This is a genomic window from Cystobacter fuscus, assembly GCF_002305875.1.
Taxonomy (GTDB): domain Bacteria; phylum Myxococcota; class Myxococcia; order Myxococcales; family Myxococcaceae; genus Cystobacter; species Cystobacter fuscus_A.
Genome location: NZ_CP022098.1, coordinates 5911790 through 5969460, shown reverse-complemented (window position 1 = coordinate 5969460; position 57671 = coordinate 5911790). Strand labels below are relative to the sequence as shown.

Below are 57671 nucleotides of genomic sequence, written 5' to 3'. Positions count from 1 at the left end.
GACCGTCAATCCCAATCGGGGGTTTCTGCCCGGCGAGCGGGTCAAAATAACGGTGCGCTTCGCGGATGGCGCCGCCCCGGCCACTGCGAGCTTCTGGAAGGAGCCGTGCGAGCCTCAAGGGGCTGTGCGCCCGCCGCTCTCCGGGAAGCGTTCGTAGGCTCGTTTGAGAGCGTCCAGACGGGCGGGGTTGTCAGGTCGAGCGGCACGGCCGCGAGCCCGAGGCGCACGAGATTCATTCTACAACGGCATGCGGTCCTTCGCGCCTCCGAGCAGTTCGAACACGGCGTCCCATGTCTGGGAATCAGATTCAGCGCGCGGTGGCATGCAGTAATGAGCGGGCCGCTTGTCTTCGTCTGGGGCCCTCGTGTCAGCGCCTGCGGCAAGCAGCAGCTTGACCATGGGGAGGTCCAGTCGAAGTGCCGCAAGCCCGAGAGCTGTGTACCCGGAAATCCCGCCCCAGTCGTTGATGGTCCGGGCGGCCCCCGCGTACAGCAGCAGAGCCGCCATGGCCAAGTAGCCCGAATCCGCGCATATCCGCAGCGGCGTGTCGCCTCCGCCGCTGCGCACATTGGGATCGGCCCCCGCCCTCACGAGCACCTCGAGGGCCGCCACCTCTCGCTCGCAGACGGCCGTCAACAGGGGAGTTTGGTCCCGCTCGACATCCCAGGCGTTGACGTCCGCGCCGTGCTCGATGAGCGCCTGGAGCACGTCGAGCTCGCCCCCATCGTAAAGTGCGAAGATGGCCTCTTGCAGCGGACGCAGCCCCCGACCCTCTGCCCGTGGCTCGTTTGGATTGGCTCCCCCTTCGAGCAGTGCCTTGACCCGTGCTGTATCGTGCTGCTTGATCGCTGCGAAAAGCTCCCTGGACATGATTCACCTATCCGCCATCGGATGACCTGGGGCGCAATTCGTCCCTTCGAGTCGCTTCAGGTACGCGATGCCTTTTTCGAGGTCACCAATTGCTTTATCGTGGCCAGGATCAGACTTTCCTCCGAAGCATTTTTTTCTTTATCTCCTCACGTTTATCAAGGACTTTCTGCATGGCCTTGAGACGATTCCGGATATTGGAGCAAGGGATCTCCGGCTCCCATCTCTCATTCGATGAATTAGGATGCCTCGGATCGAGGATGGGGATTTTCGTATAGAGTACGCGCTTTTGCTCTTCGAACTCGTCAAGCTTACTGTTCTTACAGATTTGACCCTCGTGACGGGGAACACGGTCATACTCATCCACACTGGTGTAGAACTTACCCGTCGCTGGATCTATCGTGTTCCACCAAGTCTTGGGTTCCCTGGTGGCCATCAGCGGGGCCGAATCAAAATCAGGCTCGGCATCCTCTGGTACACGCTCCTCCATAAGCCGCCGCGACTCCTCCGCCAGCTCTCGCAGACGGGCCTCGTACTCCTCTTGCGTGTCCAACCACTCCGGGCGACGGTCGATCTCCGGTCCGGCGGTGTTGGAGGGGTAGAGCAGCACAAGGAACACGAGCAACGGGCCCACTCGGGGGGGAACTTCAACCCACGTCCTGGCACGGCCCGCCTGTGCGAGTCCCTCCGCCCCCCTCACCTGCTGGAAGCTCAGCGGTTTCCGGCCCGGGGCCGCTGGGAAAAAAGGGCATCAACGCTTCAAACATGTACCCACCGACGTTGTCGAAAAGCCTACCGAGGCCATCGGGCAATGCGCGGGCAAGTTGCTCGGCGAAGTCAGGCGCCTTGTAGTCGACAGCGTCGTCGAGACCGAGGTCATCCTTCAGGTACCGCGCCTTTTCAGGCCCACCGGCTATGCCGATTCGGTCGGCAGCGAGGGCCATTCGGAACTCGGCGAACTCGTGCGCTCGGCTCGTGCCGTTACGCTCGACCGCCTGAAGGCGCACCGGCGGCTAGTGGAATGCGGTACCTGCCGACCGTTGAGTGCGCACTGAAGCTCGCCGAGCGAGCACCAGGGCTGGCTGCTCGGCGACCCACGAGTGGGAATCAGTTGCAGCCACTACCCTTGGTCGGACCGAGGTCCGCCCATTGGATCCTGCCGTCGGGGACGCCCCAGCGCGCGTTGGTATAGCTCTCGAGGTCGATCAGCGCGTCGGCGTTCCCCTTGTTCTGGGTGCAGCAACCACTGCAGTCCGAGTCGGCGCACGTGTCGAGCACGGTGACCACGATGGTCTTCGTGCCGGACTTCAAGCAGAGGTCGTGGAGCTTGAGCGCGTTCATGTTGGGGAACACCGCGACGATGTTGTGTGCCGCCACCCACGCCTCCGACTTCTTCCCCGAACACGCCGCGAACTGCCCTGCCCACGTGCAGCCGTTGTACTTGGTGCACTCCTCGCTGCCCGGATCCGGGTACGACGTGTAGTTGGTCTTGCTGGCGGTCTTCCAGACGAGGCCGGGAGCGTCACAGCCCGTACCGGAAGGAGGCGGCGTCGTGCCTCCGGACAAGCCAGAGATCGTCAACTGCTCCCACGAGCCGAGCGCGGCGCCATACGCGAACACCGTGCTGCCACCGCCGTTCTCCGCCGACACCCAATGGCCAGTCGTGACCGTCTGCAGGCCGACGACGTCGCCGTTGGCGATCGCACCGGTCCCGCTCTTCTTGACAATGCGGAACGTCTCCCAGTCCTGGCGATTCGCGCTGGCGGCGTTCAGCGTGGAGCCACCGCCGTTGGCGGCCTGGAAATACTGCCCGGTGCCCGCGATGATGAAGATCTTGTCCCCACTCTCGAGGGCCCCGCCGTTGATGTCCTCGATCGAGAACTTCTCCCAATCCTGGGCGCTCGTCGCCGTCGCGATGACCGCGCCGCCGCCGTTGTTTTGAGCGCCCACATAGCGGCCGCCGAGCACCGTCTTGAAGCTCACGCCGGAGGCGAGCAATGCGCTCGAAGCGGTCTCTGTTGCAACGTCTTGCCCTTCAGGTGAGTCACTCGTCGGGGCGCACGCATTCGCGAGGAACAGAATCGCGCACGCGGCACGAAGGGAGGGTCTTGAATACTTATTCTGGAACATGATTGCCGCCTTGATTGAACGAAGGTTGGAGCCGGTCTCGCAAACAGGGAATCCTTTCAAGCTACCGGTTTCCAGGATTCTTCGAAATCCCCATTTCGAGGGAGGATCCGGTCACCCTTTGGAGGTACGGTCTGGCCTGGAATAGCTCTCATCCCAACCGGCCTCCCCACCTGGTTCACCTGGGGTCCCCGTCGAAGGGTCGAGGTCATCACCGCGGTCGCGCAGAACGTGCTCACCAACTACCTCAACGTGGTCGCCGGCACCGAGGTGGACTTTCCCCAAGGTGGCCTGAAGGCAAGTGCGAGCGGGGGCTGCATCCACGTGACGCGGGCAGACGCTCGGGGAGCGGTCAGGCGGCCGAGCGGATGTTGCCGCCGCCCGAGTCCGGACACACCCTGGGCACTGGGGATGTGTCGGGGTGAGGGGGTTGGTACACGTGGCGGACGCGGACATCGAGTCGTCGATCGGACAACCGTCTCAAGTCACCCTCAAGACCGCCTTCACCGTCTGCTTCGCGGTGCTCGCGGTGGCCGTGTTCGCGGTGCTCATCGTCAAGACGGAGGCGGCGCTCATCCTCACGGGACTCGCCGCCCTGTTCGCCATGGCGTTGGATCACCTCGTGAGCCTGCTCGTGCAACGCGCGAGGTTCAAACGGAGGTCCGCCATCGCCGTGGTGCTCGCCGCGGTGCTGGTCGTCCTGACGACGCTCGCGCTGATCGTCATTCCGGCCGCCATCACCCAGGGCGAGGCGTTGGCCAACGAGGCACCGGAGCTCATCGAGAAGGTGCGCTCCTCGCGGTTGTTCAAGCTGGTGGATCAGCGCTTCAACGTCGTGGCTCAGCTCCAACCCAAGGAACAGGGCCCCGCCGGGCTGGCCTCGGGCGCGCTGCCGCCCATTCTCACCGCCGTCACCGGGGCCTTCAGCCTGGTGGGCGCGACCATCACCGTCATCTTCCTGATGGTGTTCATGCTCGTCTTCGGCCCGGGGCTCGTCCAGCGGATCCTCTCGCAGGCGCTGCCCGAGCGCCGGCCCCGTTACGAGCGCGTCCTGGAGAAGGTGTACAGCGCGACGGGCGGCTACCTGAGCGGCCTCACCCTCATCTGCAGCATCAACGCCCTGCTGACCTCCACGTGCCTGGCCCTGCTCGGCATGCCCTTCTTCCTGCCCCTGGGCATCGCGAGTGGCTTCTCCAGCCTCGTGCCCTACGCGGGGCCCATCGTCGCGGGCGGCTTCGTCACCCTGCTGACGCTCGCCACGGCGGGTGTCTGGAAGGCACTGCTCGTCTTCGTCTACTTCGTCCTCTACGGGGTGACGGAGGGCAACGTGCTCGCGCCCCTCGTCTTCCGGCGCACGGTGCACGTCAACCCGCTGCTCACCCTGTTCGCCGTGGTCTTCTTCGGGGAGCTCGCCGGCATCATCGGCGCGGTGATGGCGGTGCCGCTGATGGCGACCTCGCAGATCATCCTGCGCGAGCTGCTGCTCATCCGCCGCGAGAAGCTCGGCGATCGCGTGCCCGTGCCCTGACCCGGCGGGGCTACGTCTTGCGGGCGGGTTTGCGCGCGGGTGCCTTGCCGCCCATGCTGCCGCCCCGTCCGCGCACGTCATCTCCTCGGGGATGGGCGTGGTCATACACCGCGCGCAGGCGGGCGCTGTTGACGTGGGTGTAGATCTGCGTGGTGGCCAGGTCCGCGTGGCCCAGCATGGCCTGCACCGCGCGCAGGTCCGCGCCGCGCTCCACCAGGTGCGTGGCGAACGAGTGGCGCAGCTTGTGCGGCGACAGCGGCTTGCGGATGCCGGCCTTGAGCGCGTAGCGCTTGAGCAGCTTCCAGAAGCCCTGCCGGGTGAAGCCATCTCCCCGGGGGGTGACGAAGAGGGCCTTGGACTCGTGCTTGCCCAGCAGCACCGGCCGCGCGCCCTCCAGGTACGCCTGGACCTTCTCCGCGGCGATGGTGCCCACCGGGACGATGCGCTCCTTGGAGCCCTTGCCCTTGGCCACCAGGTAGCCCGCGCTCAGCTGGATGTCGTTGATGCCCAGCCCCACCAACTCGCTCACGCGCAGGCCCGTGGCGTAGAGCACCTCCAGCATCGCCTTGTCGCGCTGACCCACGGGGGTGCGCTCCTCGGGCGCGGCGAGCAACTGCTCCACCTCCTCCAGGGTGAGGAAGACGGGCAGCTTGCGCGCCGAGCGGGGCGTGTCGATGTCCTCGGTGGCATCCTTCTCCACGTACTTCTCGGCCACCAGGAAGCGGTGGAAGCCACGGATGGCCGCCAGGTGCCGCGCCTGGCTGCGGCGCGACAGCCCCCGGGCGTTGAGCGCCGACAGGTGGCGGAGGATGTCCTCGGCCTTGACGCGCTCGGGCTGGGTGATGTCCCGCTGCTTGAGCTCCGCGAAGTACACCGCCAGGTCCGCCGCGTAGGCATCCACCGTCTTGCCCGACAGTCCCCGCTCCGCGCGGATGAAGGCGATGAACGCATCCAGATAGGCTTCCATGCCGCGCCCCTCAGTCCAGCTGGCCCTTGCCCTGGCGCAACACCTCGATCTGATCGCCGATGAGCGACACCACCGTGCTGGCCTCCAGCAGCGTCACCCCCGCGTCGAGGATGAGATCCAACCCGTGGCCGAGCGCGTCCTTGATGCTCCGCGCGTCGGTGAGCGGCTCGCCCTCGAGGTCCGTGGCCGAGGTGGTGACGAGGGGACGGCCCAGCCCGGCGGCCAGCGCACGCGCCAGCTCCGAGTCCGGCACCCGGATGCCCACCTGCTTCTGCTTGGACATCATCACCTCGGGCATCAGCCGCGTGGCCTCGAGGATGAAGGTGAAGGCGCCGGGCGTCAGCCCCTTCATGGTCCGGTAGGCGAAGTTGCTCACGTGCGCGTACTTCGCCACGTCCGAGAGATCCGGACACAGGATGGACAGGGGCTTCTTCCGGTCGCGCCCCTTGAGCTTGTACAGCCGTTCAATCCCCTTCTTCGAGCCGAGATCGCACCCGAGGCCGTAGTAGGTGTCCGTGGGGTAGGCGATGACGCCGCCGCCGGAGAGGATGTCCACGGCGCGTTGCACGTGCCGGGGCTGGGGGTGCTCCGCGTTGACCTCGAGGATGGGTGCGACTGGCGCCATGGGGTGTCTCTCCGCTAGGCCGCGCCCGGCGACTCATCCGCGTGGGACTCGCCGCTGCGCTGGATGGCCCGCCGGGTGAGGACGGGGCCGATGAGTTCGTGCGCGGTGATCATCGCCACGATGAGCACCTCCACCTGGGGGCCGAAGGTGGGGAAGGTGCGCGAGACGAGCGCCGCGAGACCGAAGGTGACGCCCGCCTGGGAGATGAGTCCCATCCACAGGTTCTGCCGCAGCCGGGGATCCTCCGCCGGAGCGAAGTGCCGGCACGAGCCATAGATGGCCACGGCGCGCAACACCACGAGCAGCATCGCCGCCGGCCCCACCATGAAGAGCGTGCTCAGCTGGAGCCCCGCGCCGGCCGCGGCGAAGAAGAGCGCGAAGATGGGCAGGCCCGCGCGTTGGATGGCGTGGTGGATGCGCTCGCCCTCGCGCGGATCCAGGTTGACGATGAGCGCTCCGGCCGACAGCGACACCATGAGCGGAGACAGGTGCATGCGCGCGCCGGCCTCCGCCGAGGCGAAGCACAGCCCCACCAGGAACAGGGGCAGCTCGCGCTTGACCTGCCGCATGTACAGCAGCAGGCACAGCGCCAGCACGGCGCCCACCACCATGGAGCCGAACAACTCCCACCCCACCCCCGTCACCAGCCCGCCCACGTCCAGCCCGCCGCCGAAGCTCGCCCGCGCCAGGCCCGCCGCCACGGCGAAGCCCACCATGACGACCAGGTCGCCGATGATGACGAGCGCCATGAGGAACTCGGTGAAGGAGCCGCGCGCGGCCGTCTCCTGCACGATGGCGATGGTGACGGTGGGCGAGAAGGACACCACCACCATGGAGATGAGCGCGCTGACGGCCAGCGCCTGCGCCAGCGTCATGGACGCGAGGAAGGGCAGCCACGGCCGGAGCGCGAGGAGCGCGCCGAAGATGACCAGGAAGGTGATGCCACACACCAGGCAGCACAGGGTCACCACCTTGATGCCCACCCGGCGGATGAGCCCCCACTCCAGCTCCGTGCCCGCCACCAGCGCGATGAGGCTCACCGCGAGCCCCTTGACCAGCTCCAACCCCTTCACCCCCGCGCCGGGAATGAAGCCCAGCGCGTACGGCCCCACCGCCACGCCCACCAGCAGGTAGCCCGTGAGCCGGGGCAGCCCCACGCCCTTGGCCACCTTGCCCGCGAACAGGCCACACAGCAGCAGCGCCCCGGCGGCCAGCGCCACCGACGTGCCCGTGTCCACCCGCCACAGCTGGGCCCGGGAGATCGCCGCGAGCAGCACCAGCAACAACAGCAGGCGCATCAGCGCGGGCTTCATCGCACCCCTCCCCTCATCCTCGAGGTGATGGGGGAGAGCACCTGGCTGAAGGCCCAGTGGCCGAGCACCTCGTTGATGAGCGCCCCCGCCACCACCACGTCGAAGACCCGCTGCGACAGGGGGCCGGGCACCAGCACCAGGTACTCCACCACCAGGCACAACGCGAGCCCGCCCTGGGCGATGAGCGCGTAGCCCAGCCGCGGCGGCAGCGCCAGGGTCTGGCCGGCGAAGCGCTGCGCGAGCGCGCCCCCCATCACCTTGCCGAGGAAGCGCAACCCCAGGTACGCCGGCACCAGCGCCCACGCGAGCACGTCCCGCGGCTGCACGTGCGCCCCCACCAGGAAGATGAGCAGCAGGTACGCGGGCCGCTCGAAGCGGCCGAGCACGCGCGCCGCCCCCACACCGCCCGGCCGCCCACCAGCGCCAACGTGGCCCCACACGCCACCCCCGTCAGCAGCGTGGAGACGCGCAGGTAGGCCGACGCGCCGGACACGAGCGCCACCCCGCCGAGCAGCACCGCCATCAGCTCGCCCTGATCGTTGAGCCCCTGCATGAGGATGGCGATCAGCCCACCACACGCCACCCCCAAGAGCAGCGCGAGCGCCACCAGCCCCAACCCCTCCCCGGGATGCGCCGCCGCGCCGAAGGTGAGCGCCACCATGAGCACCCCCAGGCCCACCAGATCGTCCAACATGGTGAGCAGCGCCACGGACAGCCCCGTGCGCCGCTCCATGCGTCCACTGCGGTAGCCCAGCACCGCGAAGTGTCCCGAGGACAGGCTCGCCGCCGCGCCCAGCAACGCCGCCGCCCCCACCGCCTTGCCCGGCGGCAGCCCCAGCGTGAACAGCAGCGGCCCGGCCAGGGGCAGCGCCACCCACAGGAAGGCCGTCCCGGAGTGCGCCAGCGCCGCCACGTACACCTCGCGCGGCAGCAGCCTCAACAGCCGCGGCTCCAGATCCAACCCCACGCTCATCCCCGCCACCCCCAGCCCCAGGGACAGCAGCGGCTGCAGCGAGTTCAAGTCGCTCCAGGACAGCAATCCCAACAGATCCGGCCCCAACACCGCGCCCAGGGCGAGGAAGAGCAGGCCACTGGCGGCGAGCTGCACCAGGACCGGCGAATGGCTCGGTTCCAGCACCCGGCGGTGGGAGGCCAGCAGCGACAACGCCGAGATGGCGAGAAGAACGAGCAGGGCCTGCACGACCCGGGTGCTTAACACCGCCGGGCGCGCGCCGTCACTCCCGTCGATGCAGGGGCGCTCCGATCACCGGCAGGGCCACCAGCCGGCCCATGGGCGGATCATCCGCGTCCATCTCCAATTGCACGCGCTGCACCAGCCGCTCCACCTCCTCGGTGGGCAGGGACTGCAGCACACTCACGAGGATCAGCTTGTCCTCGTCCGCCCCGAGCGCGAGTCCGCGCAGGCCAGCGAAGACGGGAACCTCGGCCGACAACGTGGCCGCGGCGCTCCGGGCCCGGACGACCAGCGGCTCGGGAATCCCAAAGTCCCGGAACCGCCGGATGGCTCGTTCAGGCTGGTCCACATGGTCGAGAAAAGCGAGCAAGAGGTACACGGCTCCGGTGTCTATCCGGTCCGTGCCCCTCCCGTCACGCTACTCCGTGCGCTCCGGGGTGGCTTCGTCGGCCGCCACCGGCGCACGCTCCTCCTCGGCCGCTGGAGCCGCTGGAGCCGCCGGAGCCGCCGCCGCGCCCGCCTGGGCCTCCTGCAGCGCTCGCGCCGCGCGCTTGCCCTCCTCGATGAGCTTCTTCACCTTCTGCCCACCCTTGCGGCCGATCTCCTCGTAGAAGTTCGGTCCCCGCGTGGCCTTCACCCGGTCTCCGCCCTTCTTGCCAATCTCCTCGTAGAACTTGGCGCCACGCTCGGCCTTCACCGTCTCGCCGCCCTTGCGGCCGATCTCCTCGTAGAACGAACGGCCGCGCTCGGCCTTCACCGTCGCGCCGCCCTTGCGGCCGATGGTCTCGTAGAACTCGCGACCTCGCTCGTTGCGCACGGTCTCTCCGCCCTTACGCCCCGCCTCAGCCACCGTCATGCTGCCCTTGTTGTCCTTGTCCTGTTGCATGTCCTTCTCCTCCTGCGTTGCCCCGTCCCCACGAGGGTGCCCCTTGCTTGAAAACTTGGGACGGAGGCGCCCCGATGCAAGCAAGCTCTGTACTCCGCCAGCCGTTCACAACTGGTGGGATGCATCTGAAACCCCAATGATTTCAGTTACTTATGCTCAAAAGCCCTCCATGCACGCCAGACTACGGCCTGTCCGCCTGGACGCTTCAATGTTGAGAACACACCAGCCCGCGTTGTGGATTCCCGATAGATCTCCCACCCCGGCACCCTGCGGGTGGGCGATCACGTGAGGGGTAACGGCCCCGGCGAGCTCTGGCTTGGAATCCGGATCCTCGGGCGGGCGGCCTGGAGAGGGCTCGCCTTCCCGTCCGCCACGGGCACCAGGAGCCGTCCGGGGACGTTCAGTGCCGCGGGGCGGAGCCCTCGTGCTCCAGGGCCTCCAGGGCGGCGGTGATGGCGTCCACGAGGGCCGCCTCCCCTCCCGCGCCTTCCACCCGGGCGCCCTCGCGCGTGACGTAGAACGAGTCCATGGCGCGGTGGGCCTCGGTGGACACCTTGGCCAGGGCGATGCTCGCTCCCGAGCGCGTGAGGGCCGAGGCGATGGCGTGCAGCAGGCCCACGCGATCGCGCGCCAGCACATCCACCACGGTGAAGTCCCGCGAGGCGCGGTTGTCCACCGTCACCCGGGGCGCCACGGGGGGCAGGTGCCGCTGCGGCAGCGCGCCCGCGCGGCGCCGGCGCAGCACCTCCTCGATGGGGGCCGCGCCCGTGAGGATCCGCAGGAGGTCCGCCCGGGCCTGACGCCAGCGCGAGCGCTCCAGGCGCTGTCCCTGGGGAGGCCGCACGTCGAACACGTCCAGCGCCAGCCCGTCCGAGGTGGAGACGATGCGCGCGGAGAGGATGTCGATGCGGTGGGCGGACAGCACGCCGGCGAGCAACGCGAGCAGACCCGGTCTGTCCCGGGCCGCGAGGGTGAGCTCGCTGGAGCCCGCGTCCGGGTGGTGGCGCAGGGCGGCGGCCAGGGGCTGGCGCGCGGCCCGGGCGAGCAGCCGGCCATGGAGTGTGGCGCGCGAGGGATCCGTCCCGAGGAAGTAGCGCTCGGGGAGGCTGCCTTCCAGCTCGAGTGCCCGCGCCTCGCCGAGCACGCGGGCCCAGCGCGCGAGGAAGCGCTCGCGCACGAGCGGACCACCGGTGGGCGCGCTCCGGCCCACCAGGTGCGCGCGCGTCTTGTCATACAGCTCGCGCAGCAGTTGCCCCTTCCACGCCGTCCACATGCGCGGCCCCACCGAGCTGATGTCCGCCCAGGTGAGCAGGTAGAGACAGGTGAGCTTCTCCACGTCCCCCACCCGCTGGGCGAAGTCGGCGATGAGCGCCGGATCGCTCAGGTCGCGGCGCTGCGCGGTGTGGCTCATCGCCAGGTGCTCCTTCACGAGGAACTCGGCCACCTCGCGCTGGCGCGCGGTGAGGCCCAGCCGCTCGCCGAGCGCCACCATCAACAGGCGGCCCTTCTCCGAGTGGTCTCCCCCCATGCCCTTGCCCGCGTCGTGCAGGAGCATGCCCAGGTAGAGCGGGAGCGGGTCCGACAGCTCGCGCATCTCGCGCGACAGCTCGGGCTCCTGCGCCACCAGGTCTCCAGCGCGCAGGGTGTAGAGGCGGCGCACGGCGAAGAGCGTGTGCACGTCGACGGTGTACACATGGTACAGGTCGTGCTGGTGGTGGGCGGTGACGCGGCCGAACTCGGGCACCACCGCGCCGAGCAGCCCCATGTCATGCAGCTCGAAGAGGAGCTCGCCCCGGGTGCCGGGCCGGGCGAAGAGGGCCTTGAAGGCGGCGGTGACGGCGGGCGTGGCGCGGGCGGCCTCCAGCGCGGGCAGGGCCTGCACCGCCTGCCCCCGGGCCCACGAGTAGAGCGTCAGGCCGTGCTCCTCGGCGGTGCGCACGAAGTCGAGCATCGAGGCGGGCTCGCGGGTGAACAGCGCGGGGTCGGACACGGTGAGCTTGCCGTGGAAGACGCGGAAGGGACCCAGCCGGCGCCCCGGGAGCAAGGAGACGCGGCGCGCGGCGCTCAGCTCCTCGCAGCGGGCGATGAGCGCGTCGGCGGCCTGGCGGATGGCGCTGGCGGCGAGGTAGTCATCGCGCATGAAGGATTCCACGGGCAGCACGGGCCCCTGCTGGTAGCCGAGGAAGCGCGCCACCTCCTCCTGCAAGTCGAACGTGAGCCGGTCTTCCTTGCGTCCGCGCAGGAAGTGCAGGTGGTGGCGGATGCGAAGCAGGAAGTCGCGCGCGGCCTTGAGGCGCGCCACCTCCGGGCCCGGGAGGATGGACTGCTGAAGCAGACCGGTGAGGCCGCGCGTGTGGAAGCGCACCCGGGCGATCCACAGGGCCGTCTCCAGATCGCGCAGGCCCCCCTCCCCCTGCTTGAGGTTGGGCTCGAGCAGGAAGACGGAGTCGCCGAACTTCTCGCGGCGGGCGCGCAGCTCCTGGGCCTTCTCCTGGATGTAGGCGTCAGCGCGGTGGGTGAGCAGCCGGGGCAGGACGTTCTGGGTGAAGAGCGCGAAGGTGGCGGCGTCGCCGGTGAGGAAGCGCGCGTCGAGCATCGCGGTGCGGATGGTCTGGTCGCCGTCGGCGGCGCGGATGCATTCGTCGGGCGAGCGGGCGCTCCAGCCGACGGCGCGCTTCAAGTCCCACAGGAGCGTGGGGAAGGCGCGAGCGAGCGGCGCGGCGGCGGCCTCGGGGACACCCGGGGGGCGCAGGAGGAGCAGATCCAGGTCCGAGTGGGGGGACAGCTCGCGGCGGCCGTAGGAGCCGAGGGACACGAGGGCGAGGCCCGGAGGGGCATTGAGCTCGGCGGACAGCTCGGAGAAGAGGCCCTGGACGAGCGCGTCGGTGGTGGCGGCGAGAAGGCGGCTGGTGGACAGGCCGGCGGCGCCGCCGCGATGGAAGGCCTCGACGCGGGAGGAAGCCTCGCGCAGGTACTCCCGGGCCCGGGGCAGACGATCCGCGGGGCCACCGGAGGGAAACACCGGGAGCGAGCCAAAGGTCTCGTGGTGGGTGGCCGCGGGGGGAGACGGGATGGGCGGGACGCTCATGGAGGGCTCGGAACCGGTCGGTCGTCCCGTCCACCATCGCTCAGGTCCGGGCCTGGCCCCAAGCGTCAGATGCCCCTGGGCGTTCAGACCTCGTCGAACCGCCCTCCTGAGATGCGCGGAACACCGATGCGACTTGCGTGCTGAGGATGGGCGTGAGCCCGACGCCAGCCGAAGTGAAGTCCAGCGGCCTGCCCGGCCGAGAAACCGGAACGCGCAATCTTCCGGGGGGCGCTATCCGCTCCCCGCTGGTGAACGCCCAGGATCAGTCCAGGAAGCGGCGCTCCCAGCGGAGTAGTTCCTCGGTGGTCGGGTAGAGGTCATCCAGGTCACTGTGATACAGGTGGGGTTGGAGGAGCCGGGCGAGCGCGCGGTGCAGGGGGAGCGTCTGGCCCGCCTCCACGTCTCCGACCTCCGGTTGCTCTCCCAGGGTGATGAGCACCCGGTCTCCGCTCATCTCCTGGAGGGAGATACCCGGGAGTGCCAGGTGCGCGCGCAGACCGGGCATGCCGCCGATCTTCCCGAGCACGGGCTCCCCGAGGAAGTTCATCCAGTGCACCCCGTCCACCCAGGTGTTCATGCGAAGTCTCGCCCTGCTCACGGCGAGGTGCACTCCCGGGTAGCGCGGCCGGATGAGTTTGAGGGCCTCGCCAGAACGAAAGCCGTCCGAACAGAGGACGAAGTCCACATACCCCGAGTTGAAGGGGAGTTCCGCGGCCAGATCGAGGGCCAAGGCACGGACCCGGTCCGCGCCTCGTTCCTCCAGGAACTCCGTGGGGAGTCGCACATACAGGACGCTTGCTTCGTTCTTATGCGCTGACAAGGGAGGTGGGCAGACATCAAACCCCACGTAGTGCACGCGGAGCTCATCCACTCTCATGGATTCGCCATCCAGTACCAGATATGCCGACGGGTCTGGTTCTGGCTTCAATGCTCGCATGCGGAGCCTTTCCCATGCGGAGTCGTCGAGTGGATCGAGTTGTCCCTCGCCTGCGTCATACCAGGCGAGTTGGTAGGGGTGTATCTGTTCGCGAATGATTTGTAGAGCTCGCAAGACGGCGGGAGCGATTCGCTCGTTGGGGTGCCGCATGTAGAAGCTCATGAGCAAGGCATCGCTCGCGACCAACCGGCCGCCCTTGGTGTGGTGCCGCAATCTCGGGTATCGCATGGGGACGCCTCCTACTCGAGCTCGATCTGTTCCACTCCCCACCGTGGGGAGACGAGCTGAGGGGTTACATTGAGAATTCTATAATAGACCTCACCCTGTGTATCGTAGCGCCAATCACCTTCAGTATACCTTGTCCAATTAGCCGGGCTGGTCTCCGGGCAGGGAAACTTGAGATCGTACACGCGAACGATGATGCCCTTCTCATCCAGGATGATGATGTCCGGCTCGATGGTGCCCGCCAGACCCTTCCAGCCCTGCTCCGTCACGATCTGGCTCACCCAGTCCTCCTCCATGAACACCCATTTCCCGCTCTTTCTGTTGAACTGGAAGCGGGGACGGAGCCGGTAACGAGCCGGCGATATCAACTTGTTCAGCGCCTCGCGCAGGCACGGCCAGGCCTGCTCGTGCTTGAAGAGCCCCAGGTACGCCGCCCACGTCGTCCGGTCGCCAACCTTGACCTGATTGCAAAGCTCCGCGCTCGGGCTCTTGCCCTTGAAATGGTAGTCGTTGATCTTCTGGTCCGCCTTGCGGGTGCACTGCGCGATGGCCTTCTCGATCTTCGAGCGCAGGTCCGCAGCCAACTCCGCGCCCCGGCGCTCGGCCGAGCCGATCTGGGGTATCATCACCGCAACGGTCGCCGCCGTGCCGGCGGCCACCGCCTTCATCCCCAGGGAGGGGGCGCGCTTCGCTGCCGCCGCCATCTCGGTGGAGCCGGTGCAGCGCTCCCACTGGCCGGGGTTCTGCTTGAGGCAGCATTCAGGCGTCAGGTCTCGTGGACCGCACTTCACCGCCACTTCGTCGGGCTCCGACTCCGCCAGACATCCCGCCTGGAGCACGGCCAGGAGCAGCAGGGGCCCGTTCTTCATGGTGGGGAGCATGGTGCTCACGCTAGCATCGGGAGCCGGGACACCATGAGCACATCCACCAAGGACGGATTGGCAACCCCGGGTGGCGAGCAGCCGCCGGAGGAGGCCGGAGGGCGGACGCATCGTTGGTCGCGCCGCCGGGTGTTGCGCTGGACCCTGCTCGGCCTGGTGCCCGCCGCGGCGGGAGGTGGATGGGCCGCCTTCAAGTGGCTCGGCGAACGCGAGAGGCGCGTCGAGGATGAGGAAGAGGGGCCCGTCGACGGATATGAGGCGGAAGCAGGGCTGGCGAGGGGGGCACCGGCCGAGGGGAGAATGGGCGATGAAGCCTTCGCCGTGCTGATAACCCAGCAGGCCACCTGGCCCTGCTTCGCGGGCAGCCCGAAAGCGAGCCTCAGGCTGGCCAAGGCCATCGAGCTCGCTCCCACCTACGCACCGGCCCGGGTGTTGTCCGCGTGCTGGTACATGCACACAGATCGGCTGGACCTGGTGCCGGAGGTTCTCTCACACCCCTCGGTTCGGGACACCCCAGAGGCACGCTTGCTGCTGGAGCTCGCCGAGCGCCGGCCCCGTGCTCCCGACTGGCGCCATGCCTTCTTCGACGCCTGGCAGGCGCTCGGACGGCCCGATTTCAGCAAGAGCACCCTGCTCCCCGAACCGCTGGAGTGGAATCACGTGATCTCGGACGGGTTCACCCGGTCGCCGAGCGACGAGACCTGGCGCTTGCCGTTGATGGTGCTGTACTCAGTGTTGGCGGAGGAGGAGCAACAGTGGCTGCTCGAGCAGGTTCGCGCCAGCCAGTCCGAGCCGCTCCTCATGGCGCTACGTGAGCAACTCCTTTCCCTCGAAGAACAAGCGCCGCTGCGTCTGTTCCTGCTGTCCGCGGTGGAGGAGCGGCTCGGGCAACTCGCCGGGCCTTCCCCGCGGACCCTCCAGCTCGCTCTGCTCTCCTTCCTGGCCGGCAGTTCGCCCGAGGCTCCCTTCGAGCGGCGCGACTTGGAGGCGCTCGAAAAGCTCGTCGCGCTGCCCGAGTGGAAGCAGCCCTCGAGTGAGCAGTTCTTCCGGGAGATGCTGGGGCGTATCGACATGATGTACGCGCCCGGCCACCATGCCTGGGGGATGGCTTCCCTGGCCCAGGGAGTGTCCCTCGGCTCGTGGCTCCTGCGGCGGGCCAGGGCCAGCAGGGCCCGTCTGATCGAGGATGAGCAGCGGTGGATGGGACGACTGCTGTGGGAAGTGGGGGCGTGCCTGCGCGAACAGCGCTCACGTCTGGAATTGGAGATGGGATTGCGGCTCCAGATGTTCGGCTCCGAGTTGACGGGGCACAGCGCGACACGGGAGGAAAGCATCGACTTGTGGGTGGAATTGGGAAAGTGGGAGGAGGCATTGAAGCAGGCTGCCTTTTACCGCTGGCCCCTGGCCCCGTTGCAGGAGGAGTCCTGCGAGCCCCGGGCCCGGAATGAGCACGTGTGGATGCAAGCCTTCGCGGGCAAGGGCAAGCTGCCCTGAACTGAGGAGGGACCCTCCCGGGCTTCGCGCGGGGGATCCGGACGCGGCGGGGATGAATAGCTCTGGCTGACTCAGGCCGCCTGTCGGGCGCGCTCCAGCAGGAAGTCGACCACCTGGGGCCAGTATTGCTGGAGTGAATCGGTCGAGGTCTCACCAATCACGGTGATGGGGTCCACATAGCGGCGCTCTCCCGAGAGTCGCTCCACGGTCCATGACAGGAGCGTGTCTTGGTTTGGCTAGCATCAACAACGTCGAGCATCCTACAGGCGCGCCACCATCTCGTCCGGACGCCTCAACCCGGTGAACGGTTACCTGCAATCCATTCTGGCTCATGATGTCGACTCCTTCGGGTTGCCACGGTTCATGCGTCGGCGATTCGCCGTCGCGGACCTTGTTTGTCTTCACTTGACGCCGGTGGTCAGCACCATGCGGAAGCGCGCTTCGTTGCGCATCATCTTGGCGTAGCCTTCCGCCGCCCGCGCCAGCGGCAGGGTCTCGATCCGGGCGCGGATGTCCCGCAGCAGGCTGAAGTTCAGCATGTCCTCGGCCTCGACCGGGGAACCCGTGTTACTGCCCGAGATGGAACGCTCGCCGAACAGCAGCTCGGTGACGGGGACCTGCAACGGCTCCGCGCCCGCGCCGACGATCACCAGCCTCCCCTGGCTCTTCAACCCTCCCAGCAGGGGCCCCATGCTCGCCGGACTGGAGGCGGTGGCGACGATGACGCTCGCGCCGCCGAGCGCCTGGAGCGCCTTCGCCGGATCCTCCGCCGCGCTGTCGATGTAGTGGTGGGCGCCCAGCTCCAGCGCCATCGCCTTCTTGCCCGCGCCGCGCGCGATCGCCACGGTGCGATAGCCCATGTGGCGGGCGAACTGGATTCCGAGATGCCCGAGTCCGCCAATCCCCTGGATGACCACCAGATCGCCCTGCCGTGCCGGCGACTTGCGCAACGCATTGAAGGTCGTGACGCCGGCGCAGAGCAGCGGCGCCGCGTCGACCGCGCTGAACTCCTCGGGAATCGCGACCAGGCCATGCTGATCGGCGATCATCGCCTCGGCATAACCGCCATCGAAATGAATGCCGGTGAGCGGCTGGCTGGCGCAATTGACGAAGTCGCCCCGGCGGCAGGACTCACACTCCCCACAGCGCCCGGACAGAAAGCCCACGCCCACGCGCTGGCCCACCTTCCAACGCGCGGCGACCCGCTCGCCCACCGCGGCGATGTGGCCCACCACCTCGTGCCCTGGCACCCGGGGGTACTCGAGTCCCGGAAAGCCACCTTCGACCGTCAGCGCGTCGGTGTGACAGATGCCGCAGGCCTCGACCGTGAGGAGGACCTGCCCGGGGCCGGGCCTGGGCAGCGGGCGCTCCACGAGCTCCAACCTGCCTCCACCCAGGGCCTGAACCGCTCGATAGGTAGCTGCGGACATGTGCGTCGTTCCCTTCTCTGAATCACTTAAATATGACCGGTCGTACAAATACGAGGCGTGAGGACAGGGGTCAAGCGAATTGGCGTTCTTTCGTTGGGGAGGAGGTCGGGTGGCCGCCAGGGGGCAAGAGCGTTGCCCTCGTGGACCGGCCCCCATTATCTAGAGCGAAACGAGCACAGCGGGAGCGGACACGTGGGAAGACCCAGCATCCGGGAGAAGATCGTGGAGGCGGCCTTGGATCGCTTCCATCTGCTTGGTTACAACGCCTGCGGCGTTCAGGAGATCGTCGAGTCGGCGGGTGCGCTCAAGGGCTCCTTCTACAATCACTTCAAGTCCAAGGAAGCGATGGCCGTCGAGGCGATCGAGCGGTACGGCCAGAGTGTCGGCCTCGACATCCTGATGGACGAAACGCGCGATCCCGTGCAGCGCTTGCGCGACCACGTCGACTTCCTGGTGACGCGCCTCGTCCACCAGGACTTCGAGCGCGGCTGTTTGATCGGCAGTCTGGGCAACGAGCTTTCCCACAGCGCGCCCCTCGTTCGCGAGGCGGTCGAACGCGCCCTGGATCAGTGGACCGGGCTCGTGGAGAAGGCCTTGCGCGAGGCGCAGCGCGACGGGCGGCTCGCGAGCGGACTGGATCCCGCGCGGACCGCGCGCTTTCTCGTGAATGCCTGGCAGGGAGCGGTCCTGAGGATGAAGGTCGTCAAGAACCGGGAGCCCCTGGACGACTACCTCGAAGTCACGTTCCGCTCCATCCTCCGCTGATCCGGGGTTCTTGAAGCGCGCGGTAACGGGCACCTGTCCGCTCGAGTGAACAGGTCCTGTTCTCCGCTCAGGACAGTGGCCGCGTGGCAACAGGCCCGCCCGGAGGGAGCGCTCTCGCGTTTCCCGGGTTTTTGGCCTTGGTCTGGAGTTTGCTCCTGGGGTTCGCCGCAGACTTCAACCTACCCCAATGGAGCGGTTCTCCATGAATCTGTCGGCCACCCTGTCCCCTCTCTTCACTCGAAAGCGCTTCCCCCGGCTGATGACCGCCGCCGCGGTGCTCGCCCTCTCCGCGGCCTGCGGTGGACCCCTCGAGGAGACCGCGTCCCTCGACGACGCCCCCGGCACCCTCGAGGGCACGCTCGCCGGCGCCCTGACCAGCCGCACGGGCACGGTCTACATCCGCTTCGCCCACGAGATGAACGGCAACTGGTACCCCTGGAAGGTCACCTCGAGCGACGCGACGTCCTTCATCACCGCCTGGAAGCGCTACCGCGCGTTGCAGAAGGAGATCTTCCCGGCCGCCAAATTGGTGTTCAACGTCAACCGTGAGTCCGTGAGCTCGGGCATCGACTGGCGCAAGACGTTCCCCGGCGCCGCTTATGTCGATGTGATGGGCGTGGACTACTACAACCAGTACCCCTATGTCGCGACGGTGACCGACTGGAACAATGCCATCCAGCAGACCGACGGCTACGGCGCTCCCAAGGGTCTGGCCAGGCACCTCGAGTTCGCCAGGAGCGTGGGTCTGCCCCTGTCCATCTCCGAGTGGTCCGGCAACGCGGACAACGGTGACTCCCCCTTGTTCATCGAGCAGATGCACAACTTCTTCAAGGTCAACGGTGGCACCGGCGCCGGCAAGGTCCTCTACGAGGTCCTCTTCAACGTGGACAGGGACAACCGCCGCTGGATCCTCAACCCCAACACCCGCATGCCCAACTCCGCGGCGCGCTACGTGCAACTCTTCTGAGCCGCGGCTCAGTATCCGCTGACACGTTGCACGCCCGGACTGTCCACGTGGGACGGTCCGGGCGTGTCCGTCTTCAGGGTGAACGTGAAGGCCGTTTCCCCTTCCTTCGACGAAGAGACCTGGATTGCTCCACTCACCCGGCTGGGTTCACCACTCGAGGCAGATCTTGCCGAAGTGGCGACCCGACTCCTGGCGGCGGAAGGCGTCGGCGATGCCTTCGAGCGGGAAGCTCGAGTCGATCACCGGCTTGATGCCGTTCGCCTCGATGGCGCGGATCATCGCGAGCTGCTGCTCGCGCGAGCCAACGGTCAGTCCGCTGATCCGCACGTTGCCCGACATGATGGCGGCCGTCGGCACCTCGCCGGCGAAGCCCGCCAACACGCCGATGAGCCCGATGTGGCCCCGCAGGCGGCAGGCCGCGATCGACTGCGTGAGCGTACCGGCGCCACCGATCTCGACGACATGATCGACTCCGCGCCCGCCGGTCAGCCGCCTCGCGGTGACACCCCAGGCTTCGTCTCGTCTGTAGTTGATGACATGGTCCGCACCCAGTGCGGTCAGCCGTTCGAGCTTCTCGTCGGAGGACGAGGTGGCGATGACGCGCGCACCGGCGGCCTTGGCGAATTGCAGCGCGAAGATCGACACGCCGCCCGTGCCTTGGACGAGCACGGTCTCACCGGGCAGGAGCGTTGCCTCCACGAACAGTGAGCGCCAGGCGGTGAGCCCGGCGCAGGTGAGCGTCGCGGCCTCGGCGTGGCTGTAGCCGGCCGGCGCGCGGGTGAAGGCGGTCGCGGGCGCCACCACCTCCTCGCGCGCATAGCCGTCGTCCGCGTCGCCGGGCACCGAGGACAGACTTTCGATCGTCGGCTCGCCGCCCAGCCAGCGAGGGAAGAAGGTGCTGACGACCCGGTCACCGGGCGCGAACCCGGTGACCCCCTGCCCCACCTCGACCACCTCGCCGGCACCGTCGGACATCGGGATGCGGCCGTCCGACGTCGGGGCCTTGCCCGTCACGACGAAGTAGTCGTGGTAGTTGAGTGAGCTGGCGTGCAGCCGCACCCTGATTTCACCTTTGCCAACTGGCGGCAGCTCCACCTCTCCGAGAACCAGCCGCTCGAGCCCACCAGGTTTCCTCAGCCTGATCGCGCGCATCCCGTCCTCCCTCGTTGGAGGCCGAAGATAGTACGTGCCAATGACCAGGTGGGGACATCCCTCATGGCGTGGCAGCCGCACCTTCGAGGAATGTCTTGCATCACACCTCAACGAAGCGTGTGCCGGTGATGCCCTCCGCATCCATGGCCTGCTTGAGGTCCTCGGAGACGATGAGGGCCACTCGCCATCACCATGGTTACCCATTGGTGAATGTCCTAGGAAATGCCTGGACGACCTCGGCGAAACGTTGCACGGCCGGAGATTGCTCGTCTCGCCGGTAGGCAATGGACGTCTCCATCCTCGCGCGCACCCCGGTGAGCGGACGGTAGGCGACGTCGATGTCGATGTTCATCCGAACGATGGACTCGGGCACCAGGGTGACTCCGAATCCCGCGGCCACCAGATTGAGGCCCGCCATGATGTTGGTGCCGCGATAGGCGGTGCGGGAGACGAAGCCCGCGATGCCCTCGATGGTGGGAATGCCCAGCTCGGCCCTCGCACTGGAATAGTCGATCAACGACTCCTTCATCAGCATCTCCACCGGAACACTGTCCCGTCTGGACAGCGGGTGATCGGCGGGAAGGGCCACCATCAACCGCCAGGCCCCCACCCTCGCCGTGAGCAGCTCCGCGGGCATGGAGTGCGAGGGGGCCGTGATGAAGCCGACGTGGAGGCGCCGTTCCAGGAGCGCCGCGACCTGGTCATTCGGGTGCATCTCGTGGAACACCAGCTCGATGTCCGGCGCGCGCTGCCGGAAGGCCTTGAGCACCCGGGCCAGGACGCCCGAGAGCGCGGCGTTGAACGAGAACCCGATGTCGAGGCGCCCGAGTTCCCCCCGGCCCGCCCGGATCGCCACCCGGGCCGCCCGCTCGGCCTGCTCTTGCGTCCGGCGTGCCTCCTCCAGGAAGAGCCTGCCCGCCTCGGTGAGCTCGACCGTGCGCCGGGTCCGGTTCAACAACCGCACCCCCAGCTCCTCCTCCAACGACTTGATCTGCATGCTCAGCGCGGGCTGCACGATGCCCAGCCGCCTGGCGGCCCGGCCGAAGTGAAGCTCCTCGGCCACGGTGACGAAATAGCGAAGATGGCGCAGCTCCATTCATCAGTCCCAGTGATGAGTGAAGCCCTTTCTATATATTGGAACTCTTTATCCGGCCACGGCATGTTGTGAGTCGAACCCGCCCCACGGAAAGAGAGACGTGAATGAACTCGCATTGGCTGAAGCCGAGCGCGTGGACGCTGTCCTGCGCCTTGATGATGGCCGCCGTTCCCATGCGGAGCGCCCACGCGCAGGACAACGGCGCCACCGACATCCAGAAGGTCGTGCCGCAAGGCAAGCTGCCCGGGCAGCTCGCGCCCTATTACCTCAGGAATGGTGAGGGCGAGCGGTGGCTGGTGGGCGGGCTGGTCGCGACGCTGATCGCCCGTGGAGAGGACACCGGAGAGATGTTCGAGATCGCCATCCTGACGGGCGGGCGCGACGCGAACTTCCCCCTGCACACCCACGCCCGTTCACACGAGGCCCTCCTGGTGCTCGACGGCGAGGTCGAGGTCTGGCTGGGCAATGGGCACTACCTCATGCACCGGGGCGACTACGCCAGCATCCCCCCGGGGACGCCACACGCCCTCAAGATGCTGAGCCACCGGACGCAGCTCATGTCCTGGTCCACCGGAAAAGAGGTGGGGCCGCTCTACAAGGCGCTCGGCCAGGCCTACGCCGGCCATGTCCAGCCGGAGAAGGTGGACCCCACGATCGCGGCGGACCTGAAGAAGAAGGCGGAGGCCAGCGCGGATGTCCGGTTCGACGCCAGACCCCTCGCCAAGGGCACGCCCCAGCGCGTCCAGAACGCCACCATTCCCGACAAGAACGTGCCCTACGTGCTCGCCGCCGGCGAGGGCCAGAGAATGGTCGCGGGAGATCAGCTCTTCACCTTCCTCGGCGATCAGAAGAACAGCGATGGCAGGTTCATCGCCGTCATGACCGAGGGCCCTCCGGGTCCGATGATCCCGGCGCACTATCACGAGAAGCACACGGAGAACTTCTTCTGCCTGGATGGCTCCATGACGATGCGGGCCAACAGTGAGACGCTGAAGGTGTACCCGGGCGACTTCGTCCACGTGCCCGCCCGCACGATCCACGCCTACCAGCTCAACAGCCCCTATACGCGCTTCGTCGGATTCCTCACCCCGGGGCTCTTCGAGTCGTTCTTCCGCACCCTGGGCGACAAGTACGACGGGTATGTCTATCCCCAGAAGCCGCTGCCCTTCCGCTTCGATCGGGTGCTCGCGAAGATCAACGAGCTGGATTTGAAGCTCGTCGAGTCACCCGCGCCGAAGCAGTAGGCGCGGCCGACGGGGGCCGACCGCTACGGCACCGCCGTCGGCGCCTTGGCCACCTGGCGGCGGCCCCCGACGAAGTCCTCCACGCCCTGGGCGATGGCCTGGGCCACCTCGTCCTGGTACGCCTCCGAGCCCAGCCGCTTCTCCTCCTCGGGGTGGGACAGGAAGGACGTCTCCACGAGGATGGCCGGCATCTTCGCGCCCAACAGCACGTAGAACAGCGCCTCCTTCGTGCCCAGGTTCTTCACGTCCGAGTAGTTCGCCGACAGGTGGCTCACCAGGTTGCGCTGCACCTGGTTGGCCAGCCGCGTGGACTCCTCGGTGTTCGCCTTGGTGGCCAGGTCCGCCAGGATGAACTGCAAGTCACTGATGCCCTTCTCCGAGGAGGCGTTCTCGCGCGCCGCCAGGCGGATGGAGTAGCGGTCCGCCGAGGTGTTGAGCGTATAGGTCTCGATGCCGCGCAGCTTGGACGTGGTCGCCGAGTTGCAGTGGATGGAGATGAAGAGATCACCCCGGGTGTCGTTGGCCAGTCGCGCGCGCTCCTCGAGCTTCAGGTAGCGATCCTCGTCACGCGTGAGCAGCACCTCCAGGCCGCGCTCGCGTAGCTCCCGCGCGAGCTTGCGCGCGATGACCAGCGTCACGTCCTTCTCCCTCAACCCCTTGCGGCCGATGGCGCCCGTGTCATGCCCACCGTGCCCCGCGTCGATGACCACCCGGCGCACCTTCAACCCGAGCTGCTCCGCCAGCGTCAGCTCCGCGCCGTTGGACACCTTCGCCGCGGCCTTGAGCCGCGCCTGCGCCATGTGCTCGTCCACCGCCGCGGTGACGGGCTTGTTCGCCTCGAGCAGCTCGGCCGACGTGGGCGCCGCCCCCGCCTTCGTCTCGGCGAACTTCACCTCCACGGCCTTGGGCTCCACCGGCTTCGTCTCGGCGACCTTCACCTCGGCGGTCTTCGTCTCCACCGACTTCGTCTCGGCGGTCTTCGTCTCGGCCGGGGACGACGGCGTGGCGGACGCATCCCGCGCCTGCTGGCTGATGGCGTCGAGCAACGGCGACGAGCCGGGCCGCTCGCCTCCCGTCGTGGCCGAGGCCTGCGCGGCGGCGGGCTCCGCGGGCTTGCTGAGCTCGACGCGGATGACCGGCGGCTGCGGCGTGGGAGCCGGCTTGACGGGTGCCGGAGCGGATGCCACGGCGGGCGCGGGCGCCGGCTCCGCGGGCTTGCTCCGCACGGGCGTGGGCGCCGCCTTGGGCGGCGGGGGGAGCGAGGCCAGGAGCGACTTGAGCTCCGCGATCCGGTCTCCCTTGGAGTGTTTGGCCAGGAAGCTGGTGATGATGCGGCGCGCGGTCTCGGGCTGATCCATCCGCTCGAAGTAGATGCGCGCGAGCGTCACCGCCGCGTCGTCCGCGAGCCGGTGGTTCGAGTGGGCCTCCACCACGCGGGTGTAGTCGGCGATGGCCGCCTGCTGATCCTCCACGACGAACGAGAGGCGACTGAGCGAATTGAGCAGCTCGGCCGCGGTGTAGAGGGCGTCCGGAGCGCGCTCGCTCTTGGGGTAGTGGCTGGCGACGGCCTCGAACTTGCTGGCCACGTTGAGCCAGTGGTGGCGCAGCTTGCGCCGCGCGGCGTCGTCCTTGAGGACGTAATAGGAGCGGCGCGCCTCCTCGTAGGCGACCTCGGCGGGATCCCGCTTCGCCTGGGCGGAGAGCGGCAGCAGCAGGGCCAGGAGCGGAGCGAGGTGAGCGCGCATGAACGAAGCCTCCAGGTAGGGCGAGGGCTACAGACGTGTGTCATGGCCCTCCCCCCCCGGCAATTTTTCGCCCCTCAGCGCACCCACTCCAGGGTCCGGGCCAGCTCCTCGTCGATGACCCGGGCCTCTCCGGGCAGGGAGGACAGCACCGCCGCCAGCACCTTGTCCCCGTTGCGCACCGGGGCGCGGCCGCCCCGCAGGCGCGCGCGCACCGCGTGCTTCTGGTCCTGCTTCCAATAGGTGGCGGGGAAGATGGCTTCCCGGCGGGACTCGGGCAGGGGCGAGTCCGGCGTCAGCCACACCAACATGCCCTTGCGCAGCGGCTCCAGCTCCGCGCGCAGTGTCCGTTTGAGTTCCCAGGCGAAGAGGCCCAGGGCCCCGAGTGCTCCGAGCACCACGCCCCAGGGCACGAGCCCGAGGGCCCGCGCCCGGGCGCGCACGTGGCGCTCCTCCCGGGGCTTGTCTGGTACCTGGGGATCCACCAACAAGGGAATACGGGCACCTCGGCCCAGGCCCTCGACATCCTCGACGCGCGCGCGCACGCCACTGGCCGAGTAGCTCACGGGCCCTACATTATAGAGCACCTCCAGGCGTGCCTCGGCGCCGTCGCGCTCGTCCAGCGGGGGCAAGGTCATGGTGACCAGTTGACCATCGAACGGCTCGGCGCGCGCGAGAAAGCCCTGCTCTTCCACGACGAAGCGGCCGAGCAGCGCCGCTCCCGCCCCGAGGGCCACCATCAGCGCGAGCCCCCCGAGCAACACCCGGCCGAGCCGGGCGAGGGCACCAGGGACACGGATGAGCGAAACGCGCCGGGGCGCTTGAGGAATGGCGAGTTGCATGGCCCGCATCCTATACAGACCTTCCCGTACCGACATGAAACCGGAGACCGAGAGTGGAGCGAAGATGCTCGGGGTAGAGAACTCCTGGCTGACGCCGGGGGGACGGTTGCTCCGTCGGTTGGACGTCTTTCTTTCCGAGCCCCTGCGTCGGGCGCCCCCGGAGGATCTCGGCCGCTACCGGCTGCTCATCCTCATTTCCCTCGGCCTGCTGCTGCTCAATGCGCTGAGTCTGCTGGCGCTGCCCTGGAGTCCCGAGCCCTGGGTGCAAGGCCCGCTGGCGATCCTCATCCTGGGGGTGACCACGTTGGCGCTGGCGCGGTTGCGCCGTCAGTGCTCGCCCCAGAAGACGGCGCTCCTGGTCTGTTCAGCATTGGCCGTGGCCCTCGTGTTCATCTGCACCGCCCGGGACCTGCCCTACTCGGCCTCGCACGCGGCGACCATGTTGCTGCCCGCGTTGTCCGTCTATCTGGTGGGCGCGCGCCTGGGATTCTTCCTCACGCTCCCCGTCTGCCTGGTCCTGGGCGTGCTCCACCCGATGCGCTACACGCTGCTCGGAAGCATGCCGCGGCAGGAACTGGTCCAGTTATGGATATTGGACGTGTCCGCCGCCATCTTCATGCTGGGCATCTGGGGCGTGTGCTGGATGCACGCCTCCGCGCTGGACCAGGCACGCGTCTCCCGGGAACAGGCGCTGCGCACGCTGCATGAGAGCGAGCACAAGCTGCGCACGCTCATCGAGAACACCGACGACCTGGTGTGCTCGATGGACATGCAAGGCCGGATCATCATCGCCAACTCGGCGATGCGCGACTACTGCCGCGCCCGCTTTGGACGGGAGATTCACCCCGGCGAGTCCCTGCTCTCCGACGACCCCCAACACCGGCAGATGGAGCACATCCTCCAGCGGGTGCTGCACGGGCAGTCCGTGAGGCTCGAGGATGGATCCCTCGAGAGCAACCCGCCGAAAGTGCTGGAAATCTCCGTCAAGCCCGTGCTCGGCGAGGACGGGCAGATGGTCGGAGTGACGCTCTTCGGCCGGGACGTCACCGAGCGCCGCGAGGCCGAGCACAAGCTCACCGAGATGCACCGCTCCCTGGTGGATGTCTCGCGACAGGCGGGCATGGCGGAGGTGGTCACCGGGCTGTTGCACAACGTGGGCAATACCCTCAACAGCATCAACGTCTCGGTGCACCTGGTCACCGAGCGCATCCGCGCCTCGCGCGTGGGCAGCATGGTGCGCGCCGCGGAGTTGATCCACACGCACCGCGAGGCACTGGGCAGGTTCCTCGAGCAGGATCCCCGGGGTCAGCAACTGCCTTCCTACATGCTCGCCCTCTCGCGGCAGCTCGTCGAGGAGCAACAGGCGCTGCTGGCCGAGCAGCGCACCCTCACCGACGCGTTGGATCACGTCAAATCCATCATCGGCATGCAGCAGGAGCACGCGCGCGTGTCCGCGCCGGTGGAGCTGGTGAAGGTGTCCCAGCTCATCGACGATGCCTTGCGGCTGCACGCCGTCTCCTTCCAGCGCTCGGGCATCGACATCCGCCGCGAGTACGAGCAGATCCCTCCCATCCTGCTCGACCGACACAAGCTGTTGCAGATCCTGCTCAACCTGCTCAGCAACGCCCGCCACGCGCTGCTCGACAGTGAGCGGGACGACAAGCGCATCACCATCCGTCTGGCGGCCCTGCCGGATGATCGGGTGAGGATCCAGGTGAGCGACAATGGCCAGGGCATCTCGCCAGAGCACCTGACGCGCATGTTCACCCAGGGCTTCACCACCAAGAAGGACGGGCATGGCTTCGGCCTGCACATCAGCGCCCTGGCCGCCATCGAGATGGCGGGCACCCTCTCCTGCGAGAGCGAGGGGCCGGGCCTGGGCGCCACCTTCACCATCGATCTGCCCATGCAGAGCGAGCGCCCGGGGTAGAATGGAGGAATGCAGTCCACCTTCCTCCTGGCCCTCCTCGTGACCACGCTCAGCACCCAGGCTCCCACTCCCCCGGACTTCGGCGACGAGGCCGCGGCGCGCTTCGCGGAGCTCGCGCTCACCTGTGTCCATCGCGAGTACCCGAACAAGATCGCCCACGTGATGAACGGCGACGCGGACGCGCGCCCGCCGCGCGAGCTCACCCCCTCCTTCTACGGGTGCTACGACTGGCACTCCTCGGTACATGGGCACTGGCTGCTCGTGCGCCTGGCGCGGCTCCATCCCCAGGCGCCCTTCGCCGCACGGGCCCGCGAGGCGGTGGCCCGGAGCCTGACGCCCGAGAACATCGCGGCGGAGGTGCGCTACCTGAGCACCTCGGGCCGGGTGTCCTTCGAGCGCCCCTATGGGCTCGCCTGGCTGCTGCAGTTGGCGGCGGAGCTGCGCGAGTGGGAGGAGCCCCAGGCGCGCGCGTGGTCCACCGCGCTCGAACCCCTGGAGGCGCACGCGGCCGGGCGCTTGCGCGAGTGGTTGCCCAAGCTGTCGCGGCCCATCCGCGTGGGCGAGCATGATCAGACGGCCTTCGCCTTCGGGCTCGTGCTGGATTGGGCCCGGCGCTCCGGAGATGAGGCGATGGTGAAGCTGCTCACCGAGCGCGTGGAGACGTTCTACGGCAGGGATGTGCGGGGTCCACTCGCCTATGAGCCCTCGGGGCATGACTTCCTCTCCCCCTGTCTGGCCGAGGCGGACCTGATGCGGCGCGTGCTGCCCCCGGCGCGCTTCGCCACCTGGCTGAGCGGCTTCCTGCCGGAGATTCCCTCCAAGAGCGGCACGTCCTGGCTGGAGCCGGCGGTGGTGACGGATCCGGGCGATCCGAAGCTCGCGCACCTGGATGGTCTGAACCTGAGCCGGGCCTGGATGCTGGAAGGCATCCTCTCGGGCCTGCCCGCCCAGGACAAACGGCGCCGCTCCCTGGAGGAGTCGGCGAGGCGCCACCGGGAGGCGGGACTCCGGTCGGTGACGGGGGCCCACTATGAGGGAGGGCACTGGCTGGGCAGCTTCGCGGTGTACCTGGTGACCGGCAGGGGCCTGCCCCGTCCCTGAGCGCCTGTCCGCCCCTCGGACGACGGCACGCCCGGCCCGCTTCGCCCCCATGCGGGCACCGGGGCGGTGCTAACCTGGGGGCACATGAAGCGTCTTCTATGGGTCCTGTTCGGGGTGGTCATCCTCGGCGTGGTGGCGGCGGGTGGCGCCTGGGTGTGGGTACAACGGGAAGTGCAGCGGGCCGCGGCGCCTCCGGGGGCGCCCACGGTGGAGTTCGTCGTCTCCAAGGGCACCACGGGTCGTGGCCTGGGGCGGCAGCTCGCCTCCGCCAAGCTCATCCATGATGGCCGGATATGGCGCTGGTTCCTCTTCCGCCGCGGCGCGTTCGCCCCCAAGGCGGGCCGTCACCTGGTGAGCCCGTCCATGACGATGGCGGAGATCGCCACCGCGCTCGAGTCTCCCCCGCTGCCCGAGGACAAGCCCTTCGTCATCGTCGAGGGCTGGCGCCTGCGCGACACCGATGCCGCGCTCGCCGCCGCGGGGTTCATCACCTCGGGGGCCTACGTGGAGGCCGCCAGCCACCCCGAGCGCTACAAGGCCCCCTTCCAGCTCCCCCAGGGAACCCTGGAGGGCTACCTCTACCCGGAGACGTATGGCGTCGTGCCCGGGGCGTTCAACGTGGAGGAGCTCATCCAGCGTCAGCTCGATACCTTCGCCGAGCGCTTCTACCTCCCCCACCGCGAGGCGCTGTCACGCGGCAAGCGCACCCTGCACGAGGTGGTGGTCATGGCCTCCATGCTCGAGCGCGAGGAGCCCGTGCCCGCCCAGCGCGCCATCGTGTCGGGCATCCTCTGGAAGCGCATCGACAAGGGCTTTCCCCTGGGGGTGGATGCCACCTCGCGCTACAGCCTGAGCGAGTGGAACGACCGCAAGGCCTTCCTCCAGCGCCTGCGCGACACGACGGATCCCTGGAACACGCGCCATCGCAAGGGCCTGCCTCCGGGCGCCATCGGCTCGCCCACCGTGGAATCGCTCCAGGCGGCGCTCGCCCCCCAGACCAACGAGTACTGGTACTACCTGCACGACTCCGAGCGGCGCCTGCACCCCTCGCGCAACGCCGAGGAGCACGAAGCGCTGCGCCGCAAATACAACGTGTATTAGTGCCGCCCGGGCCCTGTTACATTCGAGGCCCCCATCTTCCTCGACGAGCCCATGACCTCCCGCACCGAAAACCTCAATGTCGTCGGCATCGACCGCATGGCCACTCCCGCCGAGATCAAGGAGCGGGTCCCGATGACGGAGCGAGCGGCCGAGTCCGTCCTCGCCGGCCGCCGCGCCTTGGTGGACATCCTGGAGCGCAAGGATCCGCGCCTGTTCGTCATCGTGGGCCCCTGCTCCATCCACGATCCCGTGGCGGGAATGGACTACGCGCGCCGCCTGCTCGCCCTCTCCGCGGAGGTGCGTGAGACGTTGTGCGTGGTGATGCGGGTGTACTTCGAGAAGCCGCGCACCACGACGGGCTGGAAGGGCTTCATCAATGATCCGCGCATGGACGACTCCTTCCACATCGAGGAAGGCATGGAGCGCGGCCGCCGCTTCCTGAGGGACGTGGCCGAGCTGGGGCTGCCGGCCGCCACCGAGGCGCTCGATCCGATCGCGCCGCAGTACTACGGCGACCTGGTGTCCTGGACGGCCATCGGCGCGCGCACCGTGGAGTCGCAGACCCACCGGGAGATGGCCTCGGGCCTGTCGACACCGGTGGGCTTCAAGAACGGCACGGACGGCTCGCTGGAGTCGGCGGTCAACGGCATCCTCTCCGCCTCGCACGCGCACAGCTTCCTGGGACTGAACGAGAACGGGGTGTCGGCCATCATCCGCACCCGGGGCAACGCCCACGGGCACCTGGTGCTGCGCGGCGGCGGCGGACGGCCCAACTACGACACGGTGTCCATCACCCTCGCCGAGCAGTCGCTCACCAAGGCGAAGCTGCCGTGCAACCTCGTCGTGGACTGCTCGCACGCCAACTCCAGCAAGAAGCCCGAGTTGCAGCCGCTCGTCATGCGCGACGTGGTGCACCAGGTGCGCGAGGGCAACCGCTCGATCGTGGGCCTGATGATCGAGAGCTTCCTCGAGGCGGGCAACCAGCCCATCCCCGCCGACCTGTCCAAGCTGCGCTACGGCTGCTCGGTGACGGACGCCTGCGTGGACTGGAACACCACCGAGACCATGCTGCGCCAGGCCCATGAGATTCTGCGCGGCGTGATCTCCACGCGCCGCGCGGCGTGATGTCCGGCAACCGCGTGCGCTGGCTCGTCGCCGGCGCCTTCCATCCCTCGCCCACGGGAAGGCGCTTCCCGCTCACCGAGCAGTCCTTCGCCGAGGAGCTCCGGCGCGCCACCACGGGCCTGCGCGTCACCGTGCCGGACCGCATCGGCTCGGGCGACACGAGCACCCACGCGCTGTCCTTCGGCTCGCTGGACGCCTTCGGGATGTCCGCGCTCATCGCCTCCCTGCCGGAGCTGCGTGCCCTGAGCGCCCTGCGCGAGGCGATCTCCAGCACGCGCCCCCTGGCGCCCCAGGACGCCGCCCACCTCCGGGACATGCTGGGCCAGGGCCGCCTCACCGAGGCACTGGCGCGCGCCCGCTCCTCCCGTTCCGCCTCGCTCGCCCTCGTCGAGGAGGCCCTGTTCACCACCGTCCGGGAGCTGCTCCAGCATCCGCTCGTGGCCCGGCTGGAGTCGGCCTGGCGCGGGCTGCACTGGTTGTGGACGCAATGCCCCGCCTCCGCGGGCATGGACCTCGAGGTGCTGGACGTCGGACCCGAGGCGCTCGTGGACACCCTCGCCGCGAGCCTCGAAGGGCCCGCGCTCCAGCGTCCCGATGCCTGCTTCCTGCTGGACGTGGGCGAGGACCCGGCCATCCCGGGGAGGCTCGCCGCGCTGGGAGAGCAGGCCTGGTTGCCCCTCGTCATGGCCGCCCCCGCGTCCCTGGGCGGTGCCGGGCTCGCGGGCGCCCAGGACGTCCGCCCCCCGGACGCCTGGAATCACCTGCGCGCCGACGAGTCCTCGCGCTGGCTGTGCGCCACGCTCAACCCGGTGGTGATGCGCGCCGAGCGGCACGGAGAGGTGCACGACGAGTGCCTCGCCAGTCCCGTGCTGGGCGTGGCGGCGCTGCTGGCGGCGAGCTTCCGCGACACCCACACCTTCGCGCGACTCGTGGGTCCGGGCAGCGCGGTGCGCGCGCCCGCCGCGTGGCAACCCCAGGAGGGACGGGGTCCGGTGGCGACCGAGGCGTGCCTCTCCCTCCGGGAGCAGCAGCGGCTGGCCTCGCGGGGCCTCGCGGGGGTGAGTGGGTGGTGGGACTCGCGGGACGTGAACCTGGCGGCGGCTCCCACCGTGTACGGTGGCCGGGACGCGGCGCCCCTCCCCGCGCAACTGCTCACCGGCCGCATCGTCCGCCTCGCCCAGGAGGTCGCCGAGCGGCTGCCCCCCAGGCCACTCCCCAGGCCATCTCGGAGGTGTGCGCCCGCGCCGCGAGCGCGTTCCTTCCCGCGGGCCCGGGCCGCCGCTGCGAGCTGAAGGGACAGGTGGTGTCCCTGGGCCGGGGCGAGCGGGGCCTGCACGTGCGCGCCGCGCTTCCACCGGAGCTGGCCGGCACCCGCCTCGAGCTCGAGCTCACCCTGCCCCTGCGCGGTTGAGCTCGTGCCGCGCGCGGGACTGGCGCACGGACCGAGGGGATGTGCGATGATGAACGGCGCGTCCGGACGCGACAGGGAGGACCGCCGGTGGGCAAGACATTTCACGACGATCTCCGGCTGGAGTTGTCACTCACGGCGGGCGGCAGCACCTTCTCCATCCCCGGTGGGCAGATCAAACACCTGTCGGTGCAGCTGGCCTCGTATGGCTTCACCGCGGCGGTGACCTTCTGGACCTTGCTGGAGAAGCAGGACGCCCCCCTCTTCACCGCCTTCCAGAAGCCGGATCTCATCGAGGTGCGCGTCTCCATCGCCGCGGAGGATCCCGAGCTCACCTCGCCTCCGGCGCCGCTCGTCCTCAAGGGCCTGGTGCGCGGCCGCCGCCTGGTGGCGGAGGAGCACGGCACCGTCCAGGGCTCCAATCGCGTCTTCCGCCGCTACACGCTCGACTTCGCCGACGCCGCCCAGGTGCTCTGGCGGCAGCACCGCCCCATCGAGCTGCACACCCACTTCTCCATGAAGGAGCTGCTCGAGGCGCACAAGGCCAGCCTCAAGCTCGCGCTCGACTGGACCGAGCTCAAGCGCAAGCAGCCGATGATCTGCCTGGCGTTGGGCGCGGACGAGCCCGGGGTCAGCTTCTACGACTACGTCTGCTGGTACGTGGACGCGCACCAGGGCGTCTTCAGCTACGACAGCCAGAAGAACGAGTACCTCTTCGCCGACAGCAAGCCGTCCTCGGGTCAGGCGGCGCCGCTCGGTCCGCTCCGGATCCACCGCACGCGGGTGCTCCTGCCGCCGCCCATCCGCCATGGGGCGCGGGTGCTCAACGCCGTGGCCCAGGGCCCCACCACCACGCCGATCGATCAACCCCAGGCCGTCCAGGGCACGTTCCACGACGTGCTGGTGCGCACCCCGCTGGCCAACCGGGCCGATGAGCGCGAGAAGCTGGAGAAGACGCGCCTGAAGCTCCACCAGCGCCAGCTCCAGGTCGCCTTCAAACGCTATCCCACGGTGGATGTCTTCCCCGGCGCGCTGCTGCGCCTGGAGGGCTCGCTCTGGCCCGCGTCCCTCACGGGGCTCGGCGAGGACATGCGGGTGGCGGAGCTGGACTTCGAGGCCCATGCCGAGGGCGCGGGCCCGTACGAGCAGCAGCAGGACCTCCAGGCCCCCTACGCGGTGCGGATGTCGCTGCGGCTGGAGTCCACCTCCGAGACCGCGGTCTCCCTGCCCGCCTACCGCGTCCCCCGCTACCCCATCCACGTCGAGGGCCTGGTGCACAGCCCGGGCGGCGAGCCCGAGGATCGGCGCTACCTCATCGTCGAGGACGAGAAGACCTCGATCACCGACTTCCGGATGACCGTCCCCCTGTGGAACAAGACCGTGAGCGTGCCCGCCGAGCCCACGCACGTGCCGGGCCAGTTCTTCTTCCCGCCGTACAAGCGCACCCGGGTGCTGGTGGCGCTCCACCACGAGCGCGCCGAGCTGCTGCGCTTCCTCGCGTGGAAGGAAGGCGTGCGCACACCCCAGTCCGGCCAGGGCGATCAGATCCTCCTGGGCGAGAGCAAGTCGAGCCAGACGGCGCTCACCCATGACTTCCAGGAGGACAAGCCCGTGTGGCGCATGCTGCGCACCTCGGGGGGTGACACCCAGGTCATCCGCATGCGCGAGGGCAACCTCTTCATCCAGGTGAAGGAGACCGGGGCCTCGAAGACGCCCACGCCCACCTATGACGTCACCCCTCAAGTCGAGGCCGCCAAGGGAGACCTCTCGGCGTCGGTGGGCGACTCGCTCGGACAGACGTCGGCGGCCTTCCAGGGCGCGATGAGCGCCTCGCGTGCGAAGATGCAGAGCGCCCAGGCGGCGATGAAGACGGCGATGAAGGCGGCCCGCGCGGAGGTGGGCGCCAAGGTGGCGAAGGCCAAGAGTGGGATGAAGAGCGCCTCCTCGAAGCTGTCCCAGGGCTCCGGTCAGCTCTCGGCGGCGAGCGAGTCGGCCAAGGCCTCGCTGAAGAAGCTGCGGTGAGCAACCAACGAATGGATGGGGGACACCCATGCAGGAACTGAGCGCGAAAATCGCGGAGCTTCGCGGACAACTGGAGTCCTTCAGCACGGGCGTGGTGGCCCGCCTGACGCCCCTGCGCGGCGGCGTGGACTCCCTGTCGGGCAGGCTGGAAGAGACGCTCGCCTCCCTGCGTCCCGAGGTCTCCTCGGTGGACGGCGGGCTGACGGGGAAGATCGAATCGCTGGACGCCGAGCTGGCGGAGCTGGAGCCCTGAGTGAAGGCGCTGTGGACGCGGTTCGACCAGACGGCGGACGAGGTACAGGGCCTGCGCACGCGGCTCGACGGCTCCGGGGAGCGCGTGCGCGACTCGGTGAAGGAGCTCACGCCCTCGGTCTCCTCGCGGTGTGATGCCCTGGAGGAGCAGGTGAAGGGCTCGCACGACTCCTTCGCCCAGCAGCTCGAGTCGCTCGGCCAGGACACCGCCAGGCGCCGCGAGGCGCTCTTGAGCGAGGGCACGGCCCGTCTCCAGCAGCGCAAGGAGGCGGCGCGCGCCAACACCGCCCGGAGCAAGGCGGAGCTCCAGCAGGAGGTGGCGGGGCTCGAGGCCCGGGAGCAGCAACTCCAGGAGCTGCTGCGCACGACGGGGAGCGAGACGGATGCGCACCTCCAGGGCGCCCACTCCCAGCTCGCGACCACGGTGGACTCGGTGTCCGGCCAGGTGGCGCGCACGCGCGGCTCCGTGGACGCGGAGGTCCAGCGGTTGCTCGCCGCGCTCGAGGCGGTGCTCGCCCCGGTTCTCCCCGCCCTGGAGCAGCTCCACCAGGAGATCCAATCCGCGAGCGAGTCCTCGAAGGCGACCGTGCGACGTCAGGTGGAGCAGCTGCGCTCCGGACTCCAGCCGCTGCGCACCCAGGTGCAGGGCGCCACCCAGGCGGCGGATCAGGTACTCCAGACGCTGGAGACCACCGTCGGCGCCGCCCTCCAGGCGGGTGCCCAGCAGCTCGGGCAGATGCTCGACGCGTTGGATCAGACGCTGGGCGGGCCGATGCGCTCGCTGAGCCAGCAGCTCGAGGTGGTGGAGCAGTTCCTCCAGCAGGTGGGCGAGCAGATCGACACGCTCATCACCCAGGGCGTCGGCGCCATCGACGCGCTGATGAGCACGGCGCTCACCACCTTCGAGTCCATCCAGGCCCCGGCGCGCCTGGCGATCGACTCCGCCTTCAAGGTGTTCGACGGGCTGACGGACACGCTCGAGCAGTTGGAGAAGCAGCTCCAGGCCATCTTCACCGCCCTGCCCGAAAAGCTCGAGCAACTCCAGACCCTGTTCAAGACGCTGGTGGGCACGCTGGAGTCGCTGCTGGCCCGGGCGGTGCAGATGCTGGAGGCCATCCCCGCCGCGGATCTCCCCAAGCCACTGGTGGATCCCGCCGTCCAGGCCATCAAACAGGTGGTGACGCAGATCTCCACCCAGCTCGGCACCCTCACCTCGCAGGTGGGTCAGCAGATGACCACGGTGCAGGATCAGGTCATCTCCCAGGTGGAGCAGGTCCAGGCGCAGGCGGTGCAGCAGGTGCAGACGATGCAGGAGCAGCTCCTGCAACAGATTCAATCCCTGACCGAGTCGGTGCAGGGCGGTATCGATCAGGCCGTCACCCAGGCCGAGCAGTTGGTGGCGCAGGTGACGCAGCAGATCGGCACCGCGCGCGACCAGGTGGTGAGCCAGGTGGAGGCGATGCAGGCCCAGGTGGCCACGCGCGTGGAGTCCCTCCAGGAGCTGGTGAGCGGGCAGCTCGCGACGCTCCAGCAGACCCTCGCGGACGGAGTCCAGGCGGCGGCCGATCAGGTGGCGGCGGTGGAGGCCCAGCTCGAGCAGCAGCTCGCCGCCGCCCAGGAGCGGGTGCGCTCCGGCCTGGACGCGATCGGCGGCACGGTGGACTCGGCGCTCGCCGGGGCTCGCGAGGGCATCGAGCGCATCGAGACCACGGTGACGCAGCAGGTGGATCAGGTGCTCGGCGCCTTCACCCAGCGGGCCGGGAGCGTGGGAGCTCCCGCGGCCGAACAGCTCGACGGAATGCTCGGTCAGGTGGACTCGACGAAGGAGCGGCTCCTCGTGCCGTTGGACACACTGGAGGCCTCGCTGCGCGACAACAGCCCCTTCGCCCCGGTGGTGGAGCAGGCCCGCACCCAGGTGGACTCGGTGATGGGAAGGACCGAGACCCGGGTGCGCGAGCTGACGGGCTGAGCGCTACTTGCCGCCGAGCTTGGGGGCTTCCGGTGCCTTGGGAGCTTCCGGCGCCTTGGGGGCCTCGGGCGGTTTGACTTCCGGAGCGCCCTCGGGGGCCGTCGGGGGCTCGTCCAGGGAGGGACCCTGGGGAATGGTGTCGCGCAGGATGCGGCTCGTGGCCAGCTCCACGTCCACCGCGCTCGCCAGCGGCGGGCTGAGCAGCACCTGCCAGTTGCCGTCCGGCGCGGTGAAGAGGAAGGAGAGCGCCACCGAGCCCTCCTTGGGCGCCTTCACCTGGAAGCGCTGGATGGTGCCCGGGTAGATGACGGCCGTCTGCAACACGGTGGTGTCCGGAACACCCACGCGGGCGGCGACCTCGGAGTACGCCTCGTTGGCGTACTGCTTGGGGTCCACCTGCCGCACGAGCATGTACAGGGGCCGGCCCATGTTGGTGCCCACGGGCGACTTCACGGCGATGTTGATCTGACTCGGCCCACAGGCCCCCAGCACGAGCGCCAGCAGGCCCAGGCACGCGCGTCCACGCGCGCTCATCGCGGCACTTCCCGGAACGGCACCCACGGGTCTCCCTTGAGGCCGAAGCTGATGTCCACTCCCCGCTTGTTCACGTTGTTCCCCTGCAGGACCAGGCTCCACTGGCGGCGCTGATCGGTCGTGACCAGGGCCTCCTCGAAGAGACGGAAGCAGCTCCAGATAGAGCGATTCCAGGGCAGGGACAAGAACTTGGGATCATCGCGCGAGGGCGAGCGCAGCTCCAACACGATGGAGGACACCTGCTGATCCCACCAGTTGAGCGGGAAGTCCTGCCAGGAGGGGCTCTGGTTGAAGCCGTAGGCGGTCGTCTTGCCACACTTGAGGGACGACATGGTGACGAACACCCCCGGCATCGGTGGGGGCGGCAGGGGCTGGGGCTGCACCTTGAGCATGAGCGGCCGAGGGCGGCCCTCGTCGTCCCACAGCAGCTTGGACAGCCGCGCCACCTGGCTGAGGGTGGGCAGCAGGGACTCGGGCAGTTGTAGCTTGTCACGCAGGGTGCCGCGCAGCGCCCATTGGGTGCCCCGCTCCACGCACACGCGCGAGTACACCTGCTCCACGAAGTGCCAGAAGGCGCCATCCTTGCGGCGCAGCACCTCGAGCTCACTCGGATCCACGTCCTCCTTGGCGTCGGGGTTGAAGGGGTAGCGCGTGAGCAGGGGCCGCAACATGCGCGACGAGGCCTCCTCCCACTCCCGCCCCAGGGTGTTCTCCAGCTCTTCCTTGCCCAGGCGCTGCACCGTGAGGAAGGGCGCGAGGAAGGGCTGGCGCAACTCGCCGGTGATGCCCTGGGAGTCCAGCCACGCCTGGGCCTTGCGCAGGTAGGAGCCCTCCTCCTCGAGCAGCATGGCGAGGGCGACCTTCTCCAGCGGGGTGATCATCTCCGACAGCTGGGCATCGGTCGCGGTGCCGTCCTCGGGCGCCGCTTCCTTGTCGGGGGCCGGCGCGTCCTTGGCAGCCGCGTCCTTGGCGCTCTTGGCCTTGGCTCCGGCATCCAGCTCGTCGCGCATCTGCGCCACGAGCGCCTGGTAGGGGGCGAGCGCGGCATAGAAGCCACTCTTGTCGGCCACCATGAGCTGCACGACGGGGCGGAAGGGCGCCACGGCGTTGCGCAGCGGCTCGTAGTAGGGCCCCTCGAGCGGATCCAGGTTGGCCCGTTCGGCCACCTCGCGCAGCATGTCCACCTGGCCGGAGGAGGGCTGGGACAGCCGCCCCAGCTCGTCGATGAGCAGCTTGCGCGAGGTGTTGAAGCGGTACTGGTCCACGGTGTGGAACAGGCCATCGCGGTAGCCCTGGGAGAACCCGTTCACGCGCTTCTGCACGTACTGGGAGCGCCGGGCGGCCTCGTCCGTGGGGAGCTGGGCGCTCTTGATGCGTTGGGTGAAGTCATCCACCAGGGGCTTCAAGTCGGTCTCGAAGGCGGTACGGCTGAGCACCATCGCCCCCGGGCGCACGGCGGCCTGGGCGTTCACGGTCAGCTGGCCATTGGCCTCCTGGATGTCGAGCTCCTTCTGGAGCAGCTCCCGGGAGAGCTTCTCGGGAACGAACTCGAAGGACTCCTGGAGCAGCTCGATGCGGTAGGGGCCCTTGTTGCTGCCCGGCAGCCAGAGCCCATCCCGGGTGAGCAGCTCCGAGGCGCCCATCTTGCGCACCGCGAGCAGCCCCGAGTAGGCATCATCCTCCATGCGCAGCACCGCCGTGAGCGCCTCCCGGTTGTTGCGCAACCACTCGAGCACGTCGACGGTGGTCTCGATGCCCTGGAAGTAGCGCGTGTTGACCTGCACCGTGGAGGCGTCGAACAGGTTGAGCAGCGTGGGCAGGGACGCGTAGACGTCCAGGTCGGCCAGCTGCGCGAGCAGCCGCTCGCGCTCCTCGCGGCGCAGGTCGAACTCGGCGATGCCCCGGGGGCCGGCCTCGAGGGAGCGGCGCAGGAAGCGGAGGTGATCCAACCAGGGCTTGAGCTGGCTCTCGAACGTGAGCCGCTCCGCGAGGGGCCAGCAGGACCAGACCTCCTCGTTGTTGGACAGCTGCACCGTCGTGTCGCGGCGGCACGGCGGCGTGCGCTCCCAGGGCTGATCACTGGCGAGGATGTAGGTGGCGATCAGCGGCTCGCTCAGCTCGAGCGCGGAGATCCACGTGCGGTGGGACGCACCGGACAGCGTGTCCGGCGCGGCGGACTTGGAGCCGAACCGGCGCGAGCCCTTCTGGAGGTTGGACATCACGAACGTGCCCAGACCGTCCCCATTCGAGGCGTGGAGGGTGGCCAGCAGATACACGACCTGCTCGGGGCGGCAGGCCTGGGGCTGCTTGCGGCAGCGCTCGAGCGCGGGCCGCAGGTGGATTTCCCGGATGCCACTGGCCAGGCGCTGGCGCAGCTCCAGCGTCTCGTCGGGGAAGCTGGTCTCCAGGGGCGGCCACCAGCGCTCGGCGCGCTCGAGGTGCAGCAGCGCCTCGGCGGCCTTGTTGACCTGGCCCTCGACGACCTCTCCCCTGCCCTCCAGCCCCTGCTCGCGCAGCTGCGTCACCGTCTCCTCGAGCACCGTCACTTCGTCCTGGGCGTCGTCGAGCAACAGGTAGAAGTTCGCGTAGGCGGCCAGCACGGGCAGACAGCACACCGCGGCGATGCCCGCGGCGCGGCGCAGGTGGGTGCGCAGGTACAGCTTGCGCATCGAGTCGTTGGCGCCCTCCGCGGCCACCACGGACAGCGTGCCGCTGGCGCGCGCCTCGGGCGTCAGCGAGGAGAGGTAGACACGCGAGAGCAGCGGCTTGAACGAGAGGGTATCGCCCTCGAGCAGCGCGGTGACGAAGCGGCCGAGCCCCGAGAACGAGCGCCCCCCTTGCGAGTAGAAGCGCTCCAGCCGCTCGAAGGAGTCCACGGGCAGCGACGTGAGGCCCAGGGCCAGGTACTGCTCCTGGTTGCGCAGCAGCGAGGACAGCCCGTCCTCCTCGCCCTGCCGGGGAATGTCGAAGGCGAGCGCCGCGCCATGCGTCTTGAGCAGCCGGGCGAAGTCCTCGAAGCCCTCCAGCCCGTCCATGTTCGTCAGGCACAGGCGCGTCTCCACCGGACCGCGGCTCGCCTCGGACATCAGGTTGAGCTTGCCGCGCAGCAGTTGGGCGAAGCGCCGCTGCTCGTCGGGCGGGGTATCCGACAGCCAGCGCACGTCCAGGACGATGACGGCCAGTCCCTGCTGGCGGTGGCTGAAGCTCCTGCCCCACATGCGCCGCAGGGCCGTCCGGGCCGACAGCGTCTCGTCCTCGAGCAGCGGCGCCGACACCTCGTGCACCACGCAGTCGGGGCCCAGGTACATCTGCAGCAGTGGATCCGACGTGTAGCTGGGCAGGTACTGGCGCGCCTGGCGCTGCCAGTCCACGTCCAGGCCAATGAGCTTCGTCTTGCCGCTGCCCGCGGGTCCGAACACCACCACGGTGGGCAGATCCACCACGGCGGCGCGGTGGGCGAGCGGCAGTCCATTGAGGAAGGTGCGCCGCACGTGCACCAGGCGCTGGGTAGCCATGGGCGGAGGGCCACTGGCGGCCGGAGCGGCCGCGCGCCGGGCGCGCCACCACTTCACCAGCTTCCAGCCGAGGAACACGGCGAGCGCCAGGCCCAGCAACAACAGCACCCAGGGTACGTAGGGGCCCACCGCGTTCCAGAACTTCCGGAACGCGGACTCACTGGCGGCGACCGACTGCGCTCCCGCCTCCATCGCCTTGGCTGGATCCGCCGCGCTCAATGACTCCGACACGACCACGTTCAGCAGCCACCCCACGGCTCACTCCTCTCCACTGGCCGCGGAGGGACCAGGACGGCCCGAGCGTACAGCCAACTGGAGCGCCTCCAGCACATCTTCCAATTCATTCAACGTGCCCAGGAGCTCGTCCTGCCGGCCCTCCTGCTCCTTGGGGGCCAGGCGCGTGCCACCCGACTCCGGATAGAGCGCGCTCACGTCCGCGCGCACCCTGGCCAGCAGCGGCTCCACCGCCACGTGGAGCGAGCCCAGCTCGTCGCGGATGATCTGCTCGAGGTGCCCCAGCTGGGACCGGGCCCCCACCGGCTGTGTCTTCTTCTGCGCCTCGTCCTTCATCTCGACAACCACCAGAGCAAGACCGGGAGTGTGACCACCACGGCGCTGGAGACGAGGTAGTAGCGCAACGGGAAGGCATGGACGAGGGGGGCCTGTCCGACGGCTGGAGGGGGAGCGGGCACGGCCTCGGGTTTGGGGATGCGCGCCGCCAGCCGCTCCTTGTACTCACGCAGCCGTGCCTTGTTGCCCGTGTAGCGGCCCTCGAAGCCGGCGGTGAGACAGAAGTGCAGCATCTCGAAGACCAGCGGCGAGGCCACCCGCTGCGCGAGCTTCTCGTCGGCCAGCTCGTAGAAATGATCGCCGCCCGCGTCGGTCTTGTATTCCTTGTATTGGAGCAGGCTCCACTGCGCGTCCTCGGCGTCCGTGAGCCGGCGCAGCACCCGCTCGTCGAGCAGGTAGACGAAGGGCCGCATCGCCTCCCTGATTTCCTCCTCCCGGTACGCGCTGCCCAGCGCCTGCTCGAGACCCTTCACCTCCGCCAGCAGTTGCTGGTGGACGAGCGCCAGCCCCTGGGCACCCACGCGGACCTGGGGGATCGGCTCACCGTCGATGGGCTCTGGCGGCAGGGATTGATCCAACACCAGACGCACCTGCCGGTAGGTCTGCAGGACGATCTGCCAATGCTCGAGTTTCATGAGGAGGTCTTCACCGGGAAGGCGCCCGCTCCCGCGATCGACGAGCGCAGCACCACGGAGGCCTCGCCGTTCCAGGCCTCCAGCAGGCGCTGGATCTGCTCGAGGAAACAGGCCACGAGGGGCTCGGCGCTGGAGTCGAAGGGCTCCAGGATCATCTCGTAGACGTGGAGCAGGCCCGAGCCGCGCAGGGCCCCGTCCGGAGCCACCGTGGCCTTGAGCTCGCGCACCCAGGGCAGCACGCGGTTGAAGGGCTCGTCGACGGGGGTGCCCAGGTAGTTGAGCAACGCGGCCAGCTCGTTGCGATCCAGGGTCGACTTGACCTTCCAGGCGAGCAGGCGCGTCAGCCCCGCCACGTCCTGGCGCAGCGTGCTGTCGCGGTGGGCCTCGAGCCGGCCCGCCAGCCGCCAATCGAGGCCCTCCACGTGCCGGCCCGGGATGGAGATGCCCACGCGGCCGACGGCCTCGGTGATGAAGTCCGGCTGGTGCCAGAGGGCTTCCACCAACAATTTCTGGGGTTCGGCGAAGGCCTCGGGCAGGGACACGAGCAGACTGTGACGCGGCCGCATTTCCGCGTCCAGGGACTCATCCAGCTCGTAGCTCGGCCCCTCGCCCGGGAGGAAGGCGGGACGCATGGGCATGCGCCCCGAGCGGCCCAGGGTGAACACGCCGGTGATCGAGTGCAGCCGCAGATCCCTGCCGGCCGTCATGCCGCGGATGGGGAACTCGGAGCGGGTGCCATCGGCGATGAGCGGCTGGGCGGGCTCGGCCTTGAGGTTCTCCACCGGCACGACGAAGGGCACGAGGAAGTCCGGGTGGGTCGAGCGGCCCACGGACCAGGACTTGTCCAGGTCCAGGCACAGGCTGAAGCGGCTCCACTCCTTGCGGTGCGAGGGCACGGAGACGTGGAGGAAGAGCCCCTGCTCGGGCATCTGGAAGAAGGCGCGCACGCGGTGCAGCGGGTGCTCGTAGACGCCCGCGTCGTCCAGCTCGGCCGGAGAGTCGCCGAGGAAGAACTCGCACGGGGTGCCCTGGGACGTCTCGCTGGCGGGCGTGTCGTAGAGCACCGACACCTGCTTGAGGTGCTGGCGCAGCGCGTGGAAGACGGCGAGCGAGGGGCGGTACTCGTCCAGGTGGCGCACGTGCAGGCTGAACATGCCCACGGGATCCCTCCGGGCGAAGCTGGACTCGAAGCGCAGGATGAGCCGGTAGCGCCCATCCGCCAGCCGCACCACGTCGGTGCCCGCGGGGGCGATGGGGAGGACGCGCAGGTGGCGCCGGGTGCGGAAGCTCCCGGGCGAGCCATGGGCGGGTGACAGCCGCAGCTCGGTGCCCCGCGACAGCACCACCGTCTCCGTCATCTTGTCCCCCGGCAGCGCCTGCACCATCGCCACCGCGGGCAGGGGCTGGAGCAGGAAGTCGAAGAAGGAGGAGAAGAGCCGCAGCCAGGTGGAGCGCACGTTGTGCTGCGTGGCCGCGCGCGTCTGCACGGCGAAGAAGGCCATGGACTCCACGAGGCGCCGCACGTGCGGATCCTCCCGGTCCAGGGGCACGGTGGGGTAGGCCGTCAGGAAGCGCTGCCGGAAGCGCTCGAGCGCATCCAGCTCGTTGAGGTACTCCAGGTAGATCCGGTCCGACGAGTCACTCACCGCCACCTCACCCCACCTTCACGAGCGAACCACCCACGGTGGTCATCGTCCCCTTGAGCTCCGCGACGCCCGAGGACTCCAGACCGAGCTTGGCCTGGCCCTCCACCTTCGTCATGGGCGCGGACAGTTCCGCCTGGGCCTTGCCGGCCATCTTCAGGTTGACGCCCTCCACCTTGTTGTCTCCCGCCGAGGCCGTGAGGCTCGTCTGCATGCCCTTGAGATCGAGCTTGGACGTCGCCTCCACGGTCACGTTGGTGTTGGAGGACAGCTTGGCGTCCTGGGCCGCGCTCTGGGTGAGCTTGGCCTTGGTGTCCAGCGTCATGTCCTTGGTGCTCTCCACCTTGAGGATGTCCTGGCTGGCCCAGCTCGAGGCCTTGGCGGACTTGAGGGTGAGCGTGCCGGTGGCATCGACGGTGAAGTCCTTGCAGGTGATGGTGATGCTGTCCTGCTTCTGCACGACGGTGCTCGTCTCCGAGTCGCCCTGGACCTTGAGGGTGATGCTCGTGCCGTCCATCACCACCGTCTGGGTGATCTTCCCGTCGGCGTTCTCCACCTTCACGGTGACGCCCTTTTCCTTGTCCAACTCGACGGTGCAGACAAGTGTGCCCATGATCGACCCTCACCGGTGGGAGGCGCGAGGGCCCCCCTCCCTCTTCACGACGGCTCTTCTTTCACCTGGATGAGCAGCGTACCTTCGTTCAGCTGGATCTTCTGGGTGTCCTTGTCATGGGTGCGCTGCATCAGGAACACGGGTTTGTCCTCCGTGTAGTAATGCTTGAGCGCGGTGCCATTCTCGGGCGTCTTGCCCACGAGCAGTTGGACGCCCTGCCCCGCCTGGGGCATGCGCGCGCCGGTGCGCCAGTCCAGGAAGCGCTTGATCCACGCGCGCTGGAAGTCGAGCCCCACGAGCACCCGCTCCCCCTTGTAGGCCGGGAAGTAGAAGTGGCCGGGCAGCAGGTTGGGGTTGAAGGGCGCGGGGACGATCTGATTGGCGAAGAGCGGCAGCTTCACCTTGTAGCCCTCCACCGAGGTGTCCGGATCGGTGTAGGCCTGCCACGTGTCGTCCTTCTCCCCGCCCTGCTCGCTGACGATGAGGCCCTCGACGTAGCGCGGGTAGACCGGGGGCTGCCAGGCGGGCAGGTCCACGTGGGTCTCCGCCTCGCGCTCCAGCCGGGTGCTCAGGCTCAGGGACATCAGGGCGTAGTCCTCGCCGTACACCTCTTCCTGATCCTCGTCCGCCACCTCGGCGAACAGCTGCAGGCCGCGCACGCGGAAGACCTCGTCCTTGGCCACGCCCGCGGCGCTCCAGGCCTCGTTGGCGGGCAGCTTCACCCGCGTGCCCGGGGTCACGGCCTTCTCGGGGAAGGAGCGCCAGACGAGCTCCAGCTCCGACTCACGCGGCTTGAGCCGGGCCGTCTCGAGCTTCACGCGCGCCTGCACCTCGTCGGAGATGGGCGTGCACAACAGCACGTCCTGGCGGATGCCGGTGACGGCGTGCGTCTGGGTGACGGCCTGGGTCTGGGGGCTCACCGCCGTGGCGTTGAGCACCGTCACGTCGTGGCGGATGACCTCGGGCATCAGCACCTCCATGCCCGACAGGTTGAGCGCGTGCAGCGTGAGCGGCGTGCCCGAGGTGTCCTTGGCGCCCGCGAACTTGTAGCCGTGCGTCGTGTAGTCGTGGGTGAACACGCCCGCGCGGCCGTGCACGTACCACATCACCCAGTCGTAGAAGCTGGCCCCGTCCTGGGGAGCCAACCCCAGGAACAGCACCGGGTGCGACGTGCCGAGCCCCGCGTCCCAGTCGTAGCTCAGGGAGATCTTCTCCCCCTTGTGCGCCTCCAGCACGTCCTTGACGGTCTTCCCGGTGTAGAGGGCCGTGGGGTGGTGCTGGCGCCACAAGAGCTGGGCGGCGTCCTGGAAGCGGATGCCATAGCGGCGGTGGAGGATGAGGTTGCTGTCGCCGGTGGTGATGACGTCCTCGACGAGCGACTTGTCGGTGACGAAGCCCTTCACCTTCAGCTCCGTCGGAGTCACCCGCGCCGCGACCTCCGGCAGCACGGCCTTGATGACGAGCGCGACCTCGATCAGATCCGCCTTGAGGAAGTCGGCGAGCAGGGCGTCCTTCTGCTGGCCGCCCTGGGCCGCGTTGTCCGTGAGCAGGAACTCCACCTCGCCCCGCAGGCCCCAGCTGAACAGCTCCAGCGCGACGCGCTTGATGCTGCCGGCGATGACCTTGTGCGCCGTTCCCCCCACCGTGAGGGTCAGCACCACCGACAGCCGATCCTCGAACGTGCGCTCCATCATCGCTCCTCGTCCTCATCCACGCGCACCTGCGCGCTCACGGTATGGAAGAGCAGCCGCAGCGTGCACGGGGCGCCGAGCAGTGTAGCGGTCAGCACGAAGTGCAGCCACAATCCCGAGTCCCGGCCCTTGAGCTTCAGCTCCACGTCCTGCAGGCGCGGCTCGTGCGTCTGGATGGCGTGCAGCAACTCGCCCGTGAGCGTCTTCATCAAGTCCTGGGTGCCGAACTTCTCCGTGTAGCGCCCCAGGCCGAAGCCCTCGACGAAGTAGCCGTAGCCCTCCTTGGTGTTGAGCACGGACTCGAGGTTGAGCCGCACCCGCTCCAGCTCGCCCTGGCGGCCCGGCGTGCGCGGCGCGGCGCCGGTGAACTTGTCGAGGAACGAGGGGCGGCTCATGTCACCCCGCCTTGCGCCAGAAGAGGAAGACCTGGGTGCCCTGCAGCGCGGGGGTGGTGTAGAAGGCCATGCCGTTGTCGCGCAGGGCGTACTGCCACTCCTCGCCCAGCGACAGCTTGTACCAGGAGATCTCCGGACCGAAGGCGTGGGGGAAGGCGGGGTGCGGCACGTGCTCCAGGGGAATTCCCCGGAGCGCCAGGCGGCGCACCGCGGGCAGGCGCGAGGGGCTCGCCACCTTCACCCCCTCGAGGGTGACCGGCCGGTTGGGATCCTCGTTGCGCACCAGCAGATACAGCTCGCTCGTCACCCCCTCGTCCAGCGCGGGCAGCGGCGTGAGGACGAACTGGCCCTCGCGCGACTCGAAGGGCTTGTAGGTGAGCCGCGTGTCCTCGGGACGGAAGGCCCGGTTGAACAACTCCATCCACCCCCAGAGCCCCGCGCCCGGATCATTGTGGACGTAGGTGGGCAGGGCGTCATCCGGCACCAGCTCGAGGAAGCAGCACACCTCGAAGTAGAACTGCCGCAGGGACTCGAAGAAGCGGTACGGGTGGGGAAAAACGTTGTTGCGCATGTCGGCGCGCAGCGCCTGCAGGCGGCGCACCTCGAGCAGCGTCCGGCGGGCGCTGGCCAGCCGCTCGCCACGCTGGTAGCTGTCCAGGAGCAGCGTGCGCAGCTGCCCGTGGGCCTTCTCCAGCAACGAGTCCAGATCCCCGAGGAATCCGTCGAGGAAGGGATTGGGCCCCACGAGCAACAGGGGCGGCACCTTGCGGGCCGACGGGCTCCACACCCCCTCGAGATTCTTGGAGAACGTCATCAACTCCAGCGTCGAGCGGGCCCGGTCCACCGCCGGCTCGCTGGACAGCTGCACGCGCTGCAGCATGCGCTGCACGGTGGGCGGCGAGTCCGCGTAGAGTGGCACCCCCTCGGTGCCCCGCGTCTCGTCCATCAGGTGGAGGTAGACGGTGACTTCCGCCCTGCCGGTGGCCTCGAGCGAGAACGAGGGCTCGGCGGCGTTTCCCGGCACGTCCACCAGGAAACCTCCCGGCAGGATGGCGGTCAACGAGGGCAGTGACAGGCTGCCTTCGGCCAGCAGCGCCTCGCTCCAGGTGAGCGAGGCGATACCGACCTGGGGCAACCCGGACAGCTCGCCATGCAGCCGCGCCTCGGCCGAAAGGGCTTCGTCCTGGGCGCGGAAGTGCTCGGGAAGGAGCGTCTGGCCAACCTGCCAGCGGACCCGCGCGAGCTTGTGACGCTGCATGTCGTGGACTCCTGGACTCCGGGACGTCAGGCCGTCTCGGTGACGCCCCACTGCTTGACGAGGTTCTTCCCGGACGCCGTGGCCAGGTTCACCGTCTGCTCGAGCGTCTGCGGCTTCACGCCGATCTGCAGGGTGAAGTTCTTGGGCGACTGCACCTCGCTGGACGGATCATCCGCCACCGACAGGTTCAGCTCGTCCCCGCTCTTCTCCAGCAGGCCCTTGAGCGCGGCGTCCACCGAGTTGGACTTGTAGTACTTCTTCGCCTTCGGGTCGTACTCGTAGACCACGTAGGTGAGCTCCACCTCGACGTTGGACCACGAGCCGAGCAGCGCCGCGGCCAGGGTCTGCTTGTTGTTGGTGGAGATCTGCGCGGACAGGTACATCGCGTCCGTGATGCCCGTCTCCCACATGTAGTGGTTGAGCACGCCCACGACCTTGCCGGCGAGCACCTTGTCCGGCTGCTCCGGATCCTTGATGGTCTCCTGGTCGGCGGCGAGGACGATGTCACCCACCTTCAGGGCGGTGATGTAGCCCACGGCCGACTGCTTGTCCTTCTTGAAGTTGAAGCCCTGATACACGTCCAGGGAACGAGAAAATTGAGGCATGAACCCCTCCTGCGTGGTGGCGTTGGGTAGGATTTACGACGGACGCCCGGTCATCCCAGGCGGGACTCCAGCATCAGTTCCGCGTTGAGGCCCTCGAACTGGATGTGCGGCAAGACGGCGATCTTGCAGTCATACCAGCCGATCTCCCCAGGCCGCGACTCCACCATCACATTGGTGGCCTTGAAAGGGAAGCGGCGAAGCGTGAGATCGTCCGGGTTGACCACCGTGGTGACATACCCCGACAGCCAGGAGTCGATCTGCCGCTGCACGTAGCCGGCGTCGGCGGTGCTACCGATGTTGTCGCGCATGATGCTCTTCACGTAGTGCGCGAGTCGGGTGATGGAGAAGGTGTAGGCCAGGTTGGTGACGAGCTGCGAGTTCTCCGAGTCCTTGGCGTCCTTGAACTTCTGGGCGCGCTTGATGGACTGGGTGCTGAAGAACGTCGCCTCGCTGGAGCCCTTGCGGTAGACGAGCGGGATGAAGCCGTTGCGGGCGAACTCGTACTCGCGGTAGTCCGGAATCGCGATCTCCACCGGCGCCTGGATCATCTTCTGGCCGCGCAGGGTGAAGGTGTCCACCGGCAGCCCCGTGACGAGCCCGCCGCCCTTGGGGCCGCGGATGGACTGGCACCAGCCGGACTGCTCGAAGGCCTTCACCAGGTTGCGCCCCATCAGCAGCGCGGCGCTGCCCCACAGGTACTTCGTCGAGTCACCCTGGGCGTGCTCCTTGAAGTTGAGCACGTCGCAGGGGTTGGTGTCCGGATCCCACGGCTGGCGCACCACGTAGCGCGGCAGCGTCAGGCCGATGTACGCGGCCTCTTCCTTGTCGCGCAGCTCCATCCACTTGCCGTAGCGCGGGTGGTTGAGCACGCCGTCCAGGTTCTTGAGCGACTCGAGCTGCTCGATGCTGTCGCAGTCGAAGAACTTGTAGCTCGCCGAGGCGATGAACGGGCAGTGCGCGGCGTTGGCCACCTTCGCCATGCGCTCCAGCCAGGTGATGTCCGCGCGCGAGGCGCTGAACTCGTACAGACCCAGCATCACCCCGTACGGCTTGCCGCCGAACTGGTCGTACTCCTTGATGTAGATCTTGTCGAACAGGGCGCTGGAGAAGATGCTGCTCGAGTTCTTCTCGAAGTCCTCGGCCAGCTCCTCCTTGTCCACGTCCAGGATGTCGATGGTGATGTCGGCCTGGAAGTTGGTGTGGCCGACCAGATCCTCGAGCCCGCGCCACGCGGACTCCATCTTCTGGAACTTCTCGTGGTGGAGGATCTCGTTGACCTGCGTCTCGATGAGATCATCGATGCGGGCGATGGCCTTCATCACCTCGCCCTTGTCGAAGCGCACCTGCCCCACGTCGTCCTGGATGGGCTCGACGTTCTGGAGCAGCGCCGCCACGGCGGACATGAAGCGCTCTTCGCCTCCCACCTGCGCCTCGTCCGCGGCGATGGGCACCAGACCGGTGCCGATCATCGGATTGGCATTCAGGGGGACGTCGAAACCGCGAACCTTGAACAACTCGTTGAGATAATTCTTTTCGGCCATGAGCGATGGGCTTCCCGGCAAGAAGAGGAATGGAGAGGAGGAGGATCAGGCCTTGACGGTCGCTTCGGCGGGGACCGTCTCGGAGACGAGGGCCGGCTGTCCGGACTCGGCCGCCGGAGCCTTCGACACCGGCAGGCGCATGGACGCGAACCCCTTGAGCTGATCGCTCTCCAGGAGCTGCTTGAGCTGCTCCTTGTTGGAGAACAGCTCGTACAGCGTGCGCCGCAGCTCCTTGCGGTTGTCGATGTCCGACTGCATCTCCAGCAGCAGCTTGCGCATCAGGAGCAGCGCCTTGAGCTTGGGCACGTGATGGACGATCTCATCCGGGTGGAAGGACTTCATCCGATCGATGGGCAGCGTGACCGACATCTTCGCCCCCGCATCGGTGCTGATCTTGTCCTCCACGTCGAACGACAAGGACATTCCCATGTCCTTCATCAGATCATTGATGTTGGAGCCGTTGACCGACCGCAGCTGCCGCTCCTCCAGGTCCTGCTGCCGATCCTTGGAGCTACCGAGCGAGAAGTCTCCCGTCACCACGACGCGGAAAGGCAGCTTCACCTCTTCCTGCTGGCCGTTGATGTTGGTGCGGTAGGTGAGCGTGATACGAGATTTGGGCAGAGTATCCTGGATGGGCACGGCATCTCCTTACACGAGTCGGTTTGCATCCCCCGAGGAACCCCTGACTCCGCCGCCCGGCACCGCAGGAGAACAACCCACTGTGTGTGGTGGTTCGACACTTTAGAGAAAAGCGGACAAACGGGTCAAGGGCGCTTGCTCCATACGTCGGTGTTCCTCTCGGAAGGACTCGACGTGTCCCCCGAGAAGAGGAGAACCTGTTGGGTATACAGCGAGGCATCCTGGAGCGGCTCGTAGCCCAGGTAGCTGTCCTGCTCGATGCGCAATATGCCCTCTTGATCGCGAAGCACGAGGAACACCGTCAGCATGAACACCGACTCTGACAACAGGGGCAGCAGGTCCGTCTCGAAGCGGCGGCGCGCCTCGACGGCCCAGGGCACGCCATTGCTGGAGATGGGCTCGTCGCAATAGAGTTTCACCTCCATGCCTCCGGTGGGAATGGACGCGAACCCCCCCATGGCGTCCCCCTCCCCCAGCGTGGTGGCGCCCAGGCGCATCTCGCGCGCGGGCACCCGCTGCTGGCGCACCTCGCGGCGCACGGACAGCTCCACCTCGGGGAAGATCTTGGAAAAGAGCCAGTGCAGGGTGCTGGGACTCGTGGGGCGCAGCATGCGCAGCCGATCCACCTGCGTCTGTGCCCACCCCGGCAGCAAGGCCTCGTCCCGCTCCGGGTACAGGCCCGTGAAGCATTCATGCAACAACAGGTGATCGAAATAACCGATGAATCGTTCCAGCCGATCGTGATCCAGCTGATCCATCGTCTGCATCAAGAACGAGGGCAGTGGCGATTGCGCACTGAGCAGCCCCATGTTCACCGTGATGATCACCCGCTTGCTCGGCTGATGGATGAACTGGATGTCGTGCACCAGGTGGGACTGGTGCACGGTGGTGCGGTGGCTGCGGTACTCGATCTGCGCGTCGCCGTAACCGGACGCGGAGAGCACCGCCAACAGCGCGGGGATGTCGAAGCCGCGAATGCGCTCGCGGATGCGCCGCTCGACGGGGCCGTCCATGGCCCTACTCCTCATCCCCGCCCGTGCTCATGCCGTCTTCCTGGGCGAGGAAGGCCTCCAGGTCCACGCGGTAGAGCTGATCCAACGCGCGGAACCCCAGCGAGTCGGTGCTCTGCAGCAGGGGCTCCACTTCATCCGCCTTGGTGCTCAATCCGGCGAAGAACCGGGAGAACATCGCGGGCAGGTACACGCGGGGATCGAAATGCTCCACCACCTGCAGCACGTCGGCCGCCACCACCGTCGCGCGCCGGAAGTCCTGCCGCTCGATGAGCGTGTCGAACGCGGCCAGCTTGCGCATCAACTGCGCCAGCGCCGGCGACACCGGCATCGTGGGCCCGGTCGACGCGGACGCGGCACGCGAGGACTCGGCGGGCCCCGTGCGCGCGCGCGCGGGAACGACCTCTGCTTCCGCCTCGGGTTCCGGCTCCGGCTCGGATTCCGCCTCGGGCTCCGGCTCGGGCAGCGAGCGCAGATGCCCTTCCATCCACTGGGTGAGCCGACGGAAGGGCGCCTCGCAGGCGTTGCGCTGCAACACCCGGTTGAACGAGGCGAAGATCTCCTCGCTCAGCGCGAGCGCCTGCTCCAGCGGCTCGCGGTTGCTCGCCTGACTCCAGCGCTGCCACGTCTCGTTCTTGAGGCGCTCGTGGTGCTCGATGTGCTTGTTGAGCACCTTGAGCAACCAGCGCAGGCCCGCATCGGCGAAGACATCCTTGCGCTCGCGCGGCCCGAAGTACTGCCAGTTGATCAGCAGCGTGCTGGAGAGCGAATGGAACATCGTCGGCAGCGCCTCCAGGCCGCCCTCCATGAAGAGCCCCAGAAGGTAGGGCCCCACCAGGCGGACGTCGTACAGACCCTGCCCCAGCAGGGTCTGCGCCGCGTGAGCCGCCTCGGTGTAGGCGCTGCGAGACACCAGGTCGTTGACCTTCTCCAGCCGCTCGTCCGAACTCTCCAGATCCGGTGCCTCGGCCGTCAGCGACTGGGTGAGCAGCTGGGGCTCGAGCGGAGACAGTTGCTGCGCGGGTTCAGCCATTCTGCACCGCCACCTGGCCCGGAGAGAGCACCTGGATGACCCCGCCCCAGTTGCACATCAGTTTGCAGTTGCTGTCCACGGCCGGCATGTTGCCGATGAGCACCTTGGGACAGCCGGGCACCCAGGGCGCCGCCGTGGCGGGCACGCAAGGCATGGGCGTGAGCACCCCCATCGCGGCCGCCGTCGCCGCCGCCACCGTGGGGTTGGCCGGAGACTGACACATGCCGAAGGGCAGGATGTTCACCAGGGGCTTGTTGTCCATGATGTTGGCCGAGGGGGTCGTGGACAGGGTCTTGTTGGTGGGCAACACCACCAACGACGAAGGCGCCACCCCGAAGCTGCACTGCAACATGGCTCCCATGACGACCTGGACTCCCATGGTCCATCTCCTTGACGCCCCACTCGGAGCGACGGGGTATCCTCACACACCCGCGCCATCCTTTTCCAGCAGGTGCCCGCGCAGCTCGGTGAGCGAGCGGAAGAGCGGATCCGAACTCTTCCGGTGGAGCGCACCCGTCAGGTACTGCGAGCGGCACCACTCCTCATCCACCCTCCCCTTCACCCGGCGGGCATACAGGGGGATGAATTCCGTCCGATCGGGCAGGTGCTCGCCGCCCATCTGCAATTCGAGGCAACGGCGGATCTCCTGCATCCAGGCGCTCTCGTTGGGCTTCTGGGTCCCGGTGAAGACGAGCAGCACCTGACGGTAGTGACCGGCCACCCCGCCCGTGGGCGCCTGCATCACCGTGGCGGCGCGGACGAAGGGCAGCTGCTCGATGGCCCGTGCGACCTCGGCGCCCGGGTATACCCGGCCGTCGCGCCGGGCGGTGCGCGGGCCACCGTAGTGGTACACCCCATAGGCGCGCGTGAGGACCACGTAGCCCGGAGGCCGCTCCTTGTCCGGCAACAGCGTGAAGACGCCCAGGTCCCCCGGCGCGTGCTGGCCGCTCATGTTCACGTCCCGCAGGGCCCAGCTCCGGCCCGCCGCGGGCGGCGCCTCGGCGTGCAGATCCCTCACCTGCCGCGGCGAGGCGAGCACCGCGCCTCCGGCGGCGCCATCCACGAGCACGTTCGCGGAGGGTACCGCCGCCATGCCGCACTGCTTGACCCAGGCACGCCACGCCAGCCAGTCGATGGGCTCCTCGGGGTTGCGGAACCAGTGGGCCACGTTCTTGAGGGGCAGGCGCGCGCGCAGCAGCAGATCCCTCAGCGCGGGCGTGACACCCAACGCACGCACCGGATGCTCGGTGAGCAGCGCGGGGTTGGCCTCCAGGTCCGCCAGCTCCAGGTGGAGGTAGGTGGCCCCGCGCAACAAGGTGGTGAGCAGGAACGCGGGCAGGTGTTGCAGGGGGTGGTAGCCCGGGGCGCACAGGTGCTCGCCCGGACCCAGCCCGAAGGTGAGCAGGCCGTCCACCAGCGCTCCGCGCCAGGCATCCTCCGCCGTCAACACCGCGGGAGTCCCCGAGGGCTCCACCAGCGGAGAGAACAACAAGCCCACGGGCTCTTCCGGCTTGAAGGTGTGCGAGGTGAAGGCTGGAGCCGCCTGCCCCCGACTCTGCAACACCTTCTTCTCGAAGCCCGCCACCAGGAGCGTCTGGTGGGGCTCGGTGGCGATGTGGTCCGGCTCGAGCGTGGCCAGCCGGTTCGCGATGAACCGCCGGCCCTGCGGAAGCAACAGGCTGACACTGGCGCCCAGCCCCAGGGCCGCCGCGAGGGAGATGAGCAGCTCGCTACCCACCGGGTAGAGCAGGCACACCTTGGCGCCCGCCTTGACGCCTTGCCGTGCCCACTCGGTGGCCCGCCGCGCCGCCTGCTCGTGCAACTGCCGGTAGCCCAGCACCTGCCAGCCGCTCCGGCGGTCATAGTGCCGCAGGGCGATGCGGTCCGTGTTCGCGTGGCGCACCACGGCGTCGTGGAAGAAGTCGTAGTGCTGGCCCACCCGGCTCTTGAGCGGAGCGCCGCGGCCCACGTGGGCCGCGACGAGCGCGGCGAAGAACTCCTCGGACCGGTCCCAGCTCTCCTGCTGCCAGGTGGGAACCCCCGGCTCCGCGGGGGCCCCCGTCTCGAGCTGCTCGAGGATCTTTCGGACGTCGAAGGCCATCCCTACTCCCGCCTCCGCCGCCGCGAGCGCAGACCCACGAGCGCCAGCAGGGCCAGCACGCCCGCGCTTCCCCAGGCGCCGCTCGCGGAGCACCCCAGACCATTGCCCTGCCCCGACAGGGTGCGGCCCGCGCCCTTCACGGTGAGCACCATGTCGGCCGTGGACGAGTCCTGCAGCTTGATCAACACCTTGTCCTCGACATTGCCCGAATCGGTGGGATCGAACGACACCGTGAACGTGGCGCTTCCCTGCGCGGGGATGTCCAAACCGCTCGCTCCCACATTCGTGCTGAAGGGCGACCCCGTTTGGCCCTGCATGCTCACGAGCACCCGCTGGGCCTGGGACGAGCCATTGGTGATGGTCATGGTCTTGGACACCGGATTCGCGTTGACATCCACCCGGCCGAAATCCACTTCGGTTTGATCAATCCCCAGGATCTGCTTCGTCGCCTTGCCGGCGAGCTGCACCTCCACCGAGCGCAACAACAGGGGCTCTTTCGTCCCGAACAACAGCGTGCTCTTGGAGAGCGTCTCCCCCTGGGGTTGGTACTCCACGTCCACGTACAAGGGGACGTCGGGCTCGAGGAGCCTGTCCTTCAAGGACAGCAGATCGATCTTGAAGCGCTCGCCGGTGCTCGACGTCTCCTCGGGCTCGGCCAGTTTGACGGTGTCACTGCTCAGGTTCCTGAGCGCGATCCGCTCCACCCGCCGGTCGACCCCCGCGCGCAGGCTTCCGAAGTCCAGTGTCGTCGTGTTGACGGAGAGCACCGCGCGGATTCCCTCTCCATGCAACGCCACCGGCAGCTTGTCCCTGAACTGGCCGAACTCGAGCTTCAGATTGCAGTTCAACGGGCCCTCGGCCAGGGGCGTGAAGAGGATGCGCAGCTCTTTCGTTTCGAAGGGCTCCACGGTGAAGCCCCCCGCCTGCGCGGGATCCGACCTGAACTGTGAGCACCCCGGCGCCGAATCCACGGTCGCGCGGATGAAGGTGATGGCCTCTCCCGTCGCGTTGCCGATGTGCAGGACGCGAACCGCCGGGTTGTTGATGAGCTGCTTTCCGTACTCCAGCTCGGACTCCACCGTGATCGGCTCGAGAACCCCCTTGCCGACCAGCCTCGCCGACACCGCCGGCACGCGATACCCCGTGACGGGAGTGACGATCAGCTGAACCTCGGCGGAGGTCCGCTCCGCCGTGGGCTGGAACGTCACCGAGATCGGCAACTCCGCGTTCGGATACAGCAGGTAGGGGGTGACGACCGGTTGGACGATGAAGACGTCCGACCCGTTCGAGGACATGGTGATGCTGTCGATTTCAACCGAACCATTGCCCGTGTTGTGCACGGTGAGGGTCTGCGCCTGGGAGTAATTGCCCACCAGGATTCCCTTGAACTCCAGAGTAGGGGGCGTGATCGTCAGGACGGGAGCGGTCCCCTCCCCCACGGCATCCTTCGACACGTCCCGCGCATTGGACTTCACCGTGACGAGGGCTTCACGGACCCCCATCGCGACGGGCTTGAAGGTCAACGGAATGGAGACCACCTGCTGCGAGGCCACGTCCACGGGCAGCGCGAGCCCGCCATCGGCGCTGGGGCCAACCGCGAAGATCTGGGACGGGTCGTCCGGAGAGGACGTCCCCCCATCCGTCGAGACCTTGTTCGTGAAGGCGATGTCCTGGATGGTCAGGGTGCCCTGCCCCGTGTTCTTCACGGCCAGCTGCGCCTTGGCGGTTGCCTGCACGTTGATCTTTCCAAAGTTCACGGGTCCCGTCGTGGTGAGGAACGCCTCCGGTCCCAGTGCATTGCCGCTCATCGCCAGACTGATGCTCGGCAGACTCGCGGAGTCGGTCTGGATGACGAGAGTGCCCTTGTGCGCCCCATGGAACGTCGGCACGAAGTCCACGAAGAACTCGGAGTAGTCCGCCCTGTTCTTCTGCAAGGTACGATTGGTCTCGAAGTTCACGACAGTGAATGGGTTCGGCTCCGAGGCACTCGTGCTCGTGGCGCTCACGAGCCTCAGGGGATACCCACCATTGTTCTCGACCCTGACGGTGTATCTCACGGAAGCCCCGACAGGGGTGTCCGCGAAACTGAACTCCCGCTGAGGGGTCGTCAGGCCCACACCATCGACGCCCGTCCCCGTCAACGCCACGGGGTCAACGGTATTGATGGCGTTGCTGTAGACCCGCAGCGTGCCTGGCACGGATCCCAACGTGGTCGGCGTGAAGACCAGCTCCAGCGTACGCAGCCCGGTCTTCGGGGCGAGCACCCAGGGACTCTCGGTCGAGGGCAGCGTCACGGGAGGATCGAAGGAGTATCCCGCGGACAGCTCGATCCGATTGATGAGCAACTGGGCCTCCCCACTGCTGCTGATGGTGAGGGACTTCCTCGCGCTGGCCTGCAGCAACTTCTGCTCGTTGAAGCTGAGCGAGGCAACGGACAGCCCGATGTTGGCCGACAAACCCGTGCCTCTCAGCGGGAAGGTCATGAAGCCTCCCGTGATGTTCGCGGAGACCTTGAGATCCGCCGAGACCAGGCCATTCGCGGTGGGCACGAACTCCACCGGCAAAACGACCGTCTCGGCGGGCAGCAACTTGGTCTTGGCCGGGACCTGGGGTCTGAACTGGGGGGTGGCGGGCTCGACGGTGAAGGCGTTCAGCGACAGCTCCGCATCCCCCGTGTTCTCAAGGGTCACATTCCTCACGAGCCGCGAGCCCACGTTCACATTGCCGAAGTTGAGCTCTCGTTGGGTGGGATCATCGGTCACGGTGATCCTCATCCTGGGCTCGGCCCCACTGCCTGACAAAGCAATCCGGGTGACATTGGAGGCATTGCTGTCCAACGCAACGCTCTCATACGCGGGGCCAGTCGCCGTCGGCGTGAACTTCATCTGGAACTCAAAATTCCGCTGACTGGGCCCGAGCGTCACGGCCGTCGTGAATGTGCTGCTGAACGGGGAACCCACCGCGAACACCGGCGGTTGGACCACGATGTCCTGAGAACCATCGTTGGAGAGGGTGACCTTCTGCGCCACCGTGGTTTGCACCGGGGTGGAGCCGAAGTCGATCCGGCTGGTCTCGGGATCCACCTTGAGCAGGATCCGTCCGTTTCCTGAAAGCTGGAGGCTCACGGACGAATTGCCCGGATCGTTCGTGGAGAGGGTCAGGGCGCCCGTGAACGAATCAACCCGTGTCGGGGAGAACGTCACCGTGAGCACCTGTGGACCGCCGGTCCTCGTCACATCGAAGGGCAGCGAAGGCGAGACCGAGAAGGGAGCGCCACTCGTGGCGATATTGGAGATGTGGAGTTTACCCGTGCCCGAATTGCTCAAGGACACCTGCAAGCTCGTTCCTCCCGGAACACCCACGTTCTGATCACCGAAGGCGAGCGGCGTCTTGACCATCTGGAGCACGGGCCTCACACCCGCTCCACTCAGGCCCACCGAGAGGTCATCGATCGCAGGGTCGCTGCTGAAGAGCTTGAGAGTGCCCCGGACGGGAGTCTCGGACTCAATCGTGGGGAGGAACTGCACCGTCAGCGTCGTGGTTCCAGGGTTGATGACCACGGGGGTGTTGCGGCTGATGGGCGGGTCCAGCGTGAACGCCGAGTTTCCC

The 57671-nt window shown here is 68.1% G+C and carries 49 protein-coding genes and 1 pseudogene (2 of these 50 running past the window's edge); 14 read left to right on the top strand and 36 right to left on the bottom strand.

What is annotated here, in order from left to right; translation table 11 throughout:
* Nucleotides 1-82, top strand: a pseudogene (locus CYFUS_RS54610) (DUF2381 family protein) (its annotated part extends 263 nt beyond the left edge of the window); the annotation flags it as partial.
* A 32-nt stretch (nt 83-114) separates the two neighbouring features.
* On the opposite strand, the gene CYFUS_RS52875 reads toward CYFUS_RS54610, so the two are convergent.
* The 4 genes from CYFUS_RS52875 to CYFUS_RS24250 form a co-directional block, all read right to left on the bottom strand.
* Nucleotides 115-177, bottom strand: a complete 63-nt coding sequence (locus CYFUS_RS52875; protein ID WP_232537821.1) for a DUF5953 family protein — start codon at nt 175-177, stop codon at nt 115-117.
* A gap of 60 nt (nt 178-237) precedes the next feature.
* Nucleotides 238-870, bottom strand: coding sequence for an ankyrin repeat domain-containing protein (locus tag CYFUS_RS24265; RefSeq protein ID WP_095987392.1), 633 nt, complete (start codon nt 868-870; stop codon nt 238-240).
* 109 nt (nt 871-979) lie between these two features.
* Nucleotides 980-1501 (bottom strand): hypothetical protein, encoded by a 522-nt coding sequence (locus CYFUS_RS24260; protein WP_095987391.1) that lies wholly within the window; start codon nt 1499-1501, stop codon nt 980-982.
* A 473-nt stretch (nt 1502-1974) separates the two neighbouring features.
* Nucleotides 1975-2865, bottom strand: a complete 891-nt coding sequence (locus CYFUS_RS24250) for a fascin domain-containing protein (protein ID WP_232537742.1) — start codon at nt 2863-2865, stop codon at nt 1975-1977.
* A 550-nt stretch (nt 2866-3415) separates the two neighbouring features.
* Between CYFUS_RS24250 and CYFUS_RS24245 the strand changes: the two genes are divergently transcribed.
* Entirely contained in the window at nt 3416-4522 is a 1107-nt protein-coding gene (locus CYFUS_RS24245; RefSeq protein WP_232537741.1) for an AI-2E family transporter, read from the top strand.
* 10 nt (nt 4523-4532) lie between these two features.
* On the opposite strand, the gene xerD is transcribed toward CYFUS_RS24245, so the two are convergent.
* From xerD to CYFUS_RS24200, 10 genes are all read right to left on the bottom strand, one after another.
* Complete coding sequence (gene xerD / locus CYFUS_RS24240) at nt 4533-5489, bottom strand: site-specific tyrosine recombinase XerD (protein ID WP_095987387.1); 957 nt, start codon at nt 5487-5489, stop codon at nt 4533-4535.
* Between the two features lie 10 nt (nt 5490-5499).
* Nucleotides 5500-6114 (bottom strand): L-threonylcarbamoyladenylate synthase, encoded by a 615-nt coding sequence (locus tag CYFUS_RS24235; RefSeq protein WP_095987386.1) that lies wholly within the window; start codon nt 6112-6114, stop codon nt 5500-5502.
* A 14-nt stretch (nt 6115-6128) separates the two neighbouring features.
* Nucleotides 6129-7427 (bottom strand): cation:proton antiporter, encoded by a 1299-nt coding sequence (locus CYFUS_RS24230; RefSeq protein ID WP_095987385.1) that lies wholly within the window; start codon nt 7425-7427, stop codon nt 6129-6131.
* On the bottom strand, nt 7424-7753 hold the full coding sequence (locus tag CYFUS_RS52870; protein WP_232537740.1) for a hypothetical protein: 330 nt from the start codon (nt 7751-7753) through the stop codon (nt 7424-7426). Before CYFUS_RS52870 ends, CYFUS_RS24230 begins: the two co-directional genes overlap by 4 nt.
* Nucleotides 7681-8646, bottom strand: coding sequence for a hypothetical protein (locus tag CYFUS_RS24225; RefSeq protein WP_232537739.1), 966 nt, complete (start codon nt 8644-8646; stop codon nt 7681-7683). Before CYFUS_RS24225 ends, CYFUS_RS52870 begins: the two co-directional genes overlap by 73 nt.
* A 16-nt stretch (nt 8647-8662) precedes the next feature.
* Entirely contained in the window at nt 8663-9001 is a 339-nt protein-coding gene (locus CYFUS_RS24220; protein WP_002631350.1) for a hypothetical protein, read from the bottom strand.
* 39 nt (nt 9002-9040) lie between these two features.
* Nucleotides 9041-9508, bottom strand: coding sequence for a general stress protein (locus CYFUS_RS24215; RefSeq protein WP_002631351.1), 468 nt, complete (start codon nt 9506-9508; stop codon nt 9041-9043).
* Nucleotides 9509-9908: 400 nt separating this feature from the next.
* A complete protein-coding gene (gene glnD / locus CYFUS_RS24210) occupies nt 9909-12596 on the bottom strand; it encodes a [protein-PII] uridylyltransferase (RefSeq protein WP_095987384.1) in 2688 nt (895 codons plus the stop codon).
* Between the two features lie 262 nt (nt 12597-12858).
* Nucleotides 12859-13683 carry a type VI immunity family protein gene (locus CYFUS_RS50840; protein ID WP_332468434.1) on the bottom strand — a complete coding sequence of 275 codons (825 nt, stop codon included), beginning with the start codon at nt 13681-13683 and terminating at the stop codon, nt 12859-12861.
* Nucleotides 13684-13772: 89 nt separating this feature from the next.
* On the bottom strand, nt 13773-14648 hold the full coding sequence (locus CYFUS_RS24200) for a hypothetical protein (RefSeq protein ID WP_095987382.1): 876 nt from the start codon (nt 14646-14648) through the stop codon (nt 13773-13775).
* Between the two features lie 24 nt (nt 14649-14672).
* On the opposite strand from CYFUS_RS24200, the gene CYFUS_RS24195 reads away from it, so the two are divergent.
* A complete protein-coding gene (locus tag CYFUS_RS24195) occupies nt 14673-16133 on the top strand; it encodes a hypothetical protein (protein WP_157758617.1) in 1461 nt (486 codons plus the stop codon).
* Between the two features lie 401 nt (nt 16134-16534).
* On the opposite strand, the gene CYFUS_RS24190 is transcribed toward CYFUS_RS24195, so the two are convergent.
* Complete coding sequence (locus tag CYFUS_RS24190) at nt 16535-17563, bottom strand: alcohol dehydrogenase (RefSeq protein ID WP_095987380.1); 1029 nt, start codon at nt 17561-17563, stop codon at nt 16535-16537.
* A gap of 192 nt (nt 17564-17755) precedes the next feature.
* Between CYFUS_RS24190 and CYFUS_RS24185 the strand changes: the two genes are divergently transcribed.
* Entirely contained in the window at nt 17756-18328 is a 573-nt protein-coding gene (locus tag CYFUS_RS24185; protein ID WP_095987379.1) for a TetR/AcrR family transcriptional regulator, read from the top strand.
* 202 nt (nt 18329-18530) lie between these two features.
* Entirely contained in the window at nt 18531-19295 is a 765-nt protein-coding gene (locus tag CYFUS_RS24180) for a glycosyl hydrolase (protein ID WP_157758616.1), read from the top strand.
* Between the two features lie 147 nt (nt 19296-19442).
* Here the strand turns inward: CYFUS_RS24180 and CYFUS_RS24175 are convergent, their stop codons facing one another.
* Both CYFUS_RS24175 and CYFUS_RS24170 read right to left on the bottom strand, forming a co-directional pair.
* Nucleotides 19443-20447, bottom strand: a complete 1005-nt coding sequence (locus CYFUS_RS24175; RefSeq protein ID WP_095987377.1) for a zinc-dependent alcohol dehydrogenase family protein — start codon at nt 20445-20447, stop codon at nt 19443-19445.
* 196 nt (nt 20448-20643) lie between these two features.
* Nucleotides 20644-21543 carry a LysR substrate-binding domain-containing protein gene (locus CYFUS_RS24170; RefSeq protein WP_095987376.1) on the bottom strand — a complete coding sequence of 300 codons (900 nt, stop codon included), beginning with the start codon at nt 21541-21543 and terminating at the stop codon, nt 20644-20646.
* 104 nt (nt 21544-21647) lie between these two features.
* Between CYFUS_RS24170 and CYFUS_RS24165 the strand changes: the two genes are divergently transcribed.
* The gene (locus tag CYFUS_RS24165; RefSeq protein ID WP_095987375.1) at nt 21648-22787 is read left to right on the top strand and encodes a quercetin 2,3-dioxygenase; all 1140 of its coding nucleotides are present in this window, start codon (nt 21648-21650) and stop codon (nt 22785-22787) included.
* 23 nt (nt 22788-22810) lie between these two features.
* Here CYFUS_RS24165 and CYFUS_RS24160 read toward each other — a convergent pair whose 3' ends face one another.
* Nucleotides 22811-24532 (bottom strand): N-acetylmuramoyl-L-alanine amidase, encoded by a 1722-nt coding sequence (locus CYFUS_RS24160; RefSeq protein ID WP_095987374.1) that lies wholly within the window; start codon nt 24530-24532, stop codon nt 22811-22813.
* 74 nt (nt 24533-24606) lie between these two features.
* Nucleotides 24607-25371, bottom strand: a complete 765-nt coding sequence (locus tag CYFUS_RS24155; RefSeq protein ID WP_095987373.1) for a DUF3592 domain-containing protein — start codon at nt 25369-25371, stop codon at nt 24607-24609.
* A 64-nt stretch (nt 25372-25435) separates the two neighbouring features.
* Between CYFUS_RS24155 and CYFUS_RS24150 the strand changes: the two genes are divergently transcribed.
* From CYFUS_RS24150 to CYFUS_RS24115, 8 genes are all read left to right on the top strand, one after another.
* Nucleotides 25436-27301, top strand: coding sequence for an ATP-binding protein (locus tag CYFUS_RS24150; RefSeq protein WP_198316739.1), 1866 nt, complete (start codon nt 25436-25438; stop codon nt 27299-27301).
* 9 nt (nt 27302-27310) lie between these two features.
* Nucleotides 27311-28402, top strand: coding sequence for a DUF2891 domain-containing protein (locus tag CYFUS_RS24145; protein WP_095987371.1), 1092 nt, complete (start codon nt 27311-27313; stop codon nt 28400-28402).
* A gap of 84 nt (nt 28403-28486) precedes the next feature.
* The gene (mltG, locus tag CYFUS_RS24140) at nt 28487-29503 is read left to right on the top strand and encodes an endolytic transglycosylase MltG (RefSeq protein WP_095987370.1); all 1017 of its coding nucleotides are present in this window, start codon (nt 28487-28489) and stop codon (nt 29501-29503) included.
* Nucleotides 29504-29554: 51 nt separating this feature from the next.
* A complete protein-coding gene (locus CYFUS_RS24135) occupies nt 29555-30628 on the top strand; it encodes a 3-deoxy-7-phosphoheptulonate synthase (protein WP_095987369.1) in 1074 nt (357 codons plus the stop codon).
* The gene (locus CYFUS_RS24130; RefSeq protein ID WP_232537738.1) at nt 30628-31920 is read left to right on the top strand and encodes a type VI secretion system contractile sheath domain-containing protein; all 1293 of its coding nucleotides are present in this window, start codon (nt 30628-30630) and stop codon (nt 31918-31920) included. Before CYFUS_RS24135 ends, CYFUS_RS24130 begins: the two co-directional genes overlap by 1 nt.
* Before the next feature lie 206 nt (nt 31921-32126).
* Nucleotides 32127-34058: a hypothetical protein gene (locus tag CYFUS_RS24125; protein ID WP_095987368.1), complete on the top strand. Its 1932-nt coding sequence runs from the start codon at nt 32127-32129 to the stop codon at nt 34056-34058.
* A 28-nt stretch (nt 34059-34086) separates the two neighbouring features.
* A complete protein-coding gene (locus tag CYFUS_RS24120; protein ID WP_095987367.1) occupies nt 34087-34311 on the top strand; it encodes a hypothetical protein in 225 nt (74 codons plus the stop codon).
* Nucleotides 34312-36279: a phage tail protein gene (locus tag CYFUS_RS24115; RefSeq protein ID WP_095987366.1), complete on the top strand. Its 1968-nt coding sequence runs from the start codon at nt 34312-34314 to the stop codon at nt 36277-36279.
* 3 nt (nt 36280-36282) lie between these two features.
* Here the strand turns inward: CYFUS_RS24115 and CYFUS_RS24110 are convergent, their stop codons facing one another.
* From CYFUS_RS24110 to CYFUS_RS24030, 17 genes are all read right to left on the bottom strand, one after another.
* On the bottom strand, nt 36283-36813 hold the full coding sequence (locus tag CYFUS_RS24110) for a hypothetical protein (RefSeq protein WP_095987365.1): 531 nt from the start codon (nt 36811-36813) through the stop codon (nt 36283-36285).
* Nucleotides 36810-40583 (bottom strand): type VI secretion IcmF C-terminal domain-containing protein, encoded by a 3774-nt coding sequence (locus CYFUS_RS24105; RefSeq protein ID WP_095987364.1) that lies wholly within the window; start codon nt 40581-40583, stop codon nt 36810-36812. The genes CYFUS_RS24110 and CYFUS_RS24105 overlap by 4 nt, the downstream gene beginning before the upstream one ends.
* Before the next feature lie 3 nt (nt 40584-40586).
* Nucleotides 40587-40898 (bottom strand): hypothetical protein, encoded by a 312-nt coding sequence (locus tag CYFUS_RS24100; RefSeq protein WP_095987363.1) that lies wholly within the window; start codon nt 40896-40898, stop codon nt 40587-40589.
* A complete protein-coding gene (locus CYFUS_RS24095; protein ID WP_095987362.1) occupies nt 40895-41533 on the bottom strand; it encodes a DotU family type IV/VI secretion system protein in 639 nt (212 codons plus the stop codon). Before CYFUS_RS24095 ends, CYFUS_RS24100 begins: the two co-directional genes overlap by 4 nt.
* The gene (locus tag CYFUS_RS24090) at nt 41530-43179 is read right to left on the bottom strand and encodes a type VI secretion system baseplate subunit TssF (RefSeq protein WP_198316731.1); all 1650 of its coding nucleotides are present in this window, start codon (nt 43177-43179) and stop codon (nt 41530-41532) included. The genes CYFUS_RS24095 and CYFUS_RS24090 overlap by 4 nt, the downstream gene beginning before the upstream one ends.
* Nucleotides 43180-43186: 7 nt before the next feature.
* Complete coding sequence (locus CYFUS_RS24085) at nt 43187-43789, bottom strand: hypothetical protein (protein ID WP_095987360.1); 603 nt, start codon at nt 43787-43789, stop codon at nt 43187-43189.
* Nucleotides 43790-43833: 44 nt separating this feature from the next.
* Nucleotides 43834-45483, bottom strand: coding sequence for a hypothetical protein (locus CYFUS_RS24080; protein WP_232537737.1), 1650 nt, complete (start codon nt 45481-45483; stop codon nt 43834-43836).
* A complete protein-coding gene (locus CYFUS_RS24075) occupies nt 45480-45875 on the bottom strand; it encodes a GPW/gp25 family protein (protein ID WP_095987359.1) in 396 nt (131 codons plus the stop codon). The genes CYFUS_RS24080 and CYFUS_RS24075 overlap by 4 nt, the downstream gene beginning before the upstream one ends.
* A gap of 1 nt (nt 45876) precedes the next feature.
* Nucleotides 45877-47133 (bottom strand): type VI secretion system baseplate subunit TssK, encoded by a 1257-nt coding sequence (gene tssK / locus CYFUS_RS24070; RefSeq protein WP_095987358.1) that lies wholly within the window; start codon nt 47131-47133, stop codon nt 45877-45879.
* A gap of 26 nt (nt 47134-47159) precedes the next feature.
* Nucleotides 47160-47738, bottom strand: coding sequence for a hypothetical protein (locus CYFUS_RS24065; protein ID WP_095987357.1), 579 nt, complete (start codon nt 47736-47738; stop codon nt 47160-47162).
* 50 nt (nt 47739-47788) lie between these two features.
* The gene (gene tssC / locus CYFUS_RS24060) at nt 47789-49279 is read right to left on the bottom strand and encodes a type VI secretion system contractile sheath large subunit (RefSeq protein ID WP_095987356.1); all 1491 of its coding nucleotides are present in this window, start codon (nt 49277-49279) and stop codon (nt 47789-47791) included.
* A gap of 45 nt (nt 49280-49324) precedes the next feature.
* On the bottom strand, nt 49325-49918 hold the full coding sequence (gene tssB, locus CYFUS_RS24055) for a type VI secretion system contractile sheath small subunit (RefSeq protein ID WP_095987355.1): 594 nt from the start codon (nt 49916-49918) through the stop codon (nt 49325-49327).
* A 125-nt stretch (nt 49919-50043) separates the two neighbouring features.
* Nucleotides 50044-50931, bottom strand: a complete 888-nt coding sequence (locus tag CYFUS_RS24050; RefSeq protein ID WP_095987354.1) for a hypothetical protein — start codon at nt 50929-50931, stop codon at nt 50044-50046.
* 4 nt (nt 50932-50935) lie between these two features.
* Entirely contained in the window at nt 50936-51961 is a 1026-nt protein-coding gene (locus tag CYFUS_RS24045; RefSeq protein ID WP_095987353.1) for a type VI secretion system protein IglI family protein, read from the bottom strand.
* On the bottom strand, nt 51954-52340 hold the full coding sequence (locus tag CYFUS_RS24040; RefSeq protein ID WP_095987352.1) for a DUF4280 domain-containing protein: 387 nt from the start codon (nt 52338-52340) through the stop codon (nt 51954-51956). Before CYFUS_RS24040 ends, CYFUS_RS24045 begins: the two co-directional genes overlap by 8 nt.
* A 42-nt stretch (nt 52341-52382) precedes the next feature.
* Entirely contained in the window at nt 52383-54062 is a 1680-nt protein-coding gene (locus CYFUS_RS24035) for an AMP-binding protein (RefSeq protein ID WP_095987351.1), read from the bottom strand.
* A 2-nt stretch (nt 54063-54064) separates the two neighbouring features.
* Nucleotides 54065-57671 carry the 3' portion of a choice-of-anchor D domain-containing protein gene (locus CYFUS_RS24030; protein ID WP_198316727.1) on the bottom strand. Its footprint extends 3326 nt past the window's final position, so only the last 3607 of its 6933 coding nucleotides appear in the window; the start codon falls outside the window, past its right edge — the gene reads right to left on this strand; its stop codon occupies nt 54065-54067.

What these genes read in the sequence shown, in the direction of transcription:
- CYFUS_RS24265 (WP_095987392.1), bottom strand. Translation starts at nt 870, where the DNA reads ATGTCCAGGGAGCTTTTCGCAGCGATCAAGCAGCACGATACAGCACGG.
- xerD (WP_095987387.1), bottom strand. Translation starts at nt 5,489, where the DNA reads ATGGAAGCCTATCTGGATGCGTTCATCGCCTTCATCCGCGCGGAGCGG.
- CYFUS_RS24235 (WP_095987386.1), bottom strand. Translation starts at nt 6,114, where the DNA reads ATGGCGCCAGTCGCACCCATCCTCGAGGTCAACGCGGAGCACCCCCAG.
- CYFUS_RS24230 (WP_095987385.1), bottom strand. Translation starts at nt 7,427, where the DNA reads ATGAAGCCCGCGCTGATGCGCCTGCTGTTGTTGCTGGTGCTGCTCGCG.
- CYFUS_RS24215 (WP_002631351.1), bottom strand. Translation starts at nt 9,508, where the DNA reads ATGCAACAGGACAAGGACAACAAGGGCAGCATGACGGTGGCTGAGGCG.
- glnD (WP_095987384.1), bottom strand. Translation starts at nt 12,596, where the DNA reads ATGAGCGTCCCGCCCATCCCGTCTCCCCCCGCGGCCACCCACCACGAG.
- CYFUS_RS50840 (WP_332468434.1), bottom strand. Translation starts at nt 13,683, where the DNA reads ATGCGGCACCCCAACGAGCGAATCGCTCCCGCCGTCTTGCGAGCTCTA.
- CYFUS_RS24195 (WP_157758617.1), top strand. Translation starts at nt 14,673, where the DNA reads ATGAGCACATCCACCAAGGACGGATTGGCAACCCCGGGTGGCGAGCAG.
- CYFUS_RS24190 (WP_095987380.1), bottom strand. Translation starts at nt 17,563, where the DNA reads ATGTCCGCAGCTACCTATCGAGCGGTTCAGGCCCTGGGTGGAGGCAGG.
- CYFUS_RS24180 (WP_157758616.1), top strand. Translation starts at nt 18,531, where the DNA reads ATGAATCTGTCGGCCACCCTGTCCCCTCTCTTCACTCGAAAGCGCTTC.
- CYFUS_RS24175 (WP_095987377.1), bottom strand. Translation starts at nt 20,447, where the DNA reads ATGCGCGCGATCAGGCTGAGGAAACCTGGTGGGCTCGAGCGGCTGGTT.
- CYFUS_RS24170 (WP_095987376.1), bottom strand. Translation starts at nt 21,543, where the DNA reads ATGGAGCTGCGCCATCTTCGCTATTTCGTCACCGTGGCCGAGGAGCTT.
- CYFUS_RS24165 (WP_095987375.1), top strand. Translation starts at nt 21,648, where the DNA reads ATGAACTCGCATTGGCTGAAGCCGAGCGCGTGGACGCTGTCCTGCGCC.
- CYFUS_RS24160 (WP_095987374.1), bottom strand. Translation starts at nt 24,532, where the DNA reads ATGCGCGCTCACCTCGCTCCGCTCCTGGCCCTGCTGCTGCCGCTCTCC.
- CYFUS_RS24155 (WP_095987373.1), bottom strand. Translation starts at nt 25,371, where the DNA reads ATGCAACTCGCCATTCCTCAAGCGCCCCGGCGCGTTTCGCTCATCCGT.
- CYFUS_RS24150 (WP_198316739.1), top strand. Translation starts at nt 25,436, where the DNA reads ATGCTCGGGGTAGAGAACTCCTGGCTGACGCCGGGGGGACGGTTGCTC.
- CYFUS_RS24145 (WP_095987371.1), top strand. Translation starts at nt 27,311, where the DNA reads ATGCAGTCCACCTTCCTCCTGGCCCTCCTCGTGACCACGCTCAGCACC.
- mltG (WP_095987370.1), top strand. Translation starts at nt 28,487, where the DNA reads ATGAAGCGTCTTCTATGGGTCCTGTTCGGGGTGGTCATCCTCGGCGTG.
- CYFUS_RS24135 (WP_095987369.1), top strand. Translation starts at nt 29,555, where the DNA reads ATGACCTCCCGCACCGAAAACCTCAATGTCGTCGGCATCGACCGCATG.
- CYFUS_RS24130 (WP_232537738.1), top strand. Translation starts at nt 30,628, where the DNA reads ATGTCCGGCAACCGCGTGCGCTGGCTCGTCGCCGGCGCCTTCCATCCC.
- CYFUS_RS24120 (WP_095987367.1), top strand. Translation starts at nt 34,087, where the DNA reads ATGCAGGAACTGAGCGCGAAAATCGCGGAGCTTCGCGGACAACTGGAG.
- CYFUS_RS24110 (WP_095987365.1), bottom strand. Translation starts at nt 36,813, where the DNA reads ATGAGCGCGCGTGGACGCGCGTGCCTGGGCCTGCTGGCGCTCGTGCTG.
- CYFUS_RS24100 (WP_095987363.1), bottom strand. Translation starts at nt 40,898, where the DNA reads ATGAAGGACGAGGCGCAGAAGAAGACACAGCCGGTGGGGGCCCGGTCC.
- CYFUS_RS24095 (WP_095987362.1), bottom strand. Translation starts at nt 41,533, where the DNA reads ATGAAACTCGAGCATTGGCAGATCGTCCTGCAGACCTACCGGCAGGTG.
- CYFUS_RS24085 (WP_095987360.1), bottom strand. Translation starts at nt 43,789, where the DNA reads ATGGGCACACTTGTCTGCACCGTCGAGTTGGACAAGGAAAAGGGCGTC.
- CYFUS_RS24080 (WP_232537737.1), bottom strand. Translation starts at nt 45,483, where the DNA reads ATGATGGAGCGCACGTTCGAGGATCGGCTGTCGGTGGTGCTGACCCTC.
- CYFUS_RS24075 (WP_095987359.1), bottom strand. Translation starts at nt 45,875, where the DNA reads ATGAGCCGCCCCTCGTTCCTCGACAAGTTCACCGGCGCCGCGCCGCGC.
- tssK (WP_095987358.1), bottom strand. Translation starts at nt 47,133, where the DNA reads ATGCAGCGTCACAAGCTCGCGCGGGTCCGCTGGCAGGTTGGCCAGACG.
- CYFUS_RS24065 (WP_095987357.1), bottom strand. Translation starts at nt 47,738, where the DNA reads ATGCCTCAATTTTCTCGTTCCCTGGACGTGTATCAGGGCTTCAACTTC.
- tssC (WP_095987356.1), bottom strand. Translation starts at nt 49,279, where the DNA reads ATGGCCGAAAAGAATTATCTCAACGAGTTGTTCAAGGTTCGCGGTTTC.
- CYFUS_RS24050 (WP_095987354.1), bottom strand. Translation starts at nt 50,931, where the DNA reads ATGGACGGCCCCGTCGAGCGGCGCATCCGCGAGCGCATTCGCGGCTTC.
- CYFUS_RS24045 (WP_095987353.1), bottom strand. Translation starts at nt 51,961, where the DNA reads ATGGCTGAACCCGCGCAGCAACTGTCTCCGCTCGAGCCCCAGCTGCTC.
- CYFUS_RS24040 (WP_095987352.1), bottom strand. Translation starts at nt 52,340, where the DNA reads ATGGGAGTCCAGGTCGTCATGGGAGCCATGTTGCAGTGCAGCTTCGGG.
- CYFUS_RS24035 (WP_095987351.1), bottom strand. Translation starts at nt 54,062, where the DNA reads ATGGCCTTCGACGTCCGAAAGATCCTCGAGCAGCTCGAGACGGGGGCC.